Below are 57,671 nucleotides of genomic sequence, written 5' to 3'. Positions count from 1 at the left end.
GGGCGTCTCAGGCGTCTGGAAGGACTTGACCGACAACGTCAACTCGATGGCGAACAACCTGACCTCGCAGGTGCGCCAGATCGCCGAGGTCACGACGGCGGTCGCGAACGGCGACCTGACCCGCAAGATCGACGTTGACGCGCAGGGCGAGATCCTCGCCCTCAAGACCACCATGAACACCATGGTCGACCAGCTCTCCGCGTTCGCCTCGGAGGTGAGCCGGGTGGCCCGCGAAGTCGGCACGGAGGGCCAGCTGGGCGGCCAGGCGCAGGTCCGGGGCGTCTCGGGCGTCTGGGAAGACCTCACCGACAACGTCAACGTCATGGCCAACAACCTGACGTCGCAGGTCCGGCAGATCGCGGCCGTCTCCACGGCGGTGGCCCAGGGCAACCTGTCGAAGAAGATCACCGCCGACGCTCAGGGCGAGATCCTGCAACTCAAGGACACCCTCAACACGATGGTGGACCAGCTCTCCTCATTCGCCGACGAGGTCACCCGCGTCGCCCGCGAGGTCGGCACCGAGGGCCAGCTGGGCGGCCAGGCCCGGGTCCGGGGCGTCTCAGGCGTCTGGAAGGACTTGACCGACAACGTCAACTCGATGGCCAACAACCTGACCTACCAGGTGCGCAACATCGCCGAGGTCACCACGGCCGTCGCGAACGGCGACCTCACCCGCAAGATCGACGTGAACGCCCAGGGCGAGATCCTCGCCCTCAAGACCACCATGAACACCATGGTCGACCAGCTCTCGTCCTTCGCCTCGGAGGTGACGCGCGTCGCCCGCGAGGTCGGTTCCGAAGGGCAACTCGGCGGCCAGGCCCGGGTCGAGGGCGTGGAGGGCACCTGGAAGCGCCTGACCGAGAGCGTGAACGAGCTGGCGGGCAACCTGACCACCCAGGTGCGCGCCATCTCCGGGGTCACCGGGGCGGTGGCCAGGGGCGACCTCACCAAGACCATCACCGTGATCGCCCAGGGCGAGCTGGCCGACCTCAAGGACAACATCAACACGATGGTGTCCACCCTGCGCGACACCACGACCGCCAACATGGAGCAAGACTGGCTCAAGTCCAACCTGGCCCGGATAGGGCGTCTCATGCAGGGCAACCGCGACCTGATCGAGGTCGCCAAGCTCATCATGAGCGAGCTGACCCCGCTGGTGTCGGCCCGCTACGGCGCCTTCTACGGCGTGGACACCGCCGCCCACCACGATCTGGTCCTGATCGCCGGGTACGGCGTGCGGCCGGGCGCCAGCCCGCGCGGGCACTTCGGGATGGGCGAGGGCATCGTCGGCCAGGCGGCCCTGGAGGGCAAGCACATCATCCTCGACGACGTGCCCGCCCGGTACATCACCGTCGACACCGGTCTCAGCCAGTCGACGCCCGCGCAGATCGCGGTGCTGCCGATCCTGTTCGAGAGCAAGGTCCTCGGCGTCCTCGAACTCGCCTCCTTCACCAACTTCAGCGAGGTCCATCTCGACTTCCTGACGCAGCTCGTGGAGACCATCGGCGTCACGATGAACACCATCATCGCCAACTCCCGCACCGAAGACCTGCTGACCGAGTCGCAGCGGCTCACCAGAGAGCTTCAGGAACGCTCCGACGAGCTCCAACGCCAGCAGGAGGAGCTGCGCCGCTCCAACGCCGAACTGGAGGACAAGGCGGCGCTGCTGGCCAAGCAGAACCGCGCGATCGAGATCCAGAACTTCCAGATCGAGCAGGCCAGGCGCACCCTGGAGGAGCGTGCCGAGCAGCTCGCGGTCTCCTCGCGCTACAAGTCCGAGTTCCTCGCGAACATGTCGCACGAGCTGCGGACCCCGCTGAACAGCCTGCTGGTGCTCGCCAAGCTCCTCACCGAGAACGCCGAGGGCAACCTGACGCCCCAGCAGGTCGAGTTCGCCAGGACCATCCACGGGGCGGGCTCCGCGCTGCTCCAGCTGATCAACGACATCCTCGACCTGTCCAAGGTCGAGGCCGGCCGGATGGACATACACCCGCAGCAGATCTCGCTGACCAAGCTGGTCGAGTACGTCGACGCCACCTTCGCCCCGCTCGCCCAGGACAAGGGCCTGGCGTTCACCATCGACGTCGCCGACGCGCTGCCCCAGGAGTTGCGCACCGACGAGCAGCGCCTCCAGCAGGTGCTGCGCAACCTGCTCTCCAACGCGGTCAAGTTCACGCCCAAGGGCGAGGTCAAGCTCCGCGTGGTGCCCGCTCCCTCGAATGTCGTCTTCGACGACGAGACCCTGCGCAACGCCGACAACATCCTGGCCTTCCAGGTCGTCGACACCGGCATCGGCATCGCGCCCGACAAGCTGGAGGTCATCTTCGAGGCGTTCCGCCAGGCCGACGGCACGACCAGCAGGAAGTACGGCGGGACCGGCCTCGGCCTGTCCATCTGCCGCGAGATCGCCCGCCTGCTCGGCGGCGAGATCCACGTCGACAGCGAGCCGGGCAGAGGGAGCACGTTCACCCTGTTCCTCCCGCCCTCCTACACCGGCCCGCTGGCGGCCCGTGACGGCGGCGCGGCTGCCAGGGCGCGGGTGGCCGTCGAGACCGGCGCGCTCGCCTTCGACCGCGAGGACGACGACGTGCTGCCCAACCTGCCCCTCCCGGAGAGCCTGCCGATCCCGCAGCTCACCAGCGGCGGCGAGGGCAAGCAGTGGCAGGGCGAGGATCCGCTCGCCGGCGCCAAGATCCTGATCGTCGACGACGACATCCGTAACGTCTTCGCGCTCACCAGCGTGCTCGAACGCCACGGCTCCACCGTCGTCTACGCCGAGAACGGCCGCGAGGGCATCGAACAGCTCGAACGCAACGAGGACGTGGGTCTCGTGCTGATGGACATCATGATGCCGGAGATGGACGGATGGGCCACTACTTCCGCGATCCGCAGAATGCCTCAGTTCGCAGACCTTCCGATCATCGCCTTGACGGCTAAGGTCATGAGAGGAGACCGGGAGAAGAGCATCGCCTCCGGGGCCTCCGACTACGTGCCGAAGCCGGTGGATGTGGACCGCCTTCTCGAACGCCTGCGTGGCTGGCTCACGCGAGGCAAGGCGCCGTCCACCGAGTCACCCGAAGGGTCGTGATCCATGGCCGACCGTGCCAAGATCCTCCTCGTTGACGACCGAGAGGAGAACCTGATCGCCCTTGAGGCCATCCTGAGCTCCCTCGACCTCGTTCCCGTGCGTGCCCGCTCGGGTGAGGAAGCCCTCAAGGCGCTGCTCAGCACCGAATTCGCGCTCATCCTGCTCGACGTGCGCATGCCCGGGATGGATGGCTTCGAGACGGCTGCCCACATCAAGCGCCGGGAACGCACCAGGAACATCCCGATCATCTTCCTGACCGTCGTCGACAGCGCCCCCGACTACGCCTTCCGCGGTTACGCCGCCGGCGCCGTCGACTACCTCACCAAGCCGTTCGACCCGTGGGTCCTGCGCGCCAAGGTGTCGGTCTTCGCCGAGCTCTACAACATGAACCGCCGGATGACCGAGCAGGCCGCCCTGCTGCGCGAACGCCTCACCTCCGAACTCCCCGGCGAAGCCGCCGAGCAGGCCTCGGTCCTCCCCGAGCTCTCCCGCCGCCTCACCGCCGTCGAGGACGAGCTCGCCCGCGTCCGCGAACTCGCCCGCAAGTCCAACGACCCCACCCTCAGCGTCCCCCTCACCGACCTCTCCGACCGGATAACCCACCTCCGCTCAGGCTTCGACGCCCTGAGCTGACCCGCGCCCAGGGCGGCGATCCCCGCCCTGGGACAAGTGCTTCCCTCCCCCCTCGGACAAGCCCGCGGCCTCCCACCCGCCCCGGGCAGGTGCTGTCCTGCCCGCCCCGGGCAAGTGCTTCCTGCCCGCCCCGGGCAGGTGCTTCCTGCCCGCCCCGGGCAGGTGCTTCCTGTACGGCATGCCACCCCAGCGCCACGCGCCGTCTGTGCTCGCCGTCCGTGGACCCACGCTCCTCCAGCGCGCGTGGCCGCCCGCCGTCACGCCTCGCCTCCCGGCCATCCCCGTTGGTCAAAACCGTGGCGCCGGGCGAAGTGCCGGCATGACCAGGCGACCTCCGCGGTGCCGGCGTGCCGCACGACGGCGACCTTGGGCGACGCCAGGCAGCCGTCGACAGCGGGCCGATCCGCTTGCTGGAGGCTGCGGCCCCGGCAACGAGCGCGGCGGTCAGCGGGAACTCCGCATCGGCTGCCAGTCGGGGACAGTGCCCAACTGCCGGAAGCAGCCGAAACGTTCGACCCCTGGTGTCAGAACCGCCAGCAGGTCGGTGTCCGTGGCTGATGTGCCGCGCCGCGCCAAGCTGCTGCGTGCGTCTCCCGACCGCCAGCCCTGGCGGCCCCCGGTCAGCCCTGGCGGCCCCCGGTCAGCCCTGGCGGCCCCGGTCAGCCCTGGCGGCCCCGGTCGGCCCTGGCGGCCCTGGCGCCCTGGCGGCCCCTGGCGGCCCGGAAACAGCTGTCTCGCCCGCTTTAGCCTTGTCTTCGCCCTTCGGGGAGGCAGAGCGCGCCGTATGGCTGTAAACCGCTATCTGGGCGTGTTGTGCCGCTGGGAAGCCGCGACGCCCGGTGGATGGTCGGGGAGCGGGTGTTACTGGCGGGCGCGTTCGAGGGCGTCCCAGAAGCCGCGGCGGAGGGCGTGGCGGACCTCGTCGTGGAGGAGGAAGTCGATGGGGAGGGAGGAGCCCTGGAGGAGCCTGGCTTCGAGGTCGGAGGGCATCCGGGGTTTGCGGGCCAGGACGGCTTCCAGCCAGAGGGCGGGGGCGTCACGGGCCACCGACTCGCCGAAGTCGTGGCCTTCCTTGTGGGCGGCCTTGACGGCGTCGGCGAGGGTGGTGGTGCCGCCCGGCATGCTCTGCGGCGGGATGGGGGCCGCTTGGGGGCCGGTGTAAGGGCCCAGCTGGGGAGATTGGTAGGTCGGGGAGTAGCCGTTGTACTGCGGCGGCGGGGGCTTCGCGCTGGGAGTGGGGTTCTGCTGCGGCGATGAGGGCGGGGGGACGGGAAGCGAAGCGGGATTGGGCGGCGTGGCCTGCGGCTCCTGGGGGTATCCCGGGTAGCTGGGCTGAGCCGAATGGGCGGAGTGGGCGCGTCGGGAGCCGCCCTGCGAGGGTGACGCTCCCCCTTGGGAACCGCCGCCGTGGCCGCCCGTGCCGTATCCGCCGTGGCCACCCGACACGCCGCTCGCGGGCCCACCGGTGGAACCGCCGGCATGACCGCCCGTGGAACCGCCGCCGTGGCCGCCCGTGGAACCGCCGGCATGACCGCCCGTGGAACCGCTGGTGTATCCGCCCGCGTGGCCGTCCATGGATCCAGGGACGGAGCCGCCGCCGTGGCCGCCCACCGACCCGCTCTGGCCGTTGCTCGATGACTGCCCGGGTGGCAGGGCGTGGGGCGAGCCGGACGAACGCTGGCCGTCGAGCGAGTGACCCGTGTCGAGGGCTCGCGAATCGTCGAACGGCCGGGCGCTCTCCGACGACCGCGAGCTGTCCGCCTGCGGCCCGCCGCCGAGCGCTCTGGGGCCGTCGAGGGCCCGAGGCTCGTCGAACGACAGCCCGCCGCCCAGCGCCTGTCCGCCGCCGTGGCCGCCCATGGGCCGGGGGCCCTCCACGGTCCGCGCGTCGTCGAAGGACCGCGAACCGTCCGGCGACGGCGCCCCGCCCAGTGACCGCGAACCGTCGAGCGACGGCCCGCCGCCTGCTTCCCGGGGACCGTCGAGCATCCGCGAATCGTCGAACGACCGGGACCCCTCCGGCGACGGCCCGCCACCGGGCTGGCGGGGGGCGTCCAAGGCCCGGGAATCGTCGAACGACGGCCCGGTCCTGGACCGGGGACCTTCCAGGGCACGCGAATCGTCGAACTGCCGCCCGCCGGTGTCCGGCGACTTCCCGCGTGAATGGCTACCGCCGTCCGACGACCGGGAATTGTCCAGGGACCGCGCGTGGCCGCCGCCCAGCGACCGGGAGTCATCCGGCGAAGGCAGACCTTCCGGACCGCGCGCCTGGTCGAGCGAGGTCACCGTGCCCAGCGGCTGCCCGTTGCCGGCGCCCGGGTGCCCGTTGGCGAGGGCGGAGCCGGTGTCCGTCGAGCCGGTGTTGAGGCTGACGTGGGGGCGTAGGTGGCCGCCGCCGAGCTCGATGAGGTCGTCGCACTCCTGGCGGAGGGAGCGGGAGACCGCCCAGCTCCCGTCGGCGGTGATGTGCACGACGGTGACGCGGATGCCGAGGTCCTGCGCGTCGCAGACGACCTGGGCGAGGTCCTCGTCGCCGCTGACGACGACGGCGTCGCAGATGGCGGAGTTGCGGGCCAGGGTCATCAGGTCGCGGTGGACCTGGGCGTCGACCCCTTCGCGGCGGCCCGGCCGGATCCGGGAGAGGCGGAGCTTGAGGCCGGGGATGTCGGCGAGCGTGTCGTGTTCGGGGGTGCGGCGGCCTTCCACGGTCGCCTCGTACCAGTAACAGCGCAGCAGCGGCAGCCCGGTGCGTTCACGGGAGAGGCTGTTGAGCAGTTGTAGCAGGCCCGGGTAATCCCAGGAGACGGCCTCCCGATGGCGGGTCCCGTGTACGGCCATCGCGCCGTCGGCCAGCAGGTAGCCTGCGTCCACGAACAGCGCGCAGCGATCCACGCGACACCGCCCTTCCTACGTGGCCGGGTTACGGGCTCTGCGACCCCCGCGAGACAGCCCTGCCCCAGGGTAATGAAGCAGCTGATCGTGTGAGGGTGAATCCCGACGATTCGGCCCGCGCCCGACCATATACGGGAGCGTTCACGCCGACCGTACCAGTCTGTCCTGATATTGGAACCTGTCCATCAGGAGCGGGCATGCACACTTACGACGGCCGCCCCGAACAGGAGCACATCCTTCCTCGTCGAGATCCGCAACACCGGCTTTTCACCCAGTATTTGGTGAAAGGTATCGACATCCACGCCAAAGGTCATCCGCGCTCCGACGGCCCCGTTCGCCGAACTGTCGAAGGGGTTCTCCGGGTCGCGCTCGCCTCCCTCCGGGCGCAGCGGATCACCGCCGAGCGTCACCCTGTCGCCCCGGAGATCGACATCGCCCTCCCAGGTCACCAGGTCGATCCTGGCCGGCGACGCCGTGGGGGCCAGCCCGGCCAGCGGCACCTCCAGCGGCCCCTTCTCCCGGTCCACGACGGTAGCCGTGTCGAGCACGACCGCCTGGGAGTACGGCCGGCGCGGGTCGGCGACGACGACCACCAGGCTCCAGCCGCCGTGCTGGGCGACTCCCTCGCGCACCTGCGCGTCGGCGACCCACCACCGCCCCGCCGGCCCGGCCGCGCCCGCCAGCCCGGTCACGTCGGCGAACGCCTGGTAGCCGTGGCCCGAGGGCAGCACCCGCCCGGTGACCTGGCTCGCCCTGACCCGTACGTAACGCGTCCTGCCGGGCGGCCGGACCTTGATCGTCCCCGCTGACCGCGCGGGGCCGCCGCCCGACCAGTAGAGGCCCGCCCACACCACCTTGCCGGCCGGCGGCAGTTTGAGCCTGGCCGCGCTGGAGTTGCGGGTCGTGCGGTCGCCGTCGGTGTCGGCTGGCCACATCGTCCACAGGTCGTTGTCCCGTCCGCCGCCCTCACGTCTGGCCGCCCGATCACACCCGGGCTGGGCCGAAGAGCAGGTCAGCAGCGTGTTGCCGATCGCGAGACCGGCCACCCTGCCATCCGTCGCGAACCTCGCCGGCGCGCCCGCCGTACGCACTCCCGACGTGGCCCGCGCCGCCACCCTGAACCGCCCGGCCGCCACCCGTACGGCGGGCCCGTCACCCTGCGGCGCGCCGGGCGCGACCTGCACCCGCATGAACACCGCCGTCACCCGGCCCGCGGCGAGCGGCCCGCGCGTGCAGCGGGCGCCGGCGACGTCGGGCCGGCACGCCCAGCCGTCGACCGTGCCGACCGGGTCGGCGACTCCGACCCCTCTGCCCTGCCCGCCGGCGACGAGCAGCGTGACGCCCGGCGGTAACTCGACGGAGGCGACGAGTTCCTTGCTGGCCCCCCGGCCCTCGTTGCGCAGCCGGATGCCGACGATGCCCGGCCGTGCACGGACCAGCGCGCCGAGTGGGGCGATGGAGGCCACGAGGCGCGGCTTGCGCGGGACCGGCGGTCCGGGTGGCAGTGCCCGGTGCGCGGGTGGCGGTGCCCGGTGGGCGGGCGGCGGTGAGGGGCGCGGGCGGCGCGGTGAGGGGGTCGGCGCGACGGGAACGGGCGGCGGCTCGTGCGAGACGACGGGCGCCGGGACCGCCTGGGGCGGATCGGCGGGCGGCCGGCCGTACTCCTCCTCGCCCGACACCAGCAGGAACGCCCCCGCGACCACGACGGCGGCCGTGCCCGCCAGCGCGGCGTTCCGGCGCGCCGAGCCCCGCCCCATCCGGCCGAGCAGCGCGCCCACCCCTCCTCCGGCGCCCGCCTTGTCGAGCCCCGAGAGATAGGCGGCGAGCATGGGACCGGCGACCAGCGGGCCGACGATCACCCGCATGCCCTGGTTGACGTCGGTCAGCTCGGCGAAGACGGCCCGGCAGTCCGCGCAGTCGGCGACGTGCTCGTCGACCATCCGGGTCTCCCGCTTGGCCAGTCCGCCGCGCACGTAGGCGCCCATCTTGCCGACCACGGGACGGCACGACTGGCCGGGCGTAGCGGCCAGGTGCATCTGGAGGTACGCCTGGCGCAGCCCTTCGCGCGCGCGGTAGGCGAGGGCGGCCACGCCGTTCGCGGTCAGACCCAGGAACGAGGCGATGTCGGCGGGCCGCGCGCGCTCGACCTCGGTGTGCCACAGCACCATCCGCCACCTGTCGGGCAGCGACATGAAAGCCCTGGCGACCATCGAGCGCTCCAGCCCGGCGAGGGTGGGGTCGACGAACGGCTCGCCGGGGTCGTAGAGCTCGATGTCGCCGGTGGCCAGCTCCTTCCTGCCGCGGTCGTAGACGGTCCGGCGGACGGCCGTGAGCAGGTAGGGCCTGAAGGCGATCTCCGGTCCGCCACCCCGGTGCACCAGATCGAGGATCTTGGTGAACGTCTCGGCGACGACGTCCTCGACCTCCGCCTCGGCACGCACGAGTTGCCTGGCGAGGGCGCGGGCGGCGACCACGTGGCGCTCGTAGAGGGCACCGTAGGCCGCAGCCTTACCGTTTCTGACCGCTTCGAGGAGCTCGGCGTCACTTTGACGCGATTCGACACTCATTGTGACCTCACGATTGCACAGGGTTGCCCGTCAGATGATTCCGCATCCCGCCTGATGGCTAAACCGGTGACACGCCTTTACCTGGGACCGGCATCACAAAGGCCGCCCTAGGCTTGGCATATGACTGACCGTGAGAACCTGCTGGTGGAGATCAAGGCCAAGGCCGTCGTGCACGGGCGCGTGGTGCTCTCCTCGGGCCGGGAGGCCGACTACTACTTCGATCTGCGCCGCGTCACCCTCGACGGCCGGGCGGCGCCGCTGGTCGGCCGCGTGCTGCTCGACCTGACCGAGGATCTCGACTACGACGCCGTCGGCGGGCTCACCCTGGGAGCCGACCCGGTGGCGACCGCGATGCTGCACGCGGCGGCGGCGCGGGGGCGGGAGCTGGACGCGTTCGTGGTGCGCAAGGAGGGCAAGGCACACGGCCTGCAGCGCCGGATCGAGGGGCCCGACGTCACGGGTCGCCGGGTCCTCGCGCTGGAGGACACCTCCACCACCGGTGACTCCGTCCTCACCGCCGTGACGGCGCTGCGCGAGGCCGGCGCCGAGGTCGTCGGCGTGGTCACGATCGTCGACCGCGGCGCCGCCAAGGCCGTCGCCGACGCCGGCCTGCCGTACCGGACGGTCTTCACGGTCGAGGACCTTGAGGTGAGCTAGGGCTCGCGGGTCGCGACGAACGCCTCGCGCTCTCCGGTCGAGCCCGGCGGGCGGCTCTCACCGTTGACCTCGATGTGGACCGCCGAGCCATCGGTCAGCACCACGTCGAGTTTCTCGTCGTCGAAGGTCGCCCGTTCGCCCATGGCCATCTCGCGGTCGAGCAGCACGTCGCCGCCGGGGATCCGGACGAAGACCTTCGGGCACTGCTCCTGGCGGCACTCGACCAGGAGGGTGGACGGCCTGACCGACTGCTGGGGGGCGGAGGCGGGGGGCACCACGGCGCTCGGTGTGGCCGCCGGCGTGGCGGCGGAGTCGAGCGAGTTGAACAACGCGCGGACCCCGACCGCGATGAGGGCCACCAGGGCGAGGATCACCAGCCCGGCGAGGGCCAGCCGGGCGATGCCCATCGGGTCAGACCTGTGGCGTCCCACACTTCGGAGAGTAGCGGGTGCGAGCCCGTCTCACGACTGACCTGAGAGAACGGTCAGTCGGCGGCGCGATGGTGCTTGCCCGCGGGCGTGGCGATGGCGCGGGCTTCCTTCCTGCCCTTCACGATCTCCCGGATGATCGGGATGACCGAGAGCACGATGATCACCGCGGCGCCCGGCAGAATGTAGCGGTCGACTCCCGGGATCTTGTCACCGATCAGATAACCGAACATCAGCAGGCCGTCGGTCCACAGGATGCCGCCCACCACGTTCCAGAGCAGGAACCTGCGCCGCCGCATGCCCAGCATCCCGGCGACCGGATTGAGGAACGTGCGCACGATGGGAATGAACCGCGCCAGCACCACCGCCTTGGGCGGGCCGAACTTCTCGAAGTAGTGCCGGGCCTTCTCCACGTGCTGCTTCTTGAACAGCCGCGAGTCGGGCCGGGAGAACAGCCGTGGACCCGTTTTCGCCCCGATGTAGTGCCCGAGCTGGGCTCCCGCGATGGCGCAGACGGGCGCGGCGATCAGCAGCACGGGGAGCGGGAAGGGCTCGTCCAGCCCGACGGCGGTGGCCACGGTGGCGGAGGCGCCCATGCCCGCGACGACGAGCAGCGAGTCACCCGGCAGGAAGAAACCGACGAGCAGCCCGGTCTCCGCGAAGATGATCGCCAGAATGCCGATCAACCCGAAGGTGACGATCCACCACTGGGCGTCTAGCAGGTTGGAAACGTCCATCAAGCCAGGAGCCTACTCTGGGAGAGGGCCGATCGAGGGGGATCGGCGCGCGACGCGAGGGCGGGTGCCTACCCGAGCGCGCTGGAACCCGAGATACTGGCAGGACAATCCGTACAGCCGTCTCCAGGGAGATGCCCGATGCCTATCGCAACGCCAGAGGTCTACGCAGAGATGCTCAACCGGGCCAAGTCTGGTGGATTCGCCTACCCGGCGATCAACGTGACCTCGTCGCAGACGTTGAACGCCGCACTGCGCGGGTTCGCCGAGGCCGAGAGCGACGGCATCATCCAGGTGTCCACCGGTGGTGCCGAGTTCCTCTCAGGCTCCACGGTGAAGGACATGGTCACCGGCTCGGTGGCCCTTGCCGAGTACGCCAGGGTGGTCGCCGCCAAATACCCGGTGACCGTCGCCCTGCACACCGACCACTGTCCCGAGAACAAGCTTGACGGGTTCATGCGGCCGCTGATCGAGATCTCCAGGGAGCGGGTGGCCAGGGGCCAGGAGCCGCTGTTCCAGTCGCACATGTGGGACGGTTCCGCCGTGCCGCTGGAGGAGAACCTGCGGATCGCCGCCGAGCTGCTGGAGAAGTGCGCCGCCGCGAAGATCATCATGGAGATGGAGATCGGGGTCGTCGGCGGCGAGGAGGACGGCGTCGTCGGTGAGATCAACGAGAAGCTCTACACCACGGCCGAAGACGCGATCGCGACCGCCGAGGCCGTGGGCGTCGGCGACCTGGGCCGTTACATGCTGGCCGCGACCTTCGGCAACGTGCACGGCGTCTACAAGCCGGGTCACGTCAAGCTCCGCCCGAGCGTGCTGAAGGAGATCCAGGACGCGGTCGGCGGGAAGTACGGCAAGGACAAGCCGTTCGACCTCGTCTTCCACGGCGGGTCGGGATCGCTGCTGAGCGAGATCCACGAGGCGATCTCGTACGGCGTGGTGAAGATGAACATCGACACCGACACGCAGTACGCCTTCACCCGCCCGGTCGCCGACCACATGTTCAAGAACTACGACGGCGTGCTCAAGATCGACGGTGAGGTCGGCAACAAGAAGGCCTACGACCCGCGCGCGTACGGCAAGGCCGCCGAGGCCGGGATGGCCGCCCGGATCGTCACCGCCTGCGAGAACCTGAAGTCGGCGGGCACCAAGCTCGGCTAGCGGTTCACCGGGACGACCGCCGCCCACCCGGCGAACGCGGGCGCCCGGACGCCGCCGCCGTACGACATGGCCTGCCGTACGGCGGCGGCGGCGTTTCAGGCGCGTAGTACTCGCCGTTCCACAGCAGCCGGTCGTACTCCGCGCTGCCGCGCTCGAACACGGCGCGGAACCTCTCGGCGGCGCCCCGGCCACAACACGACACCGCCCCCGGGCCGCCGTACGCCGCCGTACACAACCACCCCCCGGGCCGCCGTACGAAACGCTCTCGGCCATCTCGGCAGCACCCCGCCGACGGCACCGAGCAACTGCCCGGCAGCCGCGTCCACGCCACCCGAAAGACAGCCGGAACCTCGTCCACGACGGCGGAACCCGAGGATTCGGCCACTCGCAACGACGGGTTTCAGACACGGTCCGACGGCCCCTGAGACAGCCCTGCAAGGAGCTGCGAGCACACCTCCCAGGGAACTCTTAGGCGCAAGGTGCTCTTTTTCCCCATTTACATCTCATATCCTCTCCCGGTGGAGAGGATCCGTTTACTCACCCCGTCCACCCGGCAGCTATTGATCATTTCCGCCTTGACCGGCGGCTTGACCGTCGCCGGTTTAGTCGTCCTGTCAGCGGTCGGAGCGATCGAGTGGCCCGTCGCGGTCCAGCTCGCGCTGTCCGCCGCGACTCTCGCCGCGCTCGCTGTGACCGTCATGTCGGTGCGCCGCGTCGACGGCAAGGCGCTGCGCACCGACAAGCGCGTGAAGCGGCAGGAGGCCGCGCTCACCGCGCAGCGCGATCGCCTGGCGGCGCTCACCACCCAGGTCGAGCGCCTGGCCCGGGCCGGCCAGAAGAACGTCGACACCGTCGTGACGGCCCTGGGCGAGGACCGGGTGGAGCTCGCCGGGCACACCGCCTCGCTCAACGGCCACACGGTCGCGCTCAACGGCCACACCAGACGGCTCGACGAGCAGTCGGCCGCCCTGACCGCGATCAGGTCGGCGCTGGCCGGCCTCGACGAGTCGCTGCGCAGACAGCGCAGCTCCCGGACCGAGTACAACCAGATCGAGGCCCTGGTCGACCTGCGTGCGCTGCTGCAGCCCCGCGCGCCGCTGCCCCGCCTGCGCGGCTGGGCGGCCTCGCCCGACGTGCTGCGGCTGCTGGTCGAACGCGTCGCGGCCGACCGGCCCAAGCTCATCGTGGAGTGCGGCAGCGGCGCGTCCAGCGTCTGGCTGGGCTACGCGGTCGAGCGGTTCGGCGGCGGGCGGGTGGTCGCCCTGGAGCACGACGAGCGCTTCGCCGGGACCTCCAGGGACCTCATCGCCGCACACGGGCTCGACTCGATCGTCGAGGTACGGCACGCGCCGCTCACCGAGTGGCAGACCTTCCCCTGGTACGACCCCGCCGTGTTCGAGGACCTGAGCGACGCGGGGCTGGTCTTCGTGGACGGCCCGCCCGAACAGACCGGGCCGCTCGCGCGCTACCCGGCGGTGCCGCTGCTGCTGCCGCACTGCGCGCCCGACGCCTGGATCGTGCTCGACGACACGGTCAGGCCCGACGAACGCGAGGTGGCCGAGCGCTGGCTGCGGGAGTATCCCGAGCTGTCCCGCACCACCTACGCCGCGGAGAAGGGCGCGATGATCTTCCGGCGGAGCACACTGTGATATCGGGTTTCGTCGCCAACGGAGCCAAGGTCGTCGCCGCCGTCTCAGGGGTGGAGGCGCCGGACGAGGTGTTCAGACGGCTGCTGCCGGACGCGGAGGTCGACTGGACCGACGTGGCGGACATCTCGGCCGGGCCGTGGCCGGTGCCCGACCCCGCCGCCGTGATCATTCTGGCCCGCACGCCCACGGACCTGCGGCGGCTGGTGCCCCTTCGGGGAGTGCTGCCGCTGGGCAAACGCATCATGGTGGTCGTCGTCGAGACACCGTCCTGGCACGACGCCCCGCACGTCGCCATGTCGCGCGGGCTCGGCCAGCGGGCGCTGCGCGAGGTGCGGGTGCTCCGGTACGGCACGTCGGGCTGGGTGGTCACCACGCGTTTCGCCAAGGAACTGCCGTCCGGTGACGTCGCCGCCGCGGTGGCCAGAGGGCTGACGGGCCACCACCTCAACGCCTACCCGCTGCCCGCGGCGGGTCTCGGCGAAGCGGATCTGGCCGACTGGCGGCCCGGCGATCCCGACGTGACCTGCGGCGGGGAGCCGGAGACGTCGGGGGTGACCTCCAGCGACCTCGCCGTGCGCGCCCCCGGCGCCGAGTGGCCGGACGACCGGATTCCCACGGTCGCCCGCTCGTCGTGGTCGGACCTGGCCTGGACCACGATCGGCGCGCCGGGCGGCTACGACGCGCTCACCGAGCTGTCGCCCGACCATCTGCCGCCGGTGGACGAGCGCTCGGTCAACCCGCGTGGCTTCCTGCGCACGCCGGTGAAGGGCGTCGGCGAGATCTCCCAGCACGACGGCCGGTGGACGGCCTCCCTCGACGGCGACGAACTCGTCAGGTTCCCCGAGTCCGGGCTGGTCACCGATACCGACGTCGACCGGTTGCGCAAGCTCCGCGGCCTGCGCCTGACCTGGCGGCCCGCGCACACCGGGCCGTTGTCGGCCACCCGGATCGTCGCCGGGCTCTCGGCCGCGGGGGTGCCCCTGGTGGCGCAGGACCCGCCCGCGTGGGCGACGGCGGCGCTGGGCGAGGATCTGATCGAGCACCTCACCGACGGTGAACTACCCGCCGACCTGGCCGACGACCTGCGCAGGGAGGAACGGAGCGTGCTGCTGCGCCGATGCGCGCTGCGCGCCCACGGCACCACCGCACGCTGGAACTCGCTCGCCACGGCCGCCGGGCTCACCCTGCCATCTCCGCCGACGATCTCCGTCGTGCTGGCGACGCGCAGGGCGGATTTCGTCAGGTTCGCCCTCGACCAGATCGGCCGCCAGCGCGATGTGGACCTGGAGGTCGTGCTCGCGCTGCACGGCGTGTCCGCGTCCTCGCCGGAGGTCGCCGAGGCGGTGCAGAGCTTCGACCGGCCGCTGACCGTCCACGAGATGCCCGCCGCCGCGCCCTTCGGCACGGTGCTCAACGAGGCGGTCGCCCGCACGTCGGGAACCTGCGTCACCAAGTGGGACGACGACGACTGGTACAGCCCCGACCATCTCGCCGATCTCCTGCTCGCCCGCGCCTACTCCGGGGCCGACCTCGTCGGGGTCGCCTCGGAGTTCTTCTATCTGGAGCAGATCGACCTGACCATCCGGCGCCGCTGGGCCAGCGAGATGATGGCCGACCACGTGGCGGGCGGCACGTTCCTGGTGTCCAAGGAGACGCTGGACGCGCTCGGCGGCTTCCGCCCGGTCCCCCGCTCGGTCGACATCGAGCTCTTCACCACCCTGCTGCGCGCGGGCGGCTGCATCTACCGCACCCACGGCCTGGGATTCGTGGCACGCCGGGCCGCTCGGGGACGGCACACCTGGCAGGAGCCCGTCGGGTACTTCCTGCACCGGGCCAAGGACCAGTGGCGGGGCTTCCGCCCCAGCCGACTCATGGAGCCAGCGTGAATTCCCCTCGTATCCGGCACAACGACTACAGCATCCTCTCCCCTCCGGACATCGGCGACTGGCAGCCCTACCTCCCGGTCAGCGTGGTCATCGCGGCCTACGGGCACCAGGACAAGCTCGATCTCACCCTCGCCGCCCTCGCCGCCCAGAGCTACCCCTCCTACCTGCTCGAAGTGATCGTGGTGGACGACGGCACCTCGCCACCGCTCCGGCTCCCGGAGATCATCCCGGAGCGGACCCGGCTCCTGCGGACCGAACCCGGCTCCCGTGGCAGGTCCAACGCGCGCAACGTCGGCCTGGAAGTGGTCGAGGGCGACGTCGTGCACTGGCTCGACGCCGACATGATCACCCACCACGACGAGGTGGAGGCGCACATGCGCTGGCACCACCTCGCCGACTACCTCGTGGTCATGGGCTACGTCCGCTACATCGAGGACGACTGGCCGACCCCCGCCGAGGTGCACGCCGCCGTCTCCGGCGGCAACGGCGGGAAGCTGTTCGACGTCACCGCCAGCGACCCGCACAAGTGGATCGTGGACCTCGCCGAACGCACCGACGGCATGCGCACCGCCAAGGACGTGGCCTACCGGGTGCACGTGACCAACGCCGCCTCGGTCAACACCCGCCTCCTTCGTACGGCGGGGCCGCTGGAGACCGAACTGGTGCTCGGCGAGGACACCGAACTCGGTTACCGGCTCGCCCAGCACGGCGCCGCCTTCGTCCTGGAGCCCGACGCCAAGAGCTGGCATCTGGGCAGGTCGATGATGATGCGCGAGGGCGACAGGGTCAGCCGGTACAACCGGGTCTTCGTCACCGACCGGGTCGCCCACATGCGGTGGGTGCGGACCCATCCGCGCCGCCAGTGGCTGGTCCCCTACCTGGAGGTCGTCGTCGACGCCGTCGGCGCGACCTACGAGGACACCAAGGCCACGGTCGACGGGATCCTCGCGAGCACGCTGTACGACCTGCGGGTCACGATCGTCGGGCCGTGGGACACCTTGACCGAGGACCGCCGCAAGCCCCAGGACAGCCCCAACATCGACCTCCTCCTCGTCCACGGCCTCTACCGCAACGACGGCCGGGTCCGCTACCTCGAACGGTCCCCGCGGTCCGCCGCGCCCGCGCCGTACCGGCTGGTGTGCCCGCCCGGCTGGGTGCCGCGCCCCGAGACGCTGCGCAAGCTGGTCGCGCTGGCCGCCGAGCACGGCTACGGGCTGATCAACGTCGCACTCGCGGAGACCGACGAGGTGCTGACCGCGCGGCTGGAGCACACCGGCGCCTACGCCCGCGCCCGCCTGGTCGCCACGCCCGGCGAGAGCGTGGAGGACGCCGTCGAGGACGTGGCCGGCACCTACTGGGTGGACGGCGCCACCTGGGGTTTCCTGCCCGCCGCCGACGCCCCCGAGCCCAAGCTCTCCGGCAGCGCGAACAACGAGGAGACGACAAAGCTCAAGGCGGAGACCGAACGCCTGGAGCTCCGGGTCGCGCAGCTCACCGAAGAGGTCGAACGGCTGCGGGCCGAAAAGGCGTCCCAGCCCCGCCGCCGTAGCCTGTTCCGCGCCTAGCCCGCCTCTTTCCCGCGCATGGCCTCCCCCAGCGGGCGAACCTCCACCCCGGGCTGTACGGCGAGCCAGCCGAGGAACGCCGCCAGCACGCCCGGATCCACGGAGTACTCCCCGCAGGAGGCGCACACCTCGTGGAAGACGAGCGTCACCAGACCGCTTCGCCGTACGTGGCCCTGGAGGGTGGCGAGGCTCGTGGTGCGCACCACCGCGGGCGCGGTCGGAAGGTTGAACGGGTCGCCGGACGCGCCCGCGCCCGAACCGCGCGCACCGGTGTAACCGCACTCGCTCGCGAGGCCGGCGGTGCTCCGGTCGAAGGCGCCGTAGGGATAGGCGAGGGTCGGCACGGCGAGACCGAGACCGGTCAGCGCCCGGCGGTCGTCGCAGATCTCCCTGCGCTGGGCCCGGAGGGAGAGCGTGGGCAGCCGGGCATGGGTCAGGGTGTGGCCGCCGATCTCGTGTCCCGCCTCGGCGAGGTCGCGCACCTGCCCGGCGGTCATCCGGCCGTCCCGGCCCAGCAGCCCACTGGAAACGTAGAAGGTCGCCCGCAGGCCGTGCTCGCGCAACAGATCCACGGCCGCGAGCTGAGACTCCAGCCCGTCGTCGAAGGTCAGCGCGACCACGGTCCGCGGCTCCTCCGCCACCACACCACACGAGCCGACCACCCCGAGCAGTACGGCGAGCAGCAGGGCGAGCCCAGGTGCGCGGAACACGCGCGAACCTCCCCCAGCGACCGTCGCGACCGCCGACTGTCTCGACGATCTTCCGAATCCGGAAAATGTCAGGTTATCTGGAAGGGGGCCGACGTCCACCGGATCGTTTCAACGGGTAAGACTGTCTGCATGGACACGCACGACAACCTTCTCGCCGGGCCGCCGCCCACCCAGTTGCCCGACCTCGACGAGGCCAGGGAGGCACTGGAGGCCGGCGCGAAGCCCGCCGACGTCGCCGCCCGCTTCCCCGCCTACTCCGCCGCCTGGGCCGATCTCGCGGACGAGGCGTTCAGCACGGGCCACGCCGTGACCTCCTACGCCTTCGCGCGCACCGGCTACCACCGCGGCCTCGACCAGCTACGCCGCGCCGGCTGGAAGGGCCACGGTCCCATCCCCTGGGACCACGAGCCCAACCGCGGCTTCCTCCGCTGCCTGCACGCCCTGGCCAGAGCCGCCCTCGCCATCGGCGAGAAGGAAGAAGCAGAACGCTGCTCCCAGTTCCTCAAAGACTCCAGCCCCGCCGCCACAACCGCCCTCAACGGCACCTGATCCTGCTCAAGGCGACGCTGCGCGTCGCGGTTCGGGCGCTCACATCCGGCGGCTTCCCTCGTCGTTCATCCGCTCCTTCGTCGCTCCTTCACTCCTCAGTCCAGCCACCGGCGCGCCCGAACAGAAGAACTTGGCTCGCTTCTCAGCCAGCCGCCGGTGTGCCCGAGGGAAGGGCTTGGCTCGTTTGGAGGGTGGGAGCCGAGGTCCAGGCTGCTTGATGCAACGCGTGGCATCAAGCAGCCCGGATCGCGACGCGCAGCGTCGCATTTAAACAGGTAGAGTCACTGTGCAAGAGCCCCTTTCGCGCTTGCGTCAGGGGTTTCGTTTTGTGCTGGGGAGTGTAAGCAATGCCGGCTGTCGTTCTCGTGGGTGCCCAGTGGGGCGATGAGGGCAAGGGCAAAGCCACCGACCTGCTGGGCGGCGACGTCGATTACGTGGTCCGCTACCAGGGTGGCAACAACGCCGGGCACACGGTCGTGATCGGTGATCAGAAGTATGCGCTGCATCTGTTGCCGACCGGTGTGCTCTCGCCTGAGGTGGTGCCGGTCATCGGCAACGGGGTGGTGATCGACCCCGGGGTGCTGCTGGAGGAGATCGACGGGCTGAAGGCCCGCGGGATCTCCTGTGAGCGCCTGCTGATCTCGGCCAACGCGCACCTGATCATGCCTCACCACAAGGCGCTCGACAAGGTCAGCGAGCGCTACCTGGGCAAGGCCAAGATCGGCACCACCGGCCGCGGCATCGGTCCCGCCTACGGCGACAAGATCGCCCGGATCGGCGTCCGGGTCCAGGACCTGCTCGACCCGGGCATCCTGAGCCAGAAGATCGAGGCCGCGCTCAACGAGAAGAACCAGGTGCTGACCAAGGTCTACAACCGCAGAAGCATCGACCCGGCCAAGGTCCTCGACGAGTACCTCGCGTACGCCGACCGGCTCAAGCCGCACATCTCCGACACCTCGCTGGTCCTCGCCAAGGCGCTCGACGACGGCAAGGTGGTGCTGCTGGAGGGCGGGCAGGGCAACCTGCTCGACATCGACCACGGCACCTACCCGTTCGTGACGTCCTCCTCGCCGACGTCCGGCGGGGCGTGCGGGGGCTCGGGCATCCCGCCGACCAGGCTCACCCGGGTGATCGGCATCCTGAAGGCGTACACCACCCGCGTCGGCTCGGGCCCGTTCCCGACCGAACTCACCGACGACATGGGCGAGTGGCTGCGTCAAACCGGCGGCGAGTACGGCACGACCACCGGGCGCAACCGCCGCTGCGGCTGGTTCGACGCGGTCATCGCCCGCTACGCGACCCGCATCAACGGCGTCACCGACTTCTTCCTCACCAAGCTCGACGTCCTCTCCGGCCTGGAGCGGATCCCCGTCTGCGTCGCCTACGAGATCGACGGCGTGCGTCACGACGAGATCCCGATGACGCAGACCGACTTCCACCACGCCAAGCCGATCTACGAGGAGTTCCCCGGCTGGCAGGAGGACATCACCGAGGCGAAGACGTTCGACGACCTTCCCGCCAACGCCCAGGCGTACGTCCGGGTGCTGGAGGAGATGAGCGGCGCCGCCATCTCCGCGATCGGCGTCGGCCCCGGCCGCACCCAGACACTGCAACTCCGGCCGCTCATCTGACGTTTCGTTACGGCTCGCGCCCGGTTGGCGCGAGCCGTAACGCATGATTCGGACACCCGGGCTGTATGGTCCCAGGTGTGCATGTCGAGATCCACGGACACCGGGGAGCCAGAGGGCTCAGGCCGGAAAACACGCTCCCGGGGTTACTCCACGCGTTGGAGGTCGGCGTAGACGCGCTTGAGTTCGACCTCGCGCTCACCGCCGACCGCCGCCTGGTGCTCACTCACGATCTTACGGTGTCGCCGGTGACCAGCGCCGACACCCGCCCCGCCCACCACGGCGATCCCGTCTTCCCCTACGTCGGCAGCCCGGTCAACTCGCTCACGCTGGCCCAGTTGCGCACGCTCGACTGCGGGGTCCGCTTCCCGCGCCATCCCGACGATCCGTTCACGCTGACCCAGGTGGCGTTGCCGGCCACCCGGATGCCGACCTTCGGGGCCGTGCTGGGCCTCGTCGCGGCCTACGACGCCGACGACGTCCGGCTGCACGTCGAGCTGAAGTCCGATCCGACCCGGCCGGAGCTGACCGCCGATCCGGCGGAGTTCACCGCGATGGTGGTCGACGAGCTCGATCGGCACGACAGGCTCGGCGGCGCGGCGATCCTCAGCTTCGACTGGCGGATTCTGTCGGCCGCGGTCACGATGGCGCCGGGCACACCGCGTTTCGCGCTCGTCGAGCGGGCCACGATGGACAGCGCCTGGCTCGACGGGATCGAACTGGCCGACTTCGGCGGCGATCTCGCCGCCGCCGCGGCCTCGGTGGGCGCCACCACCCTCTCGCCGGAGCACGCGCTGGTCGAGGAGCGGTTGATGGCGGGCGCCGAGCAGGCGGGGATCCCCGTCGTGCCGTGGACCGTCAACGACCCCGCACGCGCCGCACAACTGATCGACCTGGGCGTGGCCGGAGTGGTGACCGACTATCCCGACCGCATGCGCCGGCTCTGGACGGACCGCGGGCTGGCCGTACCCGAACCGGTCCGCCCGCTCCGGCCGGTCGCGGTCTGATCGGACCCCACAGCCCGGTGAACCTGATCCGAATGCGGCCGGCCCGTCTGGCCGAGGAGCCGGGCGGGAAGGCCGTGGTCACACCGAGCAGGACCGCCGCCATGGTCCCGACCGCGCGAACGGCAAGCCCAACCAGGCTGACCGAGCACGGCAAGTCGAAAGGGTCAGAGCCAGCCGTTACGGCGGAAGCCGCGATACAGCAGCGAGCACACGAGCAGCATGGCCCCGATGATCATCGGGTAGCCGAGGACCCAGGTCGTCTCCGGCATGAAGTCGAAGTTCATCCCGTAGACGCCCGCGATCATCGTGGGCGCGGCCATGATGGCGACCCAGGAGGAGATCTTGCGCATGTCCTCGTTGGCCAGCGCGTTCGAGCGGGCCAGCGCGGCCTGCAGGATGGAGTTGCACAGCTCGTTCGACGCCTCGACCTGCTCGCACACCCGCGAGAGGTGGTCGCCGACGTCGCGGAAGTAGTCGCGCATCTCCGTCGGGATCATGCGCCGCTGCGGCAGCGCGCCCAGCGGGGCCTGGAGCGGGGTGACCGCCCGCTTCATCTCGATCATCTCGCGCTTGAGGTGGTAGATCCGGCCGATGTCGCGGGAGCTCACGTCGGCGAAGACGGTGGCCTCCACCTCTTCCAGCTCCTCCTGCATCAGGTCGGACACCGCGAGGTACCGGTCCACGACGTGGTCGGCTATGGCGTGGAGCACGCCGACCGGGCCGCGGCCGATCAGCTTCGGCTTCTCCTCCAGCCGCTGCCGTACCTCGGTCAGCGGGCAGTGCCGCCCGTGCCGCACCGTCACCACGAAGTCGGCGCCGACGAACACCATGATCTCACCGGTGGCGATGATCTCGGTGGTGTCGCTCATGACCTCGTGTTCGAGGTAGGCCACGGTCTTCAGCACGGCGAAGAGGGACTCGCCGTACCTTTCGACCTTGGGCCGCTGGTGTGCCTTGACCGCGTCTTCGACGGCGAGGGGGTGCAGGCCGAACACCTCGGCCAGCCACTCGACCTCGGGCGCCTTCGGTTCGTGCAGGCCGACCCAGACGTAGGCCCCGCTCCTGCCGGCCTCGTTGTGTGCCCGCACCAGGTCGAGGGCCTCGACGATGGTGCCGGCGGCGACCTTCCGGCCGGCGATGTAGGCGGCGAACTCCACGAGCGACTCGCTCGGCGGCACGCAGGCGCCGTTCACCCGCTCAGCCGCGGGTGGGGTGGCCGTCTTGAGCCGCCCGTGCGAGACGCGGGGGTGGCGGCTGATCCTCGGAAAGATCATAGGTGAGCGCATGGCGGTCCCTTCCCGCCCGACCTGGCAGGATCCACGCGCGACGCGAAGTCACCTCGACGTCAGTCGACAGAGCGCGAGAAGGTCCAGATCAAGCGACCGAATTGGAGTGGTCGGGGGTGCGCACGACGCACGTGCGCGAGCACGTACTGCACGGATCACCAGGATTCATCCCGGACCACCTCCAATCGTCAAGAGACCGCAAAGCCGCCCCAACTTACCACAGGACGACTCGCCAGGCCCGTAGTGTACCCCGCACGACTGCCTAGATCATGCGTTCCCCGCAATGCGCGCCCCCACTCCGCCCGTTGCCGTCACCCGCCGACCGATAGGCTCGGCCACGTGCGCGTACTAGTGATTGGAAGCGGCGGCCGCGAGCACGCTCTGTGCCGGGCGCTGGAGGCCGACTCCCAGGTGACGGAGGTGCACTGCGCCCCCGGCAACGCCGGGATCGGCCAGATCGCCACTCTGCACGCGGTGGACCCCGCCGACCCCGCGGGCGTCACCGCGCTGGCGGAGCGGCTGTCCGCCGACCTCGTGGTGGTCGGGCCCGAGGCGCCCCTGGTGGCCGGGGTCGCCGACGCGGTCAGGGCCGTGGGCATCCCGTGCTTCGGCCCGTCGGCGCAGGCGGCGCGGATCGAGGGCTCCAAGGCGTTCGCCAAGGAGATCATGGTCGCGGCCGGCGTGCCCACCGCCGCCTCCCGCGTCTGCTCGACCCCCGGCGAGGTGGCCGCCGCCCTCGACGAGTACGGCACGCCGTACGTGGTGAAGGACGACGGGCTGGCCGCCGGCAAGGGCGTGGTGGTCACCGGTGACCGCGCCGAGGCCCTGGCGCACGCGGCGGCCTGCGGGCGGGTCGTCGTGGAGGAGTTCCTCGCCGGGCCGGAGGTCTCGCTGTTCGCGTTGTGCGACGGCACGACCGCCGTGCCGCTCCGCCCGGCACAGGACTTCAAGCGGGCCTACGACGACGACGCGGGCCCCAACACCGGCGGCATGGGCGCCTACACGCCGCTGCCCTGGGCCGACGAGGACCTGGCCGACCAGGTGATGCGCCTCGTCGTGCAGCCCACCATCGACGAGCTGGCCCGTCGCGGCCTGCCGTACGTCGGGGTGCTCTACGCGGGGCTCGCGCTGACGGCGGACGGGCCGCAGGTGATCGAGTTCAACGCGCGCTTCGGCGACCCGGAGACCCAGGTGGTGCTCGACCTGCTGGCGACGCCGCTGGCGGGGCTGCTGATGGCGTGCGCGACCGGCAAGCTCGACGGGTTCCCGCCGCTGACCTACCGGGGCGGCGCCTCGGTGACCGTCGTCCTCGCGGCGGAGAACTACCCGGGCGACCCCGTCAAGGGCGACGTGATCGAGGGGCTCGACGCCGAGGTGGAAGACTCCTACGTGCTGCACGCCGGCACCGCGCTCGACGAGGCGGGCCGGGTGGTCTCGGCCGGCGGGCGGGTGCTCGACGTCGTCGGCACCGGCCCCGACCTGGAGTCGGCCCGCAAGGTGGCCTACGACGCCCTCGGCCGGATCCGGCTGCGCGGCGCCCACCACCGGTCCGACATCGCGGCCAGGGTCACCGGCGGCACGCTCTAGAACACACTCTAGAATTCACTGGTGAAACACCTGCACTCCGGCAAGATCCGCGATCTCTACGAGACCGACGAGGGTCTCCTGCTGATGGTCGCCTCCGACCGGATCTCCGCCTTCGACTACGTCCTGGAGCCAGACATCCCCGACAAGGGGAAGATTCTCACCCAGATGTCCCAGTGGTGGTTCGAGCAGCTCGCCGAGGTGGTTCCCAACCACATGGTCGCGCCGGGCCCCGACGGGCGCAGCGTGCTGTGCCGGCCGCTGCGCATGGTCCCGGTGGAGTGTGTGGCGCGGGGTTACCTCGCGGGTTCCGGGCTGACCGACTACCGCCGTTCCGGCACGGTCTCGGGCGTACGGCTGGAGCTGGGCCTCGAAGACGGCTCACGGCTCGCCGAACCGATCTTCACTCCCTCCACGAAGGCCCCCGTCGGGGAGCACGACGAGCCGATCACCTTCGAGCAGGTGGCGGCCGAGGTCGGCGACGACGTGGCCGCCGAGCTGCGGCGGATCACCCTCGCGGTCTACACGCGCGGTGCGGAGATCGCCCGCGAGCGCGGCATCATCCTGGCCGACACGAAGATCGAGCTGGGCTGGGACTCCGAGGGCGTGCTGACCCTCGGCGACGAGGTGCTGACGCCCGACTCCTCCAGGTTCTGGCCGCTCGACGGCTGGCGGCCGGGACGCGCGCAGCCGTCCTTCGACAAGCAGTTCGTGCGCGACTGGCTCCTCTCCCCCGCCTCGGGCTGGGACCGCGACTCCGGCGAGGCGCCGCCCCGACTGCCCGACGACGTCGTGACACGCTCCAGAGAGCGCTACATCGAAGCCTACGAGCGTCTCACGGGCCACACCTGCCCCACATAGCCAGACGGACGAATCGGCCGGTTCAGCGCCGTACAGCGGCTACTGTTGGCGCGGACGACCCGGGCCGGCGCTCACTCGTTGTACGAGTCACATCCGCAGCCGCTCGTTAGACGAGTCATATTCATTTACTGCCAAGGAGCTTGACCGAATGGTCCGTTATCGCGTGCGCGGTGGCAACGCACTGCGTGGAACAGCTTTCATCCAGGGTGCGAAGAACGCCGTGCTGCCGATGATCGGCGCGGCCCTGCTGGCCGCCGAAGGCCGCACGGTACTCCGCAACGTGCCCATCATCGAGGACGTACGGCGGGCGGTGGAGCTCGCCGAGTCGGTGGGCGCCCGCGTCGAACTGCACGAGTCCGAGCGGACCCTGGTGATCGACGCCTCGCAGCTGAAGAGCCCGGTGCTGCCCGCCGAGATCGCCCGCCGCTTCCGCGGTTCGGTGCTGTTCGTGCCCGCCCTGCTGCACCGGCTGGGCGAGGCGATCATCGAGGGCGTGGGCGGCTGCAACCTGGGGAGCCGCAACCTCGACTTCCACTACCTCGGCTACAAGCGCCTGGGGGCCGTCGTCGACGAGGGTGACACGGTCATCCACGTGAAGGCGGCCGGCCTGACCGGCGCGCCCCTCTACCTCGACACCCCCTCGCACACCGGCACCGAGAACCTGATCATGGCGGCCGCCCTGGCACGCGGCACCACCGTGATCGAGAACGCGGCGCTGGAGCCCGAGGTCCTCGACGTGATCGACATGCTGACCCGGATGGGCGCCAAGATCAGCGGCGGCGGCACCGGGTTCATCACCGTCGAAGGCGTCGACGAGCTGCGCGCGGTCGAGCACCGGGTGATGCCCGACCGGCTCGACGCCGGCGTGTTCGCGATGGCCGCGGCGATCACCGGCGGCGAGGTCAACCTGGTCGGCGCCGACCTCGACCACCTCGGCGTCGTGCGCTGGAAGCTGGAGCAGATGGGCGTCGACTTCGCCGACCACGGCGCGGTGCTCCAGGTCCGCCGCGACCGGCTGCTCCGCCCGATCAACGTGATCACCGACACCTACCCCGGCTTCGCCACCGACCTCCAGTCGCCGATCATGACCGTGGCCTGCCTCGCCGACGGCGCGAGCTACATCCACGAGCGCATCTTCGACGGCCGCTTCGCGCTGAGCGGCGAACTGAACCGGATGGGGGCCAAGGTCGAGATCGAGGGCAGCCGCGCGGTCGTCCACGGCCCGACTCCGCTCGTCGGCACGGACGTCACAGCGCACGATCTTCGATCGGGCATCGCCCTGGTTCTCGCCGGGCTGGCCGCCGAGGGTGAGACCGTGATCTCCAACGGTTATCTCATCGACCGCGGCCACGCGCATCTGGCCGAGCGGATGCAGGCTCTGGGAGCCGATGTCCAACGAGAGATTTCAACAACTTAAAAGGCCAGGTTTACACGTCTGACCAGGATCTTTACCGCAACTCCAGCTCGGTCGAACCGTATTTCGGAAAATCCGGGCGTGACATTATGGCCCTCGCGAGCGATCGTTCCAAAGAGAGCACTGCAACGGACGGCAGGAATGGGACGAACATTGGTCGAGCGGGGCGAAGAAACTCCCCGAGTGTCACGCCCGGGCACCATGACACCGGACCTCACCATCGGGGTGGTGGGGCCACATGATCTGGTCGAGCGCGTGATGCTCATGGGGCATGCAGCGGCACCGTTGCCGTGCCGCCTCGTGGCAGCCGCCTATCGTGATGAACAGGAGGCGGCAGACAAAGTGACACGGTTGGGACCAGGCGTCGACGCGTGCCTGTTCGCCAGCCCTGTCCCCTACGAGCTGGCAAGGCGAGCAGGCGTGCTGACGATGCCCGCCACCTACGTGCAACTCGGCGGGGCGGCACTCGTGGCGGCACTGGCGAGGGCCGCGATCGACGAGCGCATCGATCCGCAGCGGGTCAGCATCGACGTGCTCACCCGGCCCGAAGTAGAGGAGGCGTATTCCGACCTCGGGCTGGCGAGCGCCGAGGTGCACAGCCGGGACGAGCCGGGCGCGACGGGCACCATCGCCGCCTACCACGAACGGCTCGCCCGTCAGGGCGCCACCAGCGGGGCCCTCACCTGCCTGCCGGCGGTGGCGGAGCGCCTGCAGACGGCCTCGATCCCGGTGATCAGGATCAGGGCCACCTCGGCGGCGGTCCGCACGGCACTGCACACGGCCGCACTCCTCGGCGCCCATCACAGGCTGGAGGAGTCGCAGCTCACCGTGGTGCTGGTCGAGGTGCCCACCCTACGAGAACCGGTACGGCGAGCCGCTCCGCGCTACTGGCGGGACGAGTTACGGCTCTCGCTGCACCGGCTGCTGGTACAGGAGGCCAACCGGATCAACGCGACGGTGTGGCCCATCGACGACCACAGCTATCTCGTCACGGCCACCCGTGGTTCGGTGGCGGCGGCGACCGACGGTTTCCGAGTCCTGCCGTTCGCCGGCCGGATCAGGGACGAGCTCGGCCTGGCGGTGGAGGTGGGCGTCGGCATGGGCCGGACCACGCACGACGCGGAGAGCCATGCCAGGGCCGCGCTGGCCCGCACCCAGGCGGGCAAACAGGCCCAGGGTTTCGCGGTCGACCGTGAGGGCCGGGCGCTGGTGCCCGCCCCGCGTATGCCTCCGCAAGGGGCCGGGCCCATCAAGCCCAAGGGCGTCGAGGTGCTGGCTCGCCTCGCCGCCAAGCTGGAGGGTGGCGACACGGTGGTCGACGCGGAGAGTGCCGGGCGAATGCTCGGCGTCACTCCTCGTACGGCCCGCCGTCTGCTGCGCACGCTGGTTGACGAGGGACTCGCGTGGCCGCTGCCGCCCAACCGCACTCCGCAACCGGGCCGGCCCCGGCAGCTCTATCGGCTGATCGTGGAGAAACTGGGCACTCGCTGAAGCCGATCTGGTCACCCGTCGTCCCGACACGATGGGTGGCCAGACCGGAATCCGCATGCCAGGTCGGATACCCGCAGGCGTTTTGTCGGAATCACCCGATACTGTAATGAGCTATGGGGGATGACGCTGCTGTCCGACGTAAGGCACTCCTGGTCTGGGGGGCGCTGGCGACCGTCTGCGTGGTGTGGGGGTCGACCTACCTCGGGATCGCGATCGCCATCGAGTCCATCCCGCCGCTGCTCAGCGGCGCGATGCGGTTCGTGCTCGCCGCTCCCCTGCTCGCGCTGATCCTGCTGCTGATCAAAGGACGCGCCGCCCTCCGCATGTCGGCCAAGGAGTTCGGCGGGGCCGCGCTGGCCGGGTTCCTGCTGCTGACCGGCGGCAACGGCATGGTGGCGGTGGCGGAGCAGCACATCTCCTCGGGCATGGCGGCGCTGCTCGTCGCCTCGATACCGCTCTGGCTGGTCATCTTCCGGATCGCCACCAGGGACCGGCCGCGGGTGCTGTCACTGGCCGGGGTGCTCGTCGGGTTCTGCGGCGTGGCCGGGCTGTCCCTCACGGGCGGGACCGGCGGGTCCAGCGGCGAGGGCATCGCCATCATCCTCCTGGCCACGCTGTCGTGGTCGGCGGGCTCCTTCATCTCCTCGCGGGTCCCGATGCCCGCCAACCCGTTCGCGGCCAGCTCGGTCGAGATGCTCGTCGGCGGCACGGCGCTCGCCGTACTCGGCCTGGCACTGGGCGAGCGCGCCGACCTCGCCGAGATCTCCACCCGCTCCTGGGCGGCTCTCGCCTACCTGATCCTGGTCGGCTCCCTCATCGGGTTCACGTCCTACGTGTGGCTGCTCGGCAACGCCCCGATCTCGCTGGTCGCCACCTACGCCTACGTGAACCCGGTCGTGGCGGTCCTGCTGGGCGTGCTGATCCTCGGCGAGCACGTCACCGCGCCGATGATCGTCGCCGGCCTGGTCATCGTCGTCGGCGTCGCCCTCGTCGTCTCCACCGAACGCCGCCGCCGCTCCCTCCCGCCCACCCCGGTCACGGAACCGGAGCTCACCCGAAGCTGACCTCAAGTCGGCGACATGAGCGTCGCCGACATTTATGTCGGCGACGTCGATGTCGCCGACATTGATGTCGGTTAGTGTGAGCCACATGAGCTTCGTCGGCCGTCGTGCGCAACTGTCCACGTCTGCGCGAGAGAGTCGATCTTCAATGTTCCCCCCGGAACGCTGAGCGTCACCGCGGCCGACATCTTCACACCCGCCCCCTAAAGCGGTGGCTCGACAAATGCATGAACTCTACGCATCTTGGGTCAGGAACTGGACGAATTCACGGGTCAGCACCCGACAAAGTCACGGGTCAGCACCAGACAAAGTCACGGACCGGCACCTGACAAAACCATGGGTCGGCACTGGACGAATCCATGGGTCGCGGTCTGACCGAATCAGGGTTCGCTCTTGGACGAACCACGACGCCGCTCAGCGGGGGCTGAAACCGGCGGCGGCGGTGAGGAAGGCGTCGTTGGCGTCGGGGTCGCCGATGGAGACGCGGGCGCCCTCCGGGTGGAAGGGGCGTACGGCGACGCCCTCGGCGGCGCAGGCCTCGGCGAAGGCGGCGGTGTCGTCGCCGAGCCGGAGCCAGATGAAGTTGGCCTCGCTGGCGGGGACGGTCCAGCCCTGGGCGATGAGGGTCTCGCGGACCCGGGTGCGCTCCTTGACGACCGCGTCGACCCGTTCGAGGAGCTCGTCCTCGGCGGCGAGCGACGCGAGGGCGGCGGCCTGGGCGAGGTGGTTGATGGCGAAGGGCACCATGACCTTCCTGACGGCCGCCGCGACGGGCTCGTGGCCGATCAGGTAGCCGACGCGCAGGCCCGCCAGGCCGTACGCCTTGGAGAAGGTGCGCAGGACCGCGACGTTGGGGCGGTCGGGGTAGAGGGTCAGGCCGTCGGGGACGTCGACGTCCCTGACGTACTCGCGGTAGGCCTCGTCGAGGACGACCAGGACGTCGGCCGGCACCCGGTCGAGGAAGGACTCCAGTTCGGCGCGGCGGACCGCGGTGCCGGTCGGGTTGTTCGGGTTGCACACGAAGACGAGCCGGGTCCTGGGGGTGATCGCCTCGGCCATGGCGTCGAGGTCGTGCGTCTCGCCGGTGAGCGGCACCTTGACGGAGGTCGCCCCGGCCAGGTCGGCGAGCAGCGGGTACGCCTCGAAGGAGCGCCAGGCGTAGATCACCTCGGCGCCGGGCTCGCCCACCGTCGCGAGGAGCTGCTGGGCGACCGTCACCGAGCCCGCGCCGAGCGCGACGTGCTCGGCCGGCACGTCGAAGCGCCCGGCGATCGCCTCGGTGAGACGGACCGCCGCCGGGTCGGGGTAGCGGTGCATCTCCCTGGCCGCCGCCGCCACCGCGTCCACCACGGAGGGCAGCGGGTCGTACGGCGTCTCGTTGGAGGACAGCTTGAACGACCGGCCGTCAGCGGACACCACGGCCTTGCCCGGCTTGTAGGACGGCATGGTGTCCAGAATCGTGCGGAAACGAGGCATGGCCACACGATAGTGGGCCGACCGGCAGGGGAGCCACGTCAGCCCGCCGTGAGCGGAACACGGCCCGGCGAGACGGCCCCCGGCAGCGGACCGGTCAGGCAGTGCGGCGGCGACTCGACGCGCGGCAGTTCGACGTGGCGGACCAGCGGCGGGCCGGACACGGCGATGCAGGCCGGACACGGCGATGCGGGGCGGCAAGGCTGCGCGGGGGGCAAGGCTGCGCGGAGTGGCAAGGCCGTGCGGAGTGGCAAGGCCGTGCGGGTGGCAAGGCGGTGCGGGGTGGCAGGGCGGTGCGGGCGGCAGGGCGGTGCGGGTGGCAAGGCGGTGCGGTGGACGGCGGTGGGCTACTCGCGGAGGGAGCGGAACATCGGCGGGTGGAGCAGTTCGGCGGGGCCGCGCCGGTACAGCTTGGCCGGGCGGCCGCCGTCGCGGGTGGTGCTGCCGCCGGTGGGCATCAGGAAGCCCTCGGCCTTGGTGACCTTGCGATGGAAGTTACGCGGGTCGAGGGCCCTGCCCCAGACGATCTCGTAGACCCTGCGCAGGTCGGCCACGGTGAACTCGGGCGGGCAGAACGCGGCGCCGAGCGAGGTGTACTCCAGCTTGGCGCGGGCCCGTTCGATGCCGTCGAGCATGATCCGCCGGTGGTCGAACGCCATCAGGTGCAGCGAGGCGACCGGCTGCCAGCTCATGTGCGCCTCGGTGGAGGCGGGCAGGTCGGGGGCCAGGCCCAGATAGGCGACGCTGACCACCCGCTGGCGGGGGTCGCGGTCGGGGTAACCGTACGTCTGGAGCTGTTCCAGGTGGACCGGCGCGCCCGGCAGCCCGGCACGTTCGGCGAGGACACGGCCGGCGGCGGCGGGAAGATCCTCGTCCAGGTGGATGAAGCCGCCCGACAGCGCCCAGCGGCCGACGTAGGGCGGACGATCGCGGCGCCAGACGAGCGCGCTCAACTCCTGGCAGCGGACGGTGAGGACGACCAGATCCACGCTGACGGGAATACGCGGGACCATGGCAGGCACGTTACACCGAAGTGGGCCGCCGTCAGGTCACCCGGACGTGCAGCGGCTCGGCGACGGCCCGTCCGTCGGGTGCCACGACGTCCACGTCGACCCACTCACCGTCGGGGACCTCCTCCCAGTCGAGCGGCACCCAGAGGGTCTGGATCCCGGCTGGCATGTCGGGCACGGGAGACGGGTCGAACCAGCCGACGGCGGTGACGTCCTGCACCTTCGGCGTCTGCAGGCCGTCCCAGGAGACGCTGACCCGGGTGCCGCCGATGTTGTAGCCGCGCACCTCGATGCCGTCCTGGATGCCGCGGTTCTTGCGGATCGCGTCGACCACGAGCGGCCGGTCGTGGTCGGCGGCGATCTGCTCCGACAGCGAAGGGGAGCCGCAGGTGAAGAAGTCGCTCCACATGTAGGAGATGACCTTGGACACGTAGCGGCCGGTGAGGGTCACGGCGGCGTCGAGGCGGGACTTGGTGGTGGCGCCGCGCGAGCCCTGGTTGCCGCACTGCGCCTCGCCCGAGGGCTCGAAGGCCTCCACGTTGGCCCACAGCTCCACGTGGTGGCCCTGCTCGACCATCTTCGCCCGGGACGCCGCCATCAGGCGGTAGTAGTCGCGGGTGGAGCCGTGGTAGGCCGTGCCGTACGTGGTCTCGCCGACGACGGAGCGCAGCGAGGCGTCCACGGGCTTGTCACGCTCGTCGGCCCAGTACAGCCCGACCTTGCCGGTGCCGCGGCTGTCCTGCGGGGCGATGATGCCGACGCCGGTGCGCACCAGGGCCTCGAAGCCCTGGGCCACCTGCTGGGGGGTCGACCCGAAGGCGACCCGTTTCCGGGCGTCCAAGTAGGGGCTGACGAGGATCGGCTTGCCGGGCAGTTCCTGCTCCACGATCTGGTGCTGCTCGGCGTAGACCCGCAGGGTCGGGTGGGTGTCCTGCATCTGCCGTAATTGCAGTTCGAAGGGCTGGTAGACGCCGCCCAGGGATTCCCGGTCGCGGTGCCGCACGCCGTAGTCCTGCAGGATGCGCCGGGTCAGCGTGGTGAGCGTGCCGATGTGCTCGGGGTCGGCGAACGTGGGCGAGTCCCTGTCGCGCGGGGCGAGCGGCAGTGCCGGGAAGACCTTCATGTGGAAGCGGTCGGCCAGGTCGAGCAGCTTGGTCAGGCTGTCGTCCGCGGCGGCGGCGACGAGGATCAGGTGATAGTCCCGCGGCTGGGAGGAGTAGTCGCAGCTGGCGTCGTCAGAGCCGTCCGCCGGCATGATCAGGCGGTGGTAGACGGTCTTCCCGACCGGGATCGAACGTTCCATCGAGGAGCAGCGGAAGATGTCGTCGCCGAACTGCTCGTCGGTCCGGTAGACGTAGACCTCGGTGATCTGGTTGCCGGAGTTGGCCTCCTCCAGATCGCGCCGGGCGTTCGCCACGCAGGTGAGCCCGTCCTCCTCGCACCTCTCGTACCTCGTGTCGATCTCGCCGTCCTTGTCGAGGATCCGGTCGTCGCCGTCGAGGCCGCGCGACTGCAGGCCGGTGCCGAGCCTGATGACCGTGTCGCCGCCGACCAGGTGGATGGCTTCGAGTTGCTTGCGCCAGGTGCACTGGTTGGAGGTGGGGACCAGCCAGTAACCCGTCACGGCGTACGGCGTGCGGGTGCCGGTGTCGAACGTCCCGCACGGGTCGGTGAAGACACTGGCCTCCGGCGTGGGGGTCGCCGATGGAGAGGACGAACTCTCCGCGGCGCTCCGCCGATCGGGTGGGTCGTCCGGAAGGACCAGAATGACGGCCGCCACAGCGGCGATGATCGCCACTCCCAGCACAACGGTGAGCCAGCGCACTTTCAGGAGGTTACCGCCCTCTAGATCTGTTGGACGTAAGCTACTTTTTCACGCCCGCCCACGACTCCAGCTGCGCCACGAACCGGCGCGCGGAGTTGGGCCAGTGGTGGTTGGCCCGAGCCGCCGCGTAGCCGCGTGCGCCCTGGGCCCGGCGCTCCCGCTCGTCGTCCCTGAGCGAGAGCACGGCCTGGGCCACGGCCTTGGCGTCCTGCCAGGGCACGATCACCCCGCTGTCGTAGCGTTCGACCAGCTCGACGGCGCGCGGCGACGGCGTGGTGATGACCGGGATGCCGTGCGCCATGTACTCAATGATCTTGGTCGGCATCGAGTGCCGGTAGTTCGGCTCGTCGTGCAGCAGCGACAGCCCGGCCAGCGCGCCGTCGAGCCGCTTCAGCGCCTCGTCGTTCGGCATGAAGTCACGCCACTCCAGCACGCCCTCCGCGACCGCCTGGTTGAGCACCGGCCGCGTCTGCGGGTCGGCGTAGCCGATCAGCTCGACCACCACCCGGTACGGCATCAGCAGCTTGGCGACCTCGATCGCCTCACGCACCCCCCGCGCCTCCGACAGCCAGCCGAGGTAGACCACCCGGTCGTCGCCGGGCGGGGCGACGTTGTCGGGCACCCACGTCTCGTTGGGCACGACCAGGTGCGCCTGCTTGAATCGGCCGGCGTAGGCGGTCTCGGCGAGCAACAGGTGCAGGTGACGCTCCGCCGTACCCTCCAGGAGGCGTGCCAGGGCGCGGACCGGGGGACGCAGGAGCGCGGGCAGCCACGGCTTGAGCGACAGGGTGGCCGGGGTGTCCTCGTGGACGTCCCAGACCACCGGGGGGCGTCTGCGTAATCCGACGACCGCGAACAGCAGCTCAGGGTCGTGGATGATCACCACGTCGACCTGGTCGCGCAGCCGCTTGAACACCCGGCGGGCCGCCCGCACGGCCGCGATCCTGCGCCGCTCCGCCGCGCGCGGCAGGTCGATGCCCGTCACCCACGACCGCGGCATCACACCACGGGCGGTGTACGGCGCGGCATACGTGACCTCATGACCGGCATCAACCAGCGCACGGATCTGCCTGTGCAGGATCCGGGCATCCTCTGGGTGATGCACCACCGTCATGACGAGCACGTGCACGCGCCGAACCCCCTAGAGCCGCTCGACGCGGTCGCCCTCGGCGAGGACGCCGCGGGTGTCGAGGACGAGACCGGCTCGCTCCTCCACGATCGAGAGATCGAAGATAGCGTGCTGCTGGAGCAACACGGTCACGTCCGCCTCCGCGACGGCGGCGGAGAGGTCCTCACGGCGAGGCACCTCCACCCCGTCCACCTGCCACTTCTTCACGTACGGGTCGACGAATACCAGTTCGGCGCCGAGTTCGAGAAGGGCACGGGCGAGGGGCAGGGCGGGCGTCTCACGCTCGTCGGCGATGTCGGGCTTGTAGGTGACGCCGAGGAGGGCCACCTTCGAGCCGTTGACGGCCTTGCGCTCCTTGTTCAGCAGCCGCTGGATGCGGGCCACCACGTAGTTGGGCATCCGCTCGTTGATCTCCTGCGCCAGCTCCACGAACCGGAACGGGTAGCCGAGGCGGCGTACCCGGTAGGAGAGGTAGCTGGGGTCGACCGGGATGCAGTGCCCGCCCACACCGGGGCCCGGCAGGAACTTCTGGAAGCCGAACGGCTTGGTGGACGCCGCCTCGATCGACTCCCACAGGTCGATGCCCAGTTCGTCGCAGAAGATCGCCATCTCGTTGACGAGGGCGATGTTCACGTGGCGGTAGGTGTTCTCGAGCAGCTTGGCCATCTCGGCCTCGCGGGTGCCGCTGACCGGAACGATCTGCTCGATGAAGCCGGCGTAGAAGGCGGTGGCGCGGTCCCGGCACTCGGCGGTGAACCCACCGACGACCTTCGGGGTGTTCCGCAGGCCGTACTTGGCGTTACCCGGGTCGATGCGCTCGGGCGAGAAGGCCAGATGGAAGTCGCGGCCCGCGACGAGACCCGACGCCTCAAGGAGCGGGCGGGCGATCTCGTCGGTCGTGCCGGGATAGGTCGTGGACTCCAGCACCACGAGGGTGCCGGCGGTGAGGTGCCGGGCGACGGCGCTGGTCGCGCCCTCCACGGACGACAGGTCCGGGCGGTGGTCCTCGTCGAGCGGAGTCGGCACGCAGATCACGATCGTACGGCTTCTGGCCAGCACCGACTCGTCGAGCGTGGCCGTGAAGCCGTTCTGCAGCATCCGGTCGAGATCGGCGTCGGTCAGGTCGTCGATGTATGAGCGGCCTGCGTTGAGCGCGTCCACCTTACCGGCGTCGACGTCGAGGCCGGCGACCCGCAGACCAGCGGCCGCAGCCTCTTTGGCCAGCGGCATACCGACGTACCCAAGACCGATGACGGCGAGATCAAACTCGTTCACGTGAAACCCTGGGGAGCCGGAAAGAACACTTCATGGTCGCAAAGGCTATCTCAAGTCGGCACGACCCACGCCTAATGTGTTTGAACGCGTCACATCCGGCACGGATCCGGCGAGTCATCGATTGTCAAGTGAGCGGTAGAGGTCGCGGTACGTCTCCGCCACCCGGCTCCACGTCCGCTTGGCGGCCACCTCCGCCCGGCCCGCCTCACCCATCGCGGTCCGGCGGGCGGGGTCGTCGCCCAGCCCGGCCAGGGCTTTCGCCAGCGCCTCCGGGTCTCCCGGCGGCACCAGCAGCCCCGCGCCGTCGGCGCCGACCAACTCGGAGAGGGCGGGCAGATCGCTCAGCACGACCGGCTTGCCGAGGGCCATCGCCTCGACGGGTTTGAGCGGCGTGACCAGGCGGCAGACCCGGAGATCCTCGCGTGGGCAGACGAAGATGTCGATCGCCGCCTGAGCCTGCAGCGCCTCATCGGGCCCCACCCTGCCGGGCAGGATCGCCGAGGTGAGCCCGAGCGACTCGATCAGTTCCAGCAGCGCGGGACGCTCGGCCCCGTCGCCGACCAGCAGCACCCTGATCTTGGAACCCTGGTCGCGGAGCAGCGCCGCCGCGTTGATCAGGGTCGCGAAGCCCTCGTAGGCCACGATGCTGGAGACCGAGCCCACCACGATCTCGCCGGGGGCGATGCCGTACTGCTCGCGGAACGCCGCTCCGTCGTAATCGGCGGCGAGCAGGGAGTCGTCCACCGCGTTCGGGGCCAGATGGATCTTCTCGCGGGGCACGCCGCGCTCGACGATCTCCACGGCCATCGTCTCCGCCAGCGTCACGACCGCGTCCGCCGAGCGCATCAGGAACGCCTCGCGGTCACGCTGGAGCAGGTGCCGCTCGCTGCCGACCCTGACCGGGTCGCGCGAGGCCCAGGTCTCCTCCAGGAAACCGCGGACCTCGTAGACGAAGGGGGTGCCGGTGCGATCGCGCACGGCCATCGCCACCGAGCCGTTGCGGTGGTCGGTGGCGGCGTGCAGTACCTGCGGGCGCAGGGTCCTGACCAGCTCGGTCACCTCGCCGGCGCCGCGGATCATCCGGCCCTGCGACTCGAAGGGCACCTCGCCCGTGGGCAGCAGCCGGTGATAGGGGATGCCGTCGATCTCCTCGTACGTCCCCGCGTCGGCGTGGCCCTGGAGCATCGGCCAGCCCCAGCTCGTCACCACGTGCGGGTCGAGCCCGGCCACCCGCTGCGCGCTGACGATCCGGTGGGTGCGTACGGTGTAACCCGCCTGGGTGTACGGCAGAGCGTTGGTGACGCAGTGCAGCACCCGGCCCTCGATCCGCTCACCCATGATGACCTTGGGCTTCGGCGGGATCGGGTTCGGCTTGATCGAAGCCAGCTCGCCGACGTAGTACTCGGCCCTGCGCTTGACGAAGGGATACTTCACGTACGGCGCGAGCACGGCGGCGGCCTCGGTCATCCGGCCCTCGTCGAAGTGCGCCTTGGCGACCCGCCACTGCCCCCGCATCATGCGCTGGCCGACTTTGCGGCCGACCAGCCGGAGTTGGCGCCTGACCATCTTGGCCCCGCGGGCAGCGGGCCAGGCCAGGCTCCCCACGGCTGGACGCACCTTCGGGGGAAGGGCGTCCGCCGCCGCGTGCGCGACCCTGAGCGGGTCGGACTTGATGCGGCTGGCGAGGACCCGGGAGACCATCACCGGATGCTGGACGAAGCCCTTTAAGAATCCACGCATACCGGCGCGAGCCGACTGGGGAGAAACCTTCGGGGACTCTGGCCGACTGGCGTCAGATACCACGCGGCGACCGTACCATAGGCAACGTTTGCCCTAACCAAGTATGAGATTCCACCGGCTGCGTAGTCTTATTCGCGCATGAAAGGCGAGGTCAATGACGGACCGTGTCGCTCCCCCCTCCGATGAGGTCCTCGTCCTGCACGTGCTGGGCGCGAGGCCGAACTTCGTGAAGGCGGCCCCCGTCGTGCGCGGCCTCGCCGAGCTCGGCGTCCCCCAGGGCATCGTGCACACCGGCCAGCACTACGACGCGCTGATGTCGGACGTGTTCTTCGCCGACCTCGGCCTGCCCGAGCCGATCGCCAACCTCGGCGTCGGGTCCGGCAGCCACGCCGTGCAGACCGCCGCCCTGCTGACCGGACTCGAGGAGGTGGTGCTCGCCCACCGCCCCGACCTCGTCGTGGTCTACGGCGACGTCAACTCGACCCTCGCCGCCATCCTGGTCTGCGCCAAGCTGCACATCCCGACCGCGCACGTCGAGGCCGGGCTGCGCAGCTTCGACCGGCAGATGCCCGAGGAGGTGAACCGGGTGGTCACCGACGCGCTGGCCGACCTGCTCTTCGCCACCTCGCCCGACGCGCTGTCGCACCTCGCCGCCGAGGGCATCGATCCGGCGAAGGTCCACCTGGTGGGCAACCCGATGATCGACAGCCTGTTCTCCGCGCTGCCGCGGCTCGATCCCGAGCCGGTGCGCCTCCGTCTTGATCTGCCCGAGCGTTACGCCGTCGGCACGCTGCACCGGCCCGCCAACGTGGACGACCCCGCCTCGGCCCGCGAACTCGTCGACGCGGTGCTCGAAGTCAGCCGGCGGATCCACGTCGTGGTGCCGCTGCACCCGCGCGGACGTGACCGGCTCGCCGCCGCCGGGCTGGTCAGCGGCCCGAACCTGTCGATCATCGACCCGCTCGGCTACGTCGACTTCCTCTCCCTGGTGCGCGGCGCCAAGCTCGTGGTCACCGACTCGGGAGGCGTGCAGGAGGAGACGACCATGCTGGCCGTACCCTGCCTGACGCTGCGGCCCAACACCGAGCGGCCGATCACCATCACGCACGGCACCAACCGGCTGGTGACCCCCGCCCTGCTGCCGGCCGCCGCCGACAAGGCCCTGGCCGACGGGGCCACCACGCCCAGCGGCGAGCTTCCCCCGCTCTGGGACGGGGCCTCCGGACCGCGGGTGGCCAAGGTGATCGCCGCCTGGTTGAAGGGGGACAACCTCTCCCCGGCTTCGCAGGCCGTACCCAAGCGAATGGGCTAAATCACCTCTTAAGGTGACGGCTCCCGCCGTAACATGACAGAACCCGCGAGCGATAAGGGCGACGCACCATGGCCGAAACTCCCGAAGAGCCGACGTTCAAGCGGCTCGGTCCGGTGAACTGGCTGCCCGAGGAGCGCAAGCTCATCGAGCGGCACGAAACCGAGATCGAGGAGTTGCGGAGGCGGGCGGAGATCGCCGAAGCCAGGGCCGAGTACGCCGCGTGGGAGCTGGAGGCGCTCCAGACGAAACGGGCGTTCAAGGTCGGCGAGGCGCTCGCGGGGATGGGCCCCGGCAACCTGCTCAAGGCGGCCAAGGCGGCCAGGGCCGAGGAGGAGGAGCCGCCCCCCGCGCCCACCCCGGTCGAAGAAGTGATCGACGCGGTCACCCACCGCGGCCCCCGGGTCGACGTGCCCGCCGCCAAATGGCCCGCGGGACCCGTCGCCCGGCCCGCGCTCAAGGTCGCGGTGATCCTGGACGACTTCTCCCGGATGGCGTTCCGCTACGAGTGGGACCAGATCGAGTTCGGGCTGAAGGACTGGCCGGAGATCTTCGCGGAGCGGCGACCGGAGATCCTGTTCTGCGAGTCGGCCTGGCACGGCAACCAGGGCCGGTGGCGCTACCAGATGACGGGCACCAAGGCGCCCAAGCAGGAACTGCTCGACCTGATCGCCTGGTGCAACGAGGAGGGCATCCCGACGGTCTTCTGGAACAAGGAGGACCCGCCCAACTTCGAGTTCTTCATCGACACGGCCAAGCTGTTCGACCACGTGTACACCTGCGACGGCGACATGGTGCCCCGCTACCGCGAGGTGCTCGGGCACGACCGGGTGGACGTGCTCCAGTTCGCCGCGCAGCCACGGGTGCACAACCCGATCCAGACCCCGAAGGGGCGGCTGCACGACGTCGTCTTCGCCGGGATGTACTTCCGCAACAAGCACCCCGAGCGCCGCGAGCAGATGGAGACCGTGCTCGCCCCGATCCGCGACCTCGGGCTGCACATCTTCGCCCGCAACGGCGAGGTCGACGAGAAGTACGCCTGGCCGGACGAGTACAAGCCGCACATCGTCGGCGAACTGCCGTACGAGCAGATGCTGGCCGCCTACAAGATGTACAAGGTCTTCCTCAACGTGAACTCCGTGCTCGACTCGCCCACCATGTGCGCACGCCGGGTCTTCGAGCTCTCCGCCTGCTCGACCTCGATGGTGACCGGCTGGTCCCGCGCCATCGAGGAGACCTTCGGCAAGCTCATCCCCATCGCCCGCGACCAGCTCGAGTCGTACAACCAGGTGCTGCACCTGATCAACAGCCCCGAGCTGCGCGCCCGCCAGGGGCACCTCGCGATGCGGGAGGTGTTCGACAAACACCTCTTCTCCCACCGGGTCGACCAGATCCTCCGGGCCCTCGGCCGTCCCGTCGCCCAGCGGACCCGCTCCATCTCGGTGGTGCTGCCCACCAACCGGGCCGCCCAGCTCGAACACGCGATCTCCTCGGTCGCCCGCCAGACCCACAAGCCCGTCCAGCTCGTCATGGTCCTGCACGGCCTAGACATCGACCCGCTGGTCGTCGCCGACAAGGCCAGGATGGCGGGCGTCTCCGACGTCGTCGTCCTCCCCGCCGCCCCGGAACTCTCCCTCGGCGCCTGCCTCAACCTCGGCATCGCCGCGGCCGAGGGCGACCTGATCGCCAAGATGGACGACGACAACCTCTACGGCGAGCACTACCTCTCCGACCTGGCCCGCGCCTTCGACTACTCAGACGCCGAACTCGTCGGCAAGGGCGCGCACTACACCTACTTCGAGGGCACCAACACCACGATGCTCCGCCTCCCCGGCCTGGAGCACCGCTACGCCCACCTCGTCCAGGGCGGCACCTTCCTCGGCAACGCCGACATGTTCCGCAGCTACCCGTTCGAGGACGTCACCCGAGGCGAGGACACCCGCATGGTCCGCCGCCTCAAGGAGGAAGGCATCAAGATCTACTCGGCCGACCGCTTCAACTTCGTCTACTGGCGCAGCGGCGACACCGAGATGCACACCTGGCAGGCGGACGACATCAAACTCACCCGCAACGCCCAGTTCTCCTTCGTCGGCCACCCCGACGCCCACGTCCTCATCTGACCCACCACCCCGGGCGAGTGGGCGCCCACGCCCTCATCCGCCCCCGCACGCCCACAGCCCACACGCCCACGCCCACAACCGCAGCCCGCAGCCCGCAGCCCGCAGCCCGCAGCCCAGAACGTACGGCAAGCCACCCCGGCGCCCCGCGCCGCAGGTGGTGGCCGTCCGTGGACCCACGCCACTCCAGCGCTCCAGCCAACCGCCGTAACGCCGTCCCGCCGACCGTCCCCGTTGGTGAACCCCGGCACGTGCCCGCCCTCCGTCCTGGCCCCGGTGCCGTCAGTCGGCGACGGCGGCCCACCGGGCATCCTGCGCGACGACGGCGAGCAGCCTGGGTGCCGACCCCCCGGTCAGGCACGAGGATGCCGGGCGAGCCTCCGCACGCTTCCCCAGAAATCTTTCTCCCATTTCTTTGCGCATTATGATTCGCGAAATCATTCATAATGCACAATGCAAATTCACATACCGCCTTGAGTCTTCAGGAAATTTGCCGACCCTATCTACAACCGCTCCGGCGTGCGCTATGATGCGATGAGAAGCGGCACGTTTATCGATGATTTCACCAGGTCCACAACTCTCCAATATCGCGTTACCGGAGAAAAGGCTGCCATGACTGTGACGATCGTCGACAAACAAGAGAAAGCCGACCTACCTCTTTCAGGCTGGCGACTGGAATTCGAGATAACCGGCAGATGCCAGCTTGCATGTATCCACTGCTACGCAGACTCCGGACCCGCAGGTGACCATGGCACCATGACGGAGGCGAACTGGCGCGAGCTCATCTCCGACGCGCGACGGCTGGGGGTTTCCCAGCTCCAGTTGATCGGCGGCGAACCGACCATGCATCCACGTTTCACGCAACTCCTTCGGCACGCGATCGACAGCGGTCTACCGACAGAGGTATTCAGTAATCTCGTTCAGGTGCGCGATGAGTGGTGGGATCTGTACGCTCACCCGAGCGTCTCGCTGGCGACGAGCTACTACTCCGATCAAGCACCCCAGCACGAGGCCGTGACGGGCCGTCAGGGCAGTCATACCCGCACCCGAATGAATATCATCGAGGCGGTCAGACGAAAGATCCGGCTGCGGGTGGGAATCATCGGTGTAACCGATGGACAGCGAGTGGAACAGTCTCGCGCGGAGCTGGTCAACCTTGGCGTGACCGACATCGGCACAGACTTCGTTCGTGGTGTCGGCCGGGGCAGACGTGCACCGACGGATGCGTCGCAGTTATGTGGCCGTTGTGGGTGCGGCTTGGCGGCAATCTCACCGACTGGGGAGGTTTGGCCATGCGTCCTGTCGCGTTGGATGAGGGCGGGCAATGTTCAGGAACAGCCCCTGGCCGATATTCTGACCGGGCACGCATGGGAGAGGCTCGTCGCAAGAATCCCCGGCCCAGCGGCAGGTGATTGCAGCCCCGATTCACAGGATTGCACGCCCAACGAAAAGCCCTGCAAGCCTCAGCAGGGCGACAGCTCGGACTGTGCCCCAGCGGAGAGGCCGGCGTGCAATCCGAGGTTTTGTCAGCCGGACACGAAGAAGTGAGGACATGGATTGGGAACAGCATGCCGAAAGGCTCGCTGTCCGTGTGAGCCACCCGGGCTCGCGTTGGTACGGGCCGGTAGCGGCCACTCCGCGCCACCTGCTCGTCCCGCGATGGTGGGGAGCCGATCCCGAAAGGGGGGAATGGGGGGCGCTGTATGACGGTCCGTCCGACGTGGAAGCGTGGATGCAGGCGGCGTACGACGACCAGACGTTGATCACCAAAGTCGGGAGCGTTCATGCCGATCACGCCCAGATCGGTGACCATTCTTCCGGGCGTCCAACTTCTTCGTCCACGCTTCCCGGCCTGGTTGTGCGGATGCTACGGCATCTGGAGGTCAACGACGGTGCGACTGTTCTCGATGTCGCCACCGGATCGGGCTACAGCACGGCGCTGTTGTCCCACCGGCTTGGTGAGAGCCAGGTAACCAGCATCGACATTGACCCTTATCTGACAGAGATGGCGTCCGAACGCCTTACTGCTATCGGGCTGCATCCGGAGATCTCCACTTGCGATGCCGGCGGGCCGCTTCCGGGCACGTACGACCGGATCGTTTCGATGGTGTCAGTGCGGCCGATCCCCGCGAGCTGGCTCACCGCGCTGCGACCAGGGGGGCGACTGGTGACCGTGATCAGCAATACCTCCCTGATCATAACGGCGAACAAGACCGAAGACGGCGGTGCTGTCGGAAGAGTCGAATGGGATCGGGCGATGTTCATGCCGACCAGAACGGGCGCCGATTACCCGCCCAGCCGTGACGATTTGCTCGCGGGCCTTCGTGAACAAGACGGCGAACAGATCGCCCTCGGCCGTTACCCCATGGTGAACGTATCGGACGCCTGGGACCTGAGTTCGATGCTCGAAGTAGTCGCCCCCCATATCGAACACCATTATCGCGAGTCCAGCGAAGACGGCAGCCAAACCGCGTGGATGGTGCACTCGGATGGCTCATGGGCCAGGGCCAGCAGCAAATGGGATGAGCTGCCCGTGGTCCATCAAGGCGGGCCGCGACGTCTATGGGACATCCTTGACGACCTCCGGCATTACTGGCTGCGCAACGGCGAACTGCCGATCAGGGGAGCAAAAGTAACGGTCGCGCCCACTGGGGAGATCACCCTGTCCCGCGCCGGGTGGCACGAAACGATCGCTTGATGTTCCGTATTCACGGAATCCCGGAACAAAGGCGAGCCGGGTGCATTGCAGAACGTACGGCAAGCCACCCCGGCGCCCCGCGCCGCAGGTGGTGGCCGTCCGTGGACCCACGCCACTCCAGCGCTCCAACCAACCGCCGTAACGCCGTCCCGCCGACCATCTCCGTTGGTGAAACCCAGCCCGCCTTTGGTCCTGGAGAGTGCCGACCGGAGAGTCATGACGAAGGTCGCGTCCCCGGCCCTTGACGCCGGTTCACCCGAGCGCCGGAGGAATCACCCACCGCGCTCGCATTGCCCGATCTCTAACGCCCTCTGCGGGAATCCGTCTCCCTCGGGTGTCCGGTTCCGGCCCTGGTGAGCAGAGGGGTGGCGGCGTCGCTCACTGGGCAGGCGCTTCACGCGCGGGTCCCAGCACGGCAACGGCCGGCGGGCCAGGCGTCACGTCGCGTGACCACCCACGCTGGAGAGGCGTGTGTCCACGGACGCCGGCCGGCGGCGGCGCGAGGCGCCAAGGTGGCTTGCCGTACATCTTGAGCCCGGACAGTGAAGCCCGGACAGTGAAGCCGGGACAGTGAGCAGGTCGTGGATGGTGCCGTCCATCGAGCGCGCCGGATCCCGCAAAATGTTCCCCTTGTGGCAGCGTGGGCGAAGAGCGTGCCGCCGGGGGGTGAGCACGATCGGCGGCATGACAGATCGGCCGGGCGGACTCGGGGCGGGCCGTGCGATCACGCGCAGGCACTTCCTGGACGGCGTGGCGGTGGCGGCGGGCATCGCAGCACTGCCGCCGGGCGGGACGTCCGGGACGGCAGCGGCGAGGCCCCCGGCCATCTGGCACGGCGACACGCCCGCCGCGCTCAGCGTGCCGCACGCCCTGCGCGACGGCCGGTTCTGGCAGCACGCCGGGCCGTCGCGTCCGACTGGGGAGAGCTACGACCTGGTGGTGGTCGGCGCGGGCTTGGCGGGGATCACCGCCGCCCACCGCCGGCTCGCCCAGGACCCCGCCGCCCGCGTCCTCATCCTGGACAACCACGAGGTCCTGGACCATCACGAGGTCCTGGGCCACCACGAGGCCATGGACAATCACAAGGTCCTGGGCCACCACGAGGTCCTGGGCCACCACGAGGAACTGGGCCACCAGGGTGTCCCGCACGACGGCGGGGCGGGCGAGCGTGGGCTGGACAACCACCACGTCCTCGACGACCACGACGGGCTGGCGGCGCGGGCGCGCTGGCTGTCGATCCACACTCCCGAGGCCCGGGACCTGGTCGACCGGCTCGGCCTGCGGAGCGTCGCCCGCGCCGAACCCACGTACGACAGCGTCCACTGCGACAGGGAGACCTTCGGCACGGACAGGCTGGTACGGCTCATCGGCTCCTGGATTGACCACCTTCCCATCGCGAAGCAGGCCAGAAAGGATCTCGCCAGGCTGTACGACGATCCGCCCGACCGCTTTCCCGGCTTGCCGGACGAGGAGAAGAAGGTGCGGCTGGCCGGGCTGACCTACGCGGCCTACCTAAAGGACGTGTGCCGTGTTCATCCTGATGTGCTGCGGTTCGTCCAGACGATGCCGAGTGGCGAGTGGGCCTGCGGGGCCGACGTGCTCGGCGCGATCGACGCCTGGGGACTCGGGTATCCAGGCTTCGCGGGGCTCGACGACGCGAAGCCGTCCCGGTGGAACATGGCGAGCGTGGCCAGGAGGTGGGAGGCCACGCGGCAGGTCCGCGTCGCCGATCTGGTCCGCGCGATGGCGGGCCCGCTCTCCTTCCGGCTCTCCAGCCCCGTCGTCAGCGTCAGCGAGGACGAGGTCGGCTACTTCGACGGCCACGGCGTCAGCACCATCAGGACCCGCGGCGTCGTCCTCGCATGCGGCGAGATGATGATCCCCTACCTGGTGCCCGGCCTCCCCGAGGAGCAGCAGGAGACGCTCCGCCAGACGATCAGGTTCCCGGTGGTCCAGGCGACCGTGAGGCTGCGGACCCGTACGGCGGGCGTGCGGCGGACCCGGTTCACCGGCGCCTACTGGACGGTCGCCGAGATCAGCCGGAACACCGCGCGGCTGACCCGGGCCTGTGCCGTACCCGGTGTGCCCCCGCGGCTGGCCGCGTCGGCGGGCCGGCGCGAGCTGTTCGGCACGCCGTACGACTTCCTGGAGCACACCGTGCGCGACCAGCTCACCCGCCTGCTGGGGCCAGGCGGGTTCGACGCCGGGCGCGACGTCGAGGAGCTGGTGATCGACCGCTGGGGACACGGGTACGCCAGGGAGTACGGCAGGCCGTGGGACCGCTTCCATCCGGATGGGCCGTCACCCGCGGCGACCGCCTGCCGCAGGTTCGGCCGGATCGCGATCATCGCCCCCGGCTGCCCGGTCGCCGCCGCCTACCGAGCCGTGGACGAGCTCACCCAGGCCACCGCGACCGCGTGACACCGGCCCGCGCGACGGCCGGTCAGCGATTGACCAGGTTGTGTGAGACGTCCCAGAGGCGACGGACCAGAGCGGGGCCGGTCAGCGATTGACCAGGCTGTGTGAGACGTCCCAGAGGCGACGGACCAGAGCGGGGCCGGTCAGCGATTGACCAGGCTGTGTGAGACGTCCCAGAGGCGACGGACCAGAGCGGGGCCGGTCAGCGATTGACCAGGCTGTGTGAGACGTCCCAGAGGCGGCGGGCCAGGGCGGGGTCGGTCATCGACTTGGGGTGGGCGGCGGGGGCGCACTTGGCGAAGTAGCGGCCGGAATGGCGCACGCCGTCGGGGTGGGTGGCGAGGTGGACCATGGTGGCCGCGCCGTTCTCCGGGGTGTCGCCGAGGCCGGGGACGCGGTGGACGAGCTTCATGAAGAGGGTCCCGCCCGCGAATCCCGTCTTGATCACGCCGGGGTGGAAGCAGGTGGCGGCGATGCCGCGCCGGGCCAGTTCGACGGTGAACAGGGCGTTGGCCTGCTTGGAGTCGCCGTACTGCAGCCAGCCGCTCCATCGCCTGCGGTTCCGGTCGAGGTCGTCGGGGTCGAGGCGGCCCGTCTTGCCGGCCTGCGAGGAGGTGGTGACGACCCGGCCGGCGGCGAGGCGGTCGAGCAGCAGGGTGGTAAGGAGGAACGGGGCGAGATGGTTGACTTGCATGATCATTTCGTGCCCGTTGAGGGTGCTGGTCCTGCGTGTCGTCATCACACCGGCGTTGTTGACGAGAACGTCGATCCTGGAGTAGCGATCGCGGATCTCGGCGGCGAGTTTGCGCACGTCGTCAAGATTGGTGTAATCGCAGGTCAACACATGAGGCCTGGGTCCGGACACCGCCAACCGGTCGGCCACCGCGGCGACCCGCGCAGGCGTGCGTCCAACGAGTATCACCTGGTGACCGCGCCGGGAGAGCTCAACCGCCGCCGCCGCGCCGATTCCGGCACCCGCCCCGGTAATCACACTTATCATGACATCCTCCACTGCGCCGAAACCTTAATTGGTGCTAGTCTCCTGTGCGATCTTCCGGAGGTGCATTTACCCGTAAAGGTGATGCGGTGCGAGCCTCCACACACTCAGAGGTTGGGACGAGTGGGCATGGGTTCTAGAAACCGGTCGATTCGGTTCAAGATCTTCTTGTTGCTGCTCTTACCATTGCTGTCGTTGAGCGCACTGTGGGGTTTCGTCCTCAATCTGACGGTTGGAGATGGAGCAGCCCTGCTCAGGGCGGACACGCTATACCAAACCGTCGGTGTCACCTCCACTGACCTGGGCCTGCAACTCCAGGGCGAGCGCGCCCGCTCCGCCATCGCGATCAGCTCCCGCGTGGTCACCAGCGACCTCGGTGTCCAGCGTGACGCGACCGACACGGCGGTGAAGAAGTTCCGCGCGGCGGCGACCAGCGAGCGGGCCGCGAGCTCGGTCACCTCCGAGCTGCGGACACCGCTCGACAACATCTACGCGGCGCTGGACCGGCTGCCGGAGATCAGGTCGGCCATCGACTCGGGTCGCAGTACCCGGCTGGTCGCGCTGTCCGAGTACAACCGGATCCTGGACCTGGTCTTCCGCCTGTACGACCAGCTCGTCGCCCTACCCGACCTGTCGATCTTCCAGCAGGCGACCGCGATGCAGTCGATGGGCAACGCCCGGGAGTTCATCGCCCGGGAGAACGCGCTGATGAGCGGGGCGCTGATCGACCGGCGGATGAGTCCGGAGGAGCACGACGTCTTCTCCGAGTTCGTCTCCACCAGGCGCTTTCTGCACTCGCGCGGCCTGTCGTCACTGGACGCCGAGCTGCGCCGGCCGTACGAGCAGGCTCTGAACTCGCCGAGCTTCAAGCAGTTCGCCGACCTGGAGACCCGGATCATCTCGGCGACCGGGAACGGCGATCTGCCGCCGGACGCCGAGCGCTGGCGGGCCACCGCCGACTCGGTCTCCTCGACCCTCGACGACATCGGCCTCGCCTCCACCAACGTGCTCGCCGAGCGGTCGACCTCGGTCGCGATGGGGATCCTGCTGCGGATCGGCATCGCCGGCGGGCTCGGCCTCATCGCGGTCGTCGCCTCGATCATCCTGTCCATCCGCTTCGGCCGCCGGCTGTCCCGCGAACTGCTCGGCCTGCGCAGGACCGCCACGGAACTCGCCAACACACGGCTGCCGCGGGTCGTCGAGCGGCTGCGGCGCGGCGAGGAGGTCAACGTCGAGGAGGAGGCCCCGCCGATCGCCGCGGGCGGCTCCCGGGAGATCAGGGACGTGGCCAAGGCGTTCAGCTCGGTGCAACGCACGGCGGTCGAGGCGGCCGTCGGGCAGGCCGCCATGCGCAGAGGCGTCGGCCAGGTCTTCCTCAACCTCGCCCGCCGGAAGCAGAGCCTGCTGCACCGCCAGCTCACGCTCCTGGACGGCATGCAGCGCAAGACCAACGACCCGGCCGACCTTGAGGACCTGTTCAGGCTCGACCATCTCACCACCCGGATGCGGCGGCACGCGGAAGGTCTGATCATCCTGTCGGGGGCGGTGCCCGGCCGTGCCTGGCGCAAGCCCGTGCCCGTGGTGGACATCCTGCGCGCCGCGGTCGCCGAGGTCGAGGACTACACCCGGGTGGCCGTGCTCCCGGCGCCGAACGCGGCCCTGGACGGCGCGGCCGTCGCCGACGTCACCCACCTGATCGCCGAGCTGATCGAGAACGCCACCGTCTTCTCGCCGCCGCAGACCACGGTGAACATCCGCGGCGACCTGGTGGCGAACGGGTTCGCGATCGAGGTGGAGGACCGCGGCCTCGGGCTGATGCCCGAGGAGTACGCCGCGATCAACGACCGGCTGGCCAATCCGCCGGAGTTCGACCTGGCGGACAGCGACCGGCTCGGCCTCTTCGTGGTCGGCCAGCTCGCCATCCGGCACGGCATCCACGTGATGCTGCGGGCCTCGCCGTACGGGGGGACGACCGCGATCGTCCTCATTCCGCGCCCGCTGGTGGCCGAGTCGGACGTGCCGGGCCTGATCGTGCCCGCCGCGCCACGTCCGATCGCCGCCGCGCCCCGCAAGTCCGAGCGGCGGCGGGAGCGCAGGCAGCGCAGGGCGGAGCCGGTGCCGGCGACGCCCGTCCCGGAACCGCTGTCCGCCGGGCGGCCGGAGCCGGGCGACCTGTTCACGCCGGGGGCGCCGCCGGCGGAGACCCCGCCGTCGGCGGTGCGCCCGGCCGAAGATCAGTCCGAAGCTCCTTCGGAAGTGCAGCAAATCCCGGAGCCCCTGCCCCGTAGGGGAAGCGGACCGTTTACCGTGGTGGGCGACGCGTCTGAGCGGAGCAAGGTCAGCGGCACCCACGCCGGCCTTCCACGCCGCGTGCGGCAGGCGAACCTGGCGCCGCAGCTCAGGGAGGCGAAGGAGGAGGAGGCGGAACCCGAAGCCACCGATCGCTCCCCCGACGAGGCTCGCGCGATCTTCACTGCCTTCCAGCAGGGGAGTCGCCGTGGCCGTGAGGATGCAGATTTCGCACACCAGACGAACGGCGACAAGAGGGAAGAATGACCGCGCATCCGAGCAACACTGGCGAATTGAACTGGCTGCTTGACGACCTGACCACCAGGGTGGCCGCGGTTCGCCAGGCGGTCATCCTGTCCACCGACGGTCTCGCGGTCGGCTTCTCCAACGGGTTGAGCCGCGAGGACGCCGAGCATCTGGCCGCCGTCGCGGCCGGCTTCCAGAGCCTCGCGCGCGGCGCCGGCCGTCACTTCGGCGGCGGCGAGGTCCGGCAGACGATCGTCGAGATGGAGGCGGCGTTCCTGTTCGTCACCGCCGCCGGGCAGGGCACCTGCCTGGCCGTGCTGAGTGACGCGCAGGCCGATGTCGGCCATGTCGCCTACGAGATGGCCATGCTCGTCAAGCGGGTGGGCCAGCACATCTCCACCGCACCGCGTGCCGTCTCATGAGCGATCACCAGTGGCTGGATGACGAGGCCGGGCCGGTGGTCCGGCCATATGCGTTGATCCGTGGACGTACCAGGTCCTCCGGTGACACCATGGACCTGATCGCGATGATCACGGCGACGGGCGCGCGGCCCTCTGCCTCGGCCGCCCTCGGTCCGGAGCAGGAGCGCATCCTGCGCCTGACCAAGCGTGCCGCCTCGGTCGCCGACGTGGCCTCCGATCTGGACCTCCCACTCGGGGTGGTCCGGGTGCTCCTCGGTGATCTGCAGGACCAGGGTCTCATCAGCGTCCGTCAGCCCGCCGCCAACGCGACCCCCCGTGCCGACGAGCGTGTTCTCAAGGAAGTGATCAATGGACTTCGGGCCCTCTGACGAACCCGTCGCGCTGAAGATCCTGGTTGCAGGTGGTTTCGGCGTGGGCAAGACCACCCTCGTCGGCGCGGTCAGCGAGATCCGGCCGCTGCGCACCGAGGAGGTCCTGTCAGACCTGGGCATCGGCGTCGACGACACCGACGGCGTCGAGCGCAAGACCACCACCACGGTCGCGATGGACTTCGGCAGGATCACCATCAGGGAGGGCCTGGTCGTCTACCTGTTCGGCACGCCGGGCCAGGAGCGGTTCTGGTTCATGTGGGATGAGTTGTCACACGGGGCGCTCGGCGCGGTCGTGCTCGCCGACACCCGGCGGCTCACCGACTGCTTCCCCTCGATCGACTACTTCGAGGAGCGCGGCACGCCGTTCATCGTGGCCGTCAACTGCTTCGACAACTCCCCGGTCTACCAGCCGGAGGACGTCAGGGTGGCCCTCGACCTCGACCCCGACGTGCCGGTGCTCAACTGCGACGTACGGCGGCGCGGCTCGGCCAAGTCCGTGCTGATCACACTCGTGGAACACGCGCTGAAGAAGCTGATGGCCAGCCAATACTGATCCGGCGGAGCGCCCCGGCGCCCACCGGCCAGGCCAACTGCGCCAGCCGTACGGCCAGCACTCCGAGCAGCGCCACCTCGACGCCCAGCAGGGCCCACTCGACCAGGCCGATCAGCGTCCCATCGCCGGGCAGGGCCGCGTAGGTGATCGCCAGCAGGCCGAAACCGCCGGCCAGGGCCAGCCACTCGACCGGCCTGGCGACGGCTCGCCACCGCTCATCGGCGGCGAGCCGGGAGACCAGCAACCCGGCCGCCGCCGGCAGGGCCACGAGCGCCGCGACCGAGAGGAATCGGTGGATCTGTGCCATGGTCGCGTTCAGCTCGACCGGCACGATCGCCGCCAGCAGCAGCGCCCCGCTCCACGTCATCATCAGCCGCTCCGGCGCCCCCCGCACCGGCGCCCCCGCCGCCCGTAGCCCTGCCACCAGCGCCACCGCTGCCGACCCGAGAACGATCATCGCGAACTCCGTGGCGCCCCCGACCTCGGCCACGGCGTACTGACTGATCGTCAGGCTCAGCGCGTCGAGGTGCTGATCGGTTCCGACCAGCCCCACGATCACGGCGACGACCCCTGTCACGATCCCCGAACACGCGATCAGCGGGTAGAGCCATCTCAGGTGCGGCATGGTCAAAGCATCCCGTCGGCCCCCCTGCCCGGACATCCGGCGATATCCCTGACCTACCCCTGATCCGACCCTTAGACGCCGGGCACGCCGCCGGCCGGTGGTGTGTAACGTTCACCGCGGAGCCGCATCCGGCCGGTCGTCATCGCAGGTCGCCATCGCAGGTCGCCATCCGTCGCGAAGATTGTCCTGGACCCTCGGTCGGATGCCCGCCTACCATTCCCCTGGCCGACCCCTGCGGCCCGGCGACGGGATGGAGAGAGTCATGACCGATTCGTCCTATCCATCAGGGCTGACCCGCAGGCACGTCCTCGGTGCGGGAGCTCTGGCCACGGTGTCCGTCTCGGCGTCCGTCTCGATGGGCGCGACCGCCGGGGCCGCCCACGCGGCGGCCGGCCCGGTCGTCACCCAGATCGGCGACAGCACCCTGGACGCCGCCGCGCTCTACTTCGTGTCCTACGACGGGCTGGTCAACACCGAGTCGTTCCAGCTCAACGGCATCCTCACGGAGGCCGGACACCAGTACGCGGCGTGGTACACGGCGAACCGGAGCGCGGTGATCGCCCGCCGTGCCCTGCCCGCCGGACCGTGGCAGACGCTCACCCTCCCGCACCAGCTCAGCGTGAACGACTCCCACAACGTCATCTCACTGGGCGTCTCCCCCGCCGACGGGCGGCTGCACGTGGCGATGGACACCCACAACAACGCGATCTGGTACGCCAAGTCGGTAGCCGGGCTGACCGCGAACCCCGCCGCCTTCCCGTGGACGGCCGACCGGTTCGGCGCGATCCAGCGAACCCTCGACGGGATCTCCCTGGGTTCCATCACCTACCCCCAGTTCGTGGTCACCCCGACCGGCAGGCTGCAACTCAGCTATCGGACGGGAGGCTCGGGCAACGGCACCAACGAGCTGGCCGAGTACCACGCGGGGACCTGGAGCAAACTGGGCAGATGGTCGAGCGCCACGGGCTCCTACACCGCCGGCGGCACGACCAGCACCACCCGCAACATGTACGTCCACGGCCTGACCTACGCCCCCGGCGGCCGGCTGCACGTCGCCTTCACCTGGCGTGAGGGCAACTCCGGCGTGCTGTGCCACTCCGGCGGCCTGGCCAACCACGACACCGGTTACGTCTACAGCGACGACCAGGGACGCACCTGGCGCAACGGCGCCGGAACGCAGGTCGGCGCCGCCGGCGGCACCCCGGTGTCGATCACCTCCCCCGGCCTGGTCGTCGACCCGCTGTCCGTCGACCACGCCCTGATGAACCAGGAGAGCCAGGCCGTCGACTCGGCCGGCCGCCCGCACGTGATCATCAGCTACGTCCCCGGCCGCTTCACCCAGTGCGTCTCGTCGTACGCCGCCCAGCGCAGGCAGTACGGCCGGGCCTTCCACGTGCACCGCGACGCGGCCGGCGCCTGGCACAAGATGGAGATCCCGGTGGCGCTGAACTCCACCGGCCGTTCCCGGATCGTCTTCGACGCCGCCGACAACGCCTACGTGGTCCTGCCGTACGCCCGGATCGTCGCGGCGAGCGCGGCCAGCGCCTGGACCGACTGGACCACGCTCTACGACGGAACCACCGCCCTGAACGCGTTCGGCGAGGTCGTCGTCGACTATCCGCGAGTGTCCGCCCAGCGGGTGCTGTCGATCATGTACCAGCGGAAGTCCACCGGCACCACGCCCTCGGCCCTGCGCGTCGTCGACTTCCGCCTCGGCTCCTGAGGTCTCGGCTCCCGAGGCTTCGGCCCCTAGACCTCGGCCCTGAGAGTCACGCCAGGACGCGCGCCCTGGCGTACCGGTCGCGGAGTTCCGGGGTCGCGGGCGCCTCGTAGTGACTCGTGGCGCCGCTCTCCCAGCCCGGCGGTTCAGGGGTGCCCGCGAGCAGCCAGGCGGCCTGGCGGGCCGCGCCGTCCGCGACGTACTCCCCCGGCTCCGGCACCACGACCGGACGCCCGAAGACCGTGGGCGCGATCTGGCGTACGGCCTCGGAACGCGCGCCGCCGCCGATCAGCAGGACCCGCTCCGGCGTCAGGCCGAGCGCGTCGAGGGCGTCGGCGAGATGGCAGAGGAGCCCTTCGACGGCCGCCCTGGCCAGGTGTGCGGGCGTGGCGGTGCTCAGGGTGAGACCGTGCAGCGAGCCGGTGGCGTCGGGCAGGTTGGGCGTGCGCTCCCCCTCCAGATAGGGCACCAGGGTGAGGCCGCCGGCTCCCGGCGGAGCCTGCATGGCCAGCGCGCCCAGGTCGTCGAGGCTCACGTCGAGCATCCTGGCGGCCGCGTCGAGCACCCGGGCGGCATTGAGCGTGCAGGCCAGCGGCAGGAACCGGCCCGTCGCGTCGGCGAACCCGGCCACCAGCCCGCTCGGGTCGGCGCTGGGCGTGCCGGCGACCGCGAAGGCGGTGCCCGAAGTGCCGATCGAGACCACGACGTCGCCCGGCCGTGCCCCGACGCCGAGCGCCGCCGCCATGTTGTCGCCGGTGCCCGGCGCCAGCCTGATCGCCCCGCGCGCCCCCGCCTGGTCCGTCGGGGACAGTACCCGGGGCAGGATCGGCGTCGCCCCGAACGCCTTCTCCAGCAGGTCCGTACGGTAGGCGCCGGTGACCGGTGACCAGTAACCCGTTCCCGAGGCGTCGCCACGGTCGGTGGTGAGCGCGCCGAGCCCGGCGGCGCCGGCGAGCTTCCAGGTGAGCCAGTCGTGCGGCAGGCACACCGCCGCGGTACGGCGGGCGTTGCCGGGCTCGTGGGTGACCAGCCAGCGGAGCTTGGTGATCGTGAACGACGCGACCGGCACGCTGCCGACCGCCTCCGCCCACACCGCCGGCCCGCCCAGCTCCGTCACGAGGTCGTCGGCGGCGCCCGCCGAACGGGTGTCGTTCCACAGCAGCGCCGGCCTGACCACTTCGCCGTGCTCGTCGAGGCAGACCATGCCGTGCTGCTGGGCGGCGACGCTCAGCGCGGCCACGTCGCCGAGGCCGCCGGCCTGCTCGATCGCCTCGCAGAGCGCCGCCCACCACGCGTCCGGATGCACCTCGGTACCGTCCGGATGCGCGGCGCGCCCCTCCCGGACCAGGTCGCCGGTCTCGGCGTCCCTGATCACCACCTTGCAGCTCTGGGTGGAGGAGTCGACCCCCGCGACGAGGCTCACCTGACGCCGAGCAGGTGCTCGATGGCGAGCTGGTTGAGCCGGGTGAAGTGGAAGCCGCGCTCCGCCAGCTTGTCCACGTCGAAGTCCTCGCGTTCGAGGTCGGCCAGGGTCTCGCCGGGCGCCAGGGTGGGCTCGGCCAGCTCGCCGACGCGGGAGTTGACGAGCGCCTCCCGCACCTCGGGGTCGGCGCGGAACGCCTTCGACTTCTCCTTCAGGATCAGGTAGGTGCGCATGTTGGCGGCGGCGGAGTCCCACACGTCGGAGGCGTCCTCGGTGCGCAGCGGCTTGTAGTCGAAGTGCCGGGGGCCGTCGTAGCCGCCGTTCTCCAGGAGGTCCACGAGGAAGAAGGCGCTCTTCACGTCGCCGTGGCCGAAGATGAAGTCCTGGTCGTACTTCGGGCCGTGCTGGCCGTTGAGGTCGATGTGGAAGAGCTTGCCGTGCCAGAGCGCCTGGGCGATGCCGTGCACGAAGTTGAGCCCGGCCATCTGCTCGTGGCCGACCTCGGGGTTGAGGCCGACCCGGTCGGCGTGCTCCAGCTCGTTGATGAACGCCAGCGCGTGGCCCACGGTCGGCAGCAGGATGTCGCCGCGCGGCTCGTTCGGCTTCGGCTCGATGGCGAACCTGATGTCGTAGCCCTTGTCGATGACATACGACCCGAGCAGGTCCATCGCCTCCTTGTAACGGCTGAGCGCGGCCCTGATGTCCTTGGCCGCGTCGCTCTCCGCGCCCTCACGTCCGCCCCAGCACACGTAGGTGGTCGCGCCCAGCTCGGCGGCGAGGTCGAGGTTGCGCATCACCTTGCGGATGGCGTATCGCCGCACGTCACGGTCGTTGCTGGTGAACGCGCCGTCCTTGAAGACGGGGTGGGTGAACAGGTTGGTGGTCGCCATCGGGACCTTCAGCCCGGTGCCGGCCAGGGCCCGCTTGAAGGCGTCCACCGCGCGGTCGCGATCGGGCTCCACCGCGAGAAGATCGTCGTCATGGAAGGTGACGCCGTAGGCGCCGAGCTCGGCGAGCCGGTGCACGCTCTCGACCGGGTCCAGCGGTGCGCGGCTGGCGTCGCCGAACGGGTCACGCGCCTGCCAGCCGACCGTCCACAGGCCGAAGGTGAAACGATCTTCCGGCTTGGGGGTGAAGGCGTCCATGGGTACCGTCCTCTGATTTAGTCTACGTTATGGACTTAATATCTGACCTCGGCGAGGATCGGTCAAGAGGGGAAGCTGATTTGGATGGACCAGCCCGTGCGGCACGACTCCATGCGCGCCCGCAACCTCGCGCTCGTCCTCGGTGAGGTCAGCCGGGGCGGCCCGCTGACCCGCGCGGCACTCGCCGAGGCCACCGGGCTGACCAAGACCACCGTGTCCAAACTGGTCGGCGACCTGCTCGACGCGAGAATGGTGACCGAGGCCGCCGCCGTCCGTGACGGTGAACGCGGCCGTCCCGGCGTGGCGGTCAGCCTGAGCGGCGACCATCTGGGCGCGCTGGGGCTGGAGATCAACGTCGACTATCTCTCCGTCTGTGTGATGGATCTCACCCGGTCCGTACGGCTCCGCCGTACACAGGCTGTGGATAACCGCTACTCGATATCCACAGACGTGGCCCGTAAGCTGCGGAAACTTGCCCTAGAGGCTGTGGACGAAGCCGGGCTGACCATCGGCGGCGCCGTGCTCGCCGTACCCGGGCCGGTGGATCCCGCCCGTGGTCTCCTGCACGGCGCGCCCAACCTCGGCTGGCGCGACATTCGTCCCGCCGAGTTGCTCGACCTCCCGGTGCCGGTGGCCGTCGACAACGAGGCCAACCTCGCCGCGCTGGGCGAGCTGTGGTTCGGCTCCGGTGCGCCCGACTTCCTCTACGTCTCCGGCGAGATCGGCATCGGCGCGGGCCTCGTGTTCGGCGGCGCCCTCTTCCGGGGGACCCGGGGGTTCGCGGGCGAACTCGGCCACGTCGTCGTCGACCCCGGCGGCCCGCCCTGCCGCTGCGGCGGGCAAGGCTGCCTGGAACGCTACGCCGGCCAGGACGCCCTCCTCCAGGCCGCCGGCCTGCTTCCCTTCGGGACGGATGCCGAGCCTGTCGGCGGCCGGGGGCCCGCCGGGATCGCCACGCTGGTGGAGCGACTGCGGGCCGGGGACGGCCGGGCGCTCGACGCGTGCGAACAGGCCGGCCGGGCGCTGGGCGTCGCGCTGATCTCGGCCGTCAACCTGCTGGACCCGGGCACGATCGTGCTCGGCGGCGTCTTCGCGCCCCTCTTCCCCTGGCTGTCCGGCCCGGCCGCACGCTCCCTCAGCCGGATCGGACACGCCGCCCCCCGCCTGGAGGTCTCCGCCGTCGGCCCCGACGCCGCCTCCCTGGGCGCCGCCGCCCAGGTGATCGAACAGATGATCGCCAACCCCGCGACCCACCTGTCCCGCGCCTGACACCTGACCCGCCCCCGTTCGTACGGCAAGCCACCTTGGCGCCAACCGCCGCAGGTGGCGACGGCCCGCGGGTCCATGGCACTCGGGTGCGGATGGCTGGTCGCCGTTACCACCGGGTGCCCGAAAGCGGCCGTTCGCACCTCCGCGAAGGCCGGAGCCGGCCACCTCACGCGCGGCCGTACCGACCGCAGCCCCAGCCGGTCCGCACCAGGGCCGTCCACGAGTAGCCCAACGGACCCGTGAACCAAAGGGGTCGACGCATTAGTCTGATTCCTGGACGACTCGGACGGAGGCGCGGACGCAGATGAGCGAAACCGATCCGCACATCCATGTCGAGCGGAAGGCGCTGCAGGCCGGCGCCGACTACCGCAATGCGATCGTGTCGTCGTTGGGCCTCGTGCCCGACGCACCGAGTGTCGTCACCACCGGTTGCGGACTCCAGGCGCCCTATGCGATGACCTCGCCTCGTCCGGAGAGCGTCACCTGCCTCGCCTGCCGGGAACACGCTCATCGAGAGCACCTGCGCTTCGCCGACCAGGTGGAGCGCCTGAGCCGGATGCCTGGCACCCCCATCACCGGCGACCAGGCGGCCAAGGCCGTGGAATGGGCCCGGGACCGCGCGAAGAGGTTCTCCGGCTAGTGTCCTGCGTCTAAAATTCGTCGGCTAAGTCTAGAGTGGAATTTATGGCGCGGACGGGACGACCAAAGACTCCGGTGACGCTTTCTGCCGATGAGCGGGCCACCCTGGAACGCTGGGCGCGAA

At 70.2% G+C, this 57,671-nt stretch carries 45 protein-coding genes (1 of these 45 running past the window's edge); 27 read left to right on the top strand and 18 right to left on the bottom strand.

All coding sequences use genetic code 11. The annotated features are described in order from the left end of the window. Together MBA17_RS30490 and MBA17_RS30485 are read left to right on the top strand one after the other, a co-directional pair. A protein-coding gene (locus MBA17_RS30490; protein ID WP_238500194.1) for a HAMP domain-containing protein crosses the window boundary here: on the top strand, positions 1-3,088 show its 3' portion. Its footprint begins 1,097 nt before the window's first position; 3,088 of the gene's 4,185 nt are visible here — the last part of the coding sequence; its start codon lies beyond the left edge, outside the window; it ends in the stop codon at positions 3,086-3,088. 3 nt (positions 3,089-3,091) lie between these two features. Beyond that, entirely contained in the window at positions 3,092-3,721 is a 630-nt protein-coding gene (locus tag MBA17_RS30485) for a response regulator (protein ID WP_238500193.1), read from the top strand. A gap of 861 nt (positions 3,722-4,582) precedes the next feature. Here MBA17_RS30485 and MBA17_RS30480 read toward each other — a convergent pair. After that, positions 4,583-6,613 carry an NYN domain-containing protein gene (locus MBA17_RS30480; RefSeq protein WP_238500192.1) on the bottom strand — a complete coding sequence of 677 codons (2,031 nt, stop codon included), beginning with the start codon at positions 6,611-6,613 and terminating at the stop codon, positions 4,583-4,585. A 185-nt stretch (positions 6,614-6,798) separates the two neighbouring features. Next, a complete protein-coding gene (locus MBA17_RS30475; RefSeq protein ID WP_238500191.1) occupies positions 6,799-9,180 on the bottom strand; it encodes a sigma factor in 2,382 nt (793 codons plus the stop codon). A gap of 120 nt (positions 9,181-9,300) precedes the next feature. Between MBA17_RS30475 and pyrE the strand changes: the two genes are divergently transcribed. Then, on the top strand, positions 9,301-9,837 hold the full coding sequence (pyrE, locus tag MBA17_RS30470; protein WP_238500190.1) for an orotate phosphoribosyltransferase: 537 nt from the start codon (positions 9,301-9,303) through the stop codon (positions 9,835-9,837). Here the strand turns inward: pyrE and MBA17_RS30465 are convergent. After that, positions 9,834-10,268 (bottom strand): DUF4115 domain-containing protein, encoded by a 435-nt coding sequence (locus tag MBA17_RS30465; RefSeq protein ID WP_238500189.1) that lies wholly within the window; start codon positions 10,266-10,268, stop codon positions 9,834-9,836. The two genes, pyrE and MBA17_RS30465, sit on opposite strands and share 4 nt — an antisense overlap. Before the next feature lie 53 nt (positions 10,269-10,321). After that, a complete protein-coding gene (locus MBA17_RS30460) occupies positions 10,322-11,002 on the bottom strand; it encodes a DedA family protein (RefSeq protein WP_238500409.1) in 681 nt (226 codons plus the stop codon). A gap of 138 nt (positions 11,003-11,140) precedes the next feature. Here MBA17_RS30460 and fbaA point away from each other — a divergent pair, with 138 nt between their 5' ends. Then, the gene (gene fbaA, locus MBA17_RS30455; protein ID WP_238500188.1) at positions 11,141-12,163 is read left to right on the top strand and encodes a class II fructose-bisphosphate aldolase; all 1,023 of its coding nucleotides are present in this window, start codon (positions 11,141-11,143) and stop codon (positions 12,161-12,163) included. Between the two features lie 4 nt (positions 12,164-12,167). Here the strand turns inward: fbaA and MBA17_RS30450 are convergent, their stop codons facing one another. Further along, the gene (locus MBA17_RS30450) at positions 12,168-12,323 is read right to left on the bottom strand and encodes a glycoside hydrolase family 116 protein (RefSeq protein ID WP_238500187.1); all 156 of its coding nucleotides are present in this window, start codon (positions 12,321-12,323) and stop codon (positions 12,168-12,170) included. A 415-nt stretch (positions 12,324-12,738) separates the two neighbouring features. On the opposite strand from MBA17_RS30450, the gene MBA17_RS30445 reads away from it, so the two are divergent. The 3 genes from MBA17_RS30445 to MBA17_RS30435 are packed head-to-tail and all read left to right on the top strand — an operon-like array spanning position 12,739 to position 17,263. Further along, entirely contained in the window at positions 12,739-13,812 is a 1,074-nt protein-coding gene (locus MBA17_RS30445; protein ID WP_238500186.1) for a class I SAM-dependent methyltransferase, read from the top strand. After that, complete coding sequence (locus MBA17_RS30440) at positions 13,809-15,698, top strand: glycosyltransferase family 2 protein (RefSeq protein WP_238500185.1); 1,890 nt, start codon at positions 13,809-13,811, stop codon at positions 15,696-15,698. Before MBA17_RS30445 ends, MBA17_RS30440 begins: the two co-directional genes overlap by 4 nt. Then, positions 15,695-17,263: a glycosyltransferase family 2 protein gene (locus tag MBA17_RS30435; RefSeq protein WP_238500184.1), complete on the top strand. Its 1,569-nt coding sequence runs from the start codon at positions 15,695-15,697 to the stop codon at positions 17,261-17,263. The genes MBA17_RS30440 and MBA17_RS30435 overlap by 4 nt, the downstream gene beginning before the upstream one ends. Here the strand turns inward: MBA17_RS30435 and MBA17_RS30430 are convergent. Next, positions 17,260-17,973, bottom strand: coding sequence for a polysaccharide deacetylase family protein (locus MBA17_RS30430; protein ID WP_238500183.1), 714 nt, complete (start codon positions 17,971-17,973; stop codon positions 17,260-17,262). The two genes, MBA17_RS30435 and MBA17_RS30430, sit on opposite strands and share 4 nt — an antisense overlap. 129 nt (positions 17,974-18,102) lie before the next feature. Between MBA17_RS30430 and MBA17_RS30425 the strand changes: the two genes are divergently transcribed. From MBA17_RS30425 to MBA17_RS30415, 3 genes are all read left to right on the top strand, one after another. Next, the gene (locus MBA17_RS30425; protein ID WP_238500182.1) at positions 18,103-18,522 is read left to right on the top strand and encodes a DUF3151 domain-containing protein; all 420 of its coding nucleotides are present in this window, start codon (positions 18,103-18,105) and stop codon (positions 18,520-18,522) included. Between the two features lie 347 nt (positions 18,523-18,869). After that, entirely contained in the window at positions 18,870-20,153 is a 1,284-nt protein-coding gene (locus MBA17_RS30420; RefSeq protein ID WP_238500181.1) for an adenylosuccinate synthase, read from the top strand. 77 nt (positions 20,154-20,230) lie between these two features. Continuing rightward, positions 20,231-21,157 (top strand): glycerophosphodiester phosphodiesterase family protein, encoded by a 927-nt coding sequence (locus tag MBA17_RS30415; protein ID WP_238500180.1) that lies wholly within the window; start codon positions 20,231-20,233, stop codon positions 21,155-21,157. 164 nt (positions 21,158-21,321) lie between these two features. Here the strand turns inward: MBA17_RS30415 and MBA17_RS30410 are convergent, their stop codons facing one another. Further along, positions 21,322-22,431, bottom strand: coding sequence for a magnesium and cobalt transport protein CorA (locus tag MBA17_RS30410; RefSeq protein WP_238500179.1), 1,110 nt, complete (start codon positions 22,429-22,431; stop codon positions 21,322-21,324). A gap of 351 nt (positions 22,432-22,782) precedes the next feature. Between MBA17_RS30410 and purD the strand changes: the two genes are divergently transcribed. The 5 genes from purD to MBA17_RS30385 all read left to right on the top strand — a co-directional run bounded on the left by purD (position 22,783) and on the right by MBA17_RS30385 (position 28,857). Further along, positions 22,783-24,030, top strand: coding sequence for a phosphoribosylamine--glycine ligase (gene purD, locus MBA17_RS30405; RefSeq protein WP_238500178.1), 1,248 nt, complete (start codon positions 22,783-22,785; stop codon positions 24,028-24,030). A 21-nt stretch (positions 24,031-24,051) separates the two neighbouring features. After that, positions 24,052-24,888 (top strand): phosphoribosylaminoimidazolesuccinocarboxamide synthase, encoded by an 837-nt coding sequence (locus tag MBA17_RS30400; protein ID WP_238500177.1) that lies wholly within the window; start codon positions 24,052-24,054, stop codon positions 24,886-24,888. Between the two features lie 148 nt (positions 24,889-25,036). Next, a complete protein-coding gene (gene murA / locus MBA17_RS30395; RefSeq protein WP_238500176.1) occupies positions 25,037-26,305 on the top strand; it encodes a UDP-N-acetylglucosamine 1-carboxyvinyltransferase in 1,269 nt (422 codons plus the stop codon). A 198-nt stretch (positions 26,306-26,503) separates the two neighbouring features. After that, positions 26,504-27,793: a GTP cyclohydrolase IIa gene (locus MBA17_RS30390; RefSeq protein WP_238500408.1), complete on the top strand. Its 1,290-nt coding sequence runs from the start codon at positions 26,504-26,506 to the stop codon at positions 27,791-27,793. A gap of 113 nt (positions 27,794-27,906) precedes the next feature. Next, positions 27,907-28,857 (top strand): EamA family transporter, encoded by a 951-nt coding sequence (locus tag MBA17_RS30385; RefSeq protein WP_238500175.1) that lies wholly within the window; start codon positions 27,907-27,909, stop codon positions 28,855-28,857. A 411-nt stretch (positions 28,858-29,268) separates the two neighbouring features. Here the strand turns inward: MBA17_RS30385 and hisC are convergent, their stop codons facing one another. From hisC to MBA17_RS30355, 7 genes are all read right to left on the bottom strand, one after another. After that, positions 29,269-30,330, bottom strand: coding sequence for a histidinol-phosphate transaminase (gene hisC, locus MBA17_RS30380; RefSeq protein ID WP_238500174.1), 1,062 nt, complete (start codon positions 30,328-30,330; stop codon positions 29,269-29,271). A 38-nt stretch (positions 30,331-30,368) separates the two neighbouring features. Beyond that, positions 30,369-30,491: a hypothetical protein gene (locus MBA17_RS49740; RefSeq protein ID WP_274386199.1), complete on the bottom strand. Its 123-nt coding sequence runs from the start codon at positions 30,489-30,491 to the stop codon at positions 30,369-30,371. A gap of 183 nt (positions 30,492-30,674) precedes the next feature. Further along, entirely contained in the window at positions 30,675-31,340 is a 666-nt protein-coding gene (locus MBA17_RS30375; protein ID WP_238500173.1) for an NUDIX hydrolase, read from the bottom strand. Between the two features lie 31 nt (positions 31,341-31,371). Beyond that, positions 31,372-33,162: a DUF4434 domain-containing protein gene (locus tag MBA17_RS30370; protein WP_238500172.1), complete on the bottom strand. Its 1,791-nt coding sequence runs from the start codon at positions 33,160-33,162 to the stop codon at positions 31,372-31,374. 40 nt (positions 33,163-33,202) lie between these two features. After that, entirely contained in the window at positions 33,203-34,291 is a 1,089-nt protein-coding gene (locus tag MBA17_RS30365; RefSeq protein WP_238500171.1) for a glycosyltransferase, read from the bottom strand. A 12-nt stretch (positions 34,292-34,303) separates the two neighbouring features. Then, the gene (locus MBA17_RS30360) at positions 34,304-35,566 is read right to left on the bottom strand and encodes a nucleotide sugar dehydrogenase (RefSeq protein WP_455432887.1); all 1,263 of its coding nucleotides are present in this window, start codon (positions 35,564-35,566) and stop codon (positions 34,304-34,306) included. A gap of 114 nt (positions 35,567-35,680) precedes the next feature. Then, on the bottom strand, positions 35,681-37,267 hold the full coding sequence (locus MBA17_RS30355) for a glycosyltransferase family 4 protein (protein WP_238500170.1): 1,587 nt from the start codon (positions 37,265-37,267) through the stop codon (positions 35,681-35,683). Between the two features lie 193 nt (positions 37,268-37,460). Between MBA17_RS30355 and wecB the strand changes: the two genes are divergently transcribed. The 5 genes from wecB (at position 37,461) to MBA17_RS30330 (ending at position 45,851) form a co-directional block, all read left to right on the top strand. Continuing rightward, entirely contained in the window at positions 37,461-38,618 is a 1,158-nt protein-coding gene (gene wecB, locus MBA17_RS30350) for a non-hydrolyzing UDP-N-acetylglucosamine 2-epimerase (RefSeq protein ID WP_238500169.1), read from the top strand. A gap of 68 nt (positions 38,619-38,686) precedes the next feature. Continuing rightward, entirely contained in the window at positions 38,687-40,735 is a 2,049-nt protein-coding gene (locus tag MBA17_RS30345) for a glycosyltransferase family protein (protein ID WP_238500168.1), read from the top strand. Positions 40,736-41,251: 516 nt separating this feature from the next. Then, positions 41,252-42,280, top strand: coding sequence for a radical SAM/SPASM domain-containing protein (locus MBA17_RS30340; protein WP_238500167.1), 1,029 nt, complete (start codon positions 41,252-41,254; stop codon positions 42,278-42,280). Between the two features lie 184 nt (positions 42,281-42,464). Then, the gene (locus tag MBA17_RS30335; RefSeq protein ID WP_238500166.1) at positions 42,465-43,430 is read left to right on the top strand and encodes a methyltransferase domain-containing protein; all 966 of its coding nucleotides are present in this window, start codon (positions 42,465-42,467) and stop codon (positions 43,428-43,430) included. Between the two features lie 684 nt (positions 43,431-44,114). Beyond that, complete coding sequence (locus MBA17_RS30330; RefSeq protein ID WP_238500165.1) at positions 44,115-45,851, top strand: hypothetical protein; 1,737 nt, start codon at positions 44,115-44,117, stop codon at positions 45,849-45,851. Positions 45,852-46,050: 199 nt separating this feature from the next. Here MBA17_RS30330 and MBA17_RS30325 read toward each other — a convergent pair whose 3' ends face one another. Beyond that, the gene (locus MBA17_RS30325; RefSeq protein WP_238500164.1) at positions 46,051-46,848 is read right to left on the bottom strand and encodes an SDR family NAD(P)-dependent oxidoreductase; all 798 of its coding nucleotides are present in this window, start codon (positions 46,846-46,848) and stop codon (positions 46,051-46,053) included. A 192-nt stretch (positions 46,849-47,040) separates the two neighbouring features. On the opposite strand from MBA17_RS30325, the gene MBA17_RS30320 reads away from it, so the two are divergent. Genes MBA17_RS30320 through MBA17_RS30305 form a run of 4 tightly spaced genes read left to right on the top strand, consistent with a single transcriptional unit; the run spans position 47,041 to position 50,726 of the window. Beyond that, the gene (locus MBA17_RS30320) at positions 47,041-49,401 is read left to right on the top strand and encodes a sensor histidine kinase (RefSeq protein ID WP_238500163.1); all 2,361 of its coding nucleotides are present in this window, start codon (positions 47,041-47,043) and stop codon (positions 49,399-49,401) included. Next, complete coding sequence (locus MBA17_RS30315; protein ID WP_238500162.1) at positions 49,398-49,802, top strand: roadblock/LC7 domain-containing protein; 405 nt, start codon at positions 49,398-49,400, stop codon at positions 49,800-49,802. Before MBA17_RS30320 ends, MBA17_RS30315 begins: the two co-directional genes overlap by 4 nt. Then, entirely contained in the window at positions 49,799-50,170 is a 372-nt protein-coding gene (locus tag MBA17_RS30310; RefSeq protein WP_238500161.1) for a DUF742 domain-containing protein, read from the top strand. The genes MBA17_RS30315 and MBA17_RS30310 overlap by 4 nt, the downstream gene beginning before the upstream one ends. Continuing rightward, entirely contained in the window at positions 50,151-50,726 is a 576-nt protein-coding gene (locus tag MBA17_RS30305; RefSeq protein WP_238500160.1) for a GTP-binding protein, read from the top strand. The genes MBA17_RS30310 and MBA17_RS30305 overlap by 20 nt, the downstream gene beginning before the upstream one ends. On the opposite strand, the gene MBA17_RS30300 is transcribed toward MBA17_RS30305, so the two are convergent. Then, positions 50,677-51,351 carry a DUF998 domain-containing protein gene (locus tag MBA17_RS30300; protein WP_238500159.1) on the bottom strand — a complete coding sequence of 225 codons (675 nt, stop codon included), beginning with the start codon at positions 51,349-51,351 and terminating at the stop codon, positions 50,677-50,679. The genes MBA17_RS30305 and MBA17_RS30300 overlap by 50 nt on opposite strands. 262 nt (positions 51,352-51,613) lie before the next feature. Between MBA17_RS30300 and MBA17_RS30295 the strand changes: the two genes are divergently transcribed. After that, positions 51,614-53,074, top strand: coding sequence for a BNR repeat-containing protein (locus tag MBA17_RS30295; protein ID WP_238500158.1), 1,461 nt, complete (start codon positions 51,614-51,616; stop codon positions 53,072-53,074). A gap of 46 nt (positions 53,075-53,120) precedes the next feature. On the opposite strand, the gene xylB is transcribed toward MBA17_RS30295, so the two are convergent. After that, on the bottom strand, positions 53,121-54,494 hold the full coding sequence (gene xylB, locus MBA17_RS30290; RefSeq protein WP_238500157.1) for a xylulokinase: 1,374 nt from the start codon (positions 54,492-54,494) through the stop codon (positions 53,121-53,123). Beyond that, positions 54,491-55,639, bottom strand: a complete 1,149-nt coding sequence (xylA, locus tag MBA17_RS30285) for a xylose isomerase (protein ID WP_238500156.1) — start codon at positions 55,637-55,639, stop codon at positions 54,491-54,493. The genes xylB and xylA overlap by 4 nt, the downstream gene beginning before the upstream one ends. Before the next feature lie 84 nt (positions 55,640-55,723). Here xylA and MBA17_RS30280 point away from each other — a divergent pair, with 84 nt between their 5' ends. Beyond that, positions 55,724-56,908, top strand: coding sequence for an ROK family protein (locus tag MBA17_RS30280; protein WP_238500155.1), 1,185 nt, complete (start codon positions 55,724-55,726; stop codon positions 56,906-56,908). 304 nt (positions 56,909-57,212) lie between these two features. Beyond that, the gene (locus tag MBA17_RS30275; RefSeq protein WP_238500154.1) at positions 57,213-57,548 is read left to right on the top strand and encodes a hypothetical protein; all 336 of its coding nucleotides are present in this window, start codon (positions 57,213-57,215) and stop codon (positions 57,546-57,548) included. Positions 57,549-57,671 lie beyond the last annotated feature (123 nt).

The organism is Dolomitihabitans soli (assembly GCF_022213955.1).
In the GTDB taxonomy this organism is placed as follows: Bacteria; Actinomycetota; Actinomycetes; order Streptosporangiales; family Streptosporangiaceae; genus Streptosporangium_A; species Streptosporangium_A soli.
The sequence above is the reverse complement of the archived record's forward strand: the minus strand, read 5'-3'. Positions and strand labels throughout refer to the sequence as shown.

Excerpts from the sequence above, each read along its gene's own strand:
- MBA17_RS30485 (WP_238500193.1), top strand. The coding sequence starts at position 3,092 with ATGGCCGACCGTGCCAAGATCCTCCTCGTTGACGACCGAGAGGAGAAC.
- MBA17_RS30475 (WP_238500191.1), bottom strand. The coding sequence starts at position 9,180 with ATGAGTGTCGAATCGCGTCAAAGTGACGCCGAGCTCCTCGAAGCGGTC.
- pyrE (WP_238500190.1), top strand. The coding sequence starts at position 9,301 with ATGACTGACCGTGAGAACCTGCTGGTGGAGATCAAGGCCAAGGCCGTC.
- MBA17_RS30460 (WP_238500409.1), bottom strand. The coding sequence starts at position 11,002 with ATGGACGTTTCCAACCTGCTAGACGCCCAGTGGTGGATCGTCACCTTC.
- fbaA (WP_238500188.1), top strand. The coding sequence starts at position 11,141 with ATGCCTATCGCAACGCCAGAGGTCTACGCAGAGATGCTCAACCGGGCC.
- MBA17_RS30425 (WP_238500182.1), top strand. The coding sequence starts at position 18,103 with ATGGACACGCACGACAACCTTCTCGCCGGGCCGCCGCCCACCCAGTTG.
- MBA17_RS30420 (WP_238500181.1), top strand. The coding sequence starts at position 18,870 with ATGCCGGCTGTCGTTCTCGTGGGTGCCCAGTGGGGCGATGAGGGCAAG.
- MBA17_RS30410 (WP_238500179.1), bottom strand. The coding sequence starts at position 22,431 with ATGATCTTTCCGAGGATCAGCCGCCACCCCCGCGTCTCGCACGGGCGG.
- murA (WP_238500176.1), top strand. The coding sequence starts at position 25,037 with ATGGTCCGTTATCGCGTGCGCGGTGGCAACGCACTGCGTGGAACAGCT.
- MBA17_RS30390 (WP_238500408.1), top strand. The coding sequence starts at position 26,504 with ATGACACCGGACCTCACCATCGGGGTGGTGGGGCCACATGATCTGGTC.
- MBA17_RS30385 (WP_238500175.1), top strand. The coding sequence starts at position 27,907 with ATGGGGGATGACGCTGCTGTCCGACGTAAGGCACTCCTGGTCTGGGGG.
- hisC (WP_238500174.1), bottom strand. The coding sequence starts at position 30,330 with ATGCCTCGTTTCCGCACGATTCTGGACACCATGCCGTCCTACAAGCCG.
- MBA17_RS30375 (WP_238500173.1), bottom strand. The coding sequence starts at position 31,340 with ATGGTCCCGCGTATTCCCGTCAGCGTGGATCTGGTCGTCCTCACCGTC.
- MBA17_RS30355 (WP_238500170.1), bottom strand. The coding sequence starts at position 37,267 with ATGGTCTCCCGGGTCCTCGCCAGCCGCATCAAGTCCGACCCGCTCAGG.
- wecB (WP_238500169.1), top strand. The coding sequence starts at position 37,461 with ATGACGGACCGTGTCGCTCCCCCCTCCGATGAGGTCCTCGTCCTGCAC.
- MBA17_RS30345 (WP_238500168.1), top strand. The coding sequence starts at position 38,687 with ATGGCCGAAACTCCCGAAGAGCCGACGTTCAAGCGGCTCGGTCCGGTG.
- MBA17_RS30335 (WP_238500166.1), top strand. The coding sequence starts at position 42,465 with ATGCAGGCGGCGTACGACGACCAGACGTTGATCACCAAAGTCGGGAGC.
- MBA17_RS30330 (WP_238500165.1), top strand. The coding sequence starts at position 44,115 with ATGACAGATCGGCCGGGCGGACTCGGGGCGGGCCGTGCGATCACGCGC.
- MBA17_RS30325 (WP_238500164.1), bottom strand. The coding sequence starts at position 46,848 with ATGATAAGTGTGATTACCGGGGCGGGTGCCGGAATCGGCGCGGCGGCG.
- MBA17_RS30315 (WP_238500162.1), top strand. The coding sequence starts at position 49,398 with ATGACCGCGCATCCGAGCAACACTGGCGAATTGAACTGGCTGCTTGAC.
- MBA17_RS30310 (WP_238500161.1), top strand. The coding sequence starts at position 49,799 with ATGAGCGATCACCAGTGGCTGGATGACGAGGCCGGGCCGGTGGTCCGG.
- MBA17_RS30305 (WP_238500160.1), top strand. The coding sequence starts at position 50,151 with ATGGACTTCGGGCCCTCTGACGAACCCGTCGCGCTGAAGATCCTGGTT.
- MBA17_RS30300 (WP_238500159.1), bottom strand. The coding sequence starts at position 51,351 with ATGCCGCACCTGAGATGGCTCTACCCGCTGATCGCGTGTTCGGGGATC.
- MBA17_RS30295 (WP_238500158.1), top strand. The coding sequence starts at position 51,614 with ATGACCGATTCGTCCTATCCATCAGGGCTGACCCGCAGGCACGTCCTC.
- xylA (WP_238500156.1), bottom strand. The coding sequence starts at position 55,639 with ATGGACGCCTTCACCCCCAAGCCGGAAGATCGTTTCACCTTCGGCCTG.
- MBA17_RS30280 (WP_238500155.1), top strand. The coding sequence starts at position 55,724 with ATGGACCAGCCCGTGCGGCACGACTCCATGCGCGCCCGCAACCTCGCG.
- MBA17_RS30275 (WP_238500154.1), top strand. The coding sequence starts at position 57,213 with ATGAGCGAAACCGATCCGCACATCCATGTCGAGCGGAAGGCGCTGCAG.